Below are 56653 nucleotides of genomic sequence, written 5' to 3' on the forward strand. Positions count from 1 at the left end.
CCCCGCCCACCCCCCCCGCCCCGTGGCGGGCCCCCCGGGGGGGGGGCCGCGGGGGGCCCCCCCCCCCCAACCCCCCATTGATGCACTATTCATGGTAGTCTTTCTCTTGTCAGGCCGGGTGGCTCCCGGAAGGCAATCGAACCTCTGAACAGACGTCATGAAGGACTGCCCGTGCCCACTGCTCGTACCTCTGCCCACTCCCTCGCAAGGGCCCTGAGCCGAAACGGCCTGCCCGCGAAGGCCGACCACCTCTCCGACGACTACAGCGTGGAGATCGAGCTGGGCGTGGGGATCACCAGTCCGCGCCACCCGTCACACCGCCTATTCCTCCTCCATCCGCAGCACGTTCCGGACCACCCGGCGTACTTCCGCCTCTACCTGCGGCCGGACTACCCGGGCCACGCGGTGCTGTGGATGCTCACGGACGCCCACGGCGAGGTCGTGGACGACGGGGCATGGGAGGTGCGCACCGCCCCGCAGACCGTCCGTCAGCACACCCGGACCATCGCCGTGCTGCGCGAGTGGCTGCGGGAGGAGGAAGCGGTCGCCACGGCTCCGCCGCGCCCGCCGCTGGAGAAGCTGATCGGGGAGGAGACCAACGGCTGGATGTGGATCTTCGACACCACCGCCCACAAGGTCGCCGAAGCACTGGTCAACGGACTGGTGCCTCCCGAGGTGACCCCGCAGGACCTGGCCCGGGTCTACCCCGACTTCACCGAGGAGCACGGCCTGCTGGACCCCGAGGAGGGATGGGTCACGGGGATCGGCATCATCCGCGCGTTCGCCGAGGGCCGGGTCTTCGAGGAGCACCACCGCGCGCTTCCCGGCGACTACTGCATCACCGTCAGCTGCGACATGGTCGAGCGGTACGGCCCGAGCGCGCTCACCAGGCTCCAGGCCGGATTCGGCGGAGACCTCGTCACCGCCGCCCGCGTCTTCCTCGCCCGCACTCCCTGACCCGCCGCCGGGCCGGGCTGGCGCCTGTCGCCAGCCCGGCCCCACCGCCCCACCATGCGGACGCACCACCGAAAGCGGAGCACGCCCTGAGCACCACCCCCCAGCCCGAGACCCAGTTGCACGAAGCCCTGACGGCGGCACTGGCGGACCATGGCATCCCGACCGAGTTCTGGCACACCGGCGGCGGCTACACCTGCCTGAAGGTGCCCGTCGGCTCCGCAGAGATCTGCATCACCGACGTCAACGCCCACGTGATCCACCCGCTGTCCGAGTACCACGGCCTGGCCGTGTACTACTACCCGACCTTCGAGAGCGAGGGGGTCCGCCTCTACGAGTCGCCCGGCATCGGCGTCCGGCGCCACCCGGCCATGTTCGAGGTGGAGATGGCCCAGGCCATCGAGGCGATCCGGCTGTGCCGCGAGATCTGCGCGGCCAGGTCGGGCCTCACCGAACTGGACCGGTGGCAGCGGCTCGCCCCGCCGCAGCCCGACGTGGCGCTCGCCCGCTTCCACCGTGACGTCGACGGCAGGACAACCCTGACCGTCGCCACCAGCTTCCGGATGGACGCCGAGGAGATCGCGGCCACCCTCGCATGCCACTTCGAGGTGCCCTGGGTGGGCGACGAGCTCCCGAGGACCCTCACCCGGCCCGAACTCCTGGACATCCTGGCCGAGCACGCCCAGCCCTGCGCCCACACCGCCTGCGTCCGCCAGCCCGGCGGCTGGAACCCCGCCAGCCCGACCGGCCGGTGGGCTGCCACCCATGTCCGAAGCCTGCTGCCCACCCTCAGCTGGGCGGAGTGAGCGTCGGCTGCCCGGCCATCCGCGCCGGGCAGCCGCCCCCGCCCTCCGCACCCGCGCCGCCGGCGCACAGCCGCCGCCCGGCAGCGCCGACCGCGAGCACCGGTGGGCGGCACACACCCCCCATTGATGCACTTTTCATGGTAGTCTGTTCCTTGTCAGGCCGGGTGGCTCTCGGGCTGACATCGAACCCAGAACATGGCACTCCAGGAGGCCCCGTGTCGCTCGCCGACGCCACCCGCTACATCCTCACCGACGCCACCGAGGGCGACCTCGACCGCATGGTCACCGCCATCAGGGACCGCCGCGACGCCCTGGCGAAGATCCGCGCCGCCGCCGTCACCACCGGCAGCACCGTCACCACCCGCAACCTCAAGCCGAAGTACCTCATCGGCCTGAGCGGCACCGTGGCCGCGATCGACGGGAACCGGGCGGACCTCGACCTCGACGAGGCCTCCACCGACTCGCTGCGCTGGGCCCGCCAGACCAGGTTCCCGGTGCCCGCCAACGCCAAGTCCTACCGGGTGCATGGCGTTCCGCTGACCTGCCTCACCGTCACCGACTGACCCACCACCACACCACAAGGAGCCCCCATGGGCATGGGCCCCACCGCCCGCCTCGTGTACGGCTACGCACTCGGCGGCGACAGCGACGGCTGGAAGGTGAACCAGCTCGACAGCTACGGAGCCCTCTCCGTCGGCTGGTTCAACGGCGAGGATAAGGACTTCGCAGAGGCCGCGACGACACAGCTGCTCGCCTCCAGTGTCGGCTTCGCCGAGACCGACTGGCAGATCGAGGGCTACTTCGGCCGCAGGCAGGACGCCGAGGACCTCCTCGGGATCGAGTTCGTCGTGACCGGCTCCTACGAGTACCCGAGCTACTGCCTCGCCATGAAGGTCCGCTCGGTCGAGTGGGGCGAGACCGAAGCCTTCGACTTCGCCGCCCTCACCACCCAGGCCGCCTCCGAAGGCTGGAGCGACAGGCTCCGCAAGGCCATGGACGTACTCGGCCTGACCACCGCCCAGAGCGCCCCACAGTGGATCCTCACCGCCTACTACGGCTGACTCGCCCGATCCATCACGCCACCGCCCGGCGGCCGGCCCCACCCATGGTGGGCCCGGCCGCCGGGCGCCAGATGGTCCCGCCGCAGCACCTCGCACCAGCGGCGCCCCGCGCCCAGCACATCGAACACCCGGGACACCCATGCACACCTTCACCGAGCACCAGATCACCGCACTGCACGCCAGCGCCCACCTGCTGCCCGCCGACCCGGGCTGCCCGGAGAGCATCCCGGTCCTGGCAGTCGCGGGCTTCCGCATCGGCTTCCAGGTCCAGGAGGACGGCGCCGTCTGGATCGGCATCGACGCCGAGCAGGCCGACGCCGCCCTGCACGCGCCCGCCGGACGGCTTCGCGGAGTCGAGGTGGACGTGCCCGGCTGCGCCCGGGTCCGGCGCCAGCCCGGCCCCGGCGGCCGGACCAGGGCCTGGCGGCGCCTGGGCCGCCTGCTCCGCCGGACCCGCACCACCATGGCGGACCGCCTCTTCCGGATGCAGGACACCGCCCTGGAACTGCTGATCCAGGAGGCGCATTCCGAGCTGCACCGCCGTGCGGTGCTCGCCCTCGCCGCCTGCGTGAGCGAGGTGTGCGCGGAGCGCGGCTGGCCGGCGCCCACCGAGGTGCGCAGCGCCGCCGCGTACGACGACTACGACAACAAGACCGAGTGGTCGCCGAACGGGGTGGTGGTCATCGGCGTTGACGGAAGTCGGCGGGAGGTCGACTTCGGGCGTCGTGAGCTGGGCGAGAGCTTCTCGACGGAGATGGTGCGCGCCTACCTGGCGGAGGCCACCGAGCACCAGGCGCCGCCGTTCGATGCCGAGTTGGTCGTGACCTTGCTGCCGTCACCGGCCTTTCACCTGGACCGCTACCGGTTCTGACCGCCCGGGGCGCCTCCCGGGACACCGGGGCGCGCCCGCGCCGGGGCCCAAGCCTCCGAGCCCACCTGGAGGCCGGGCCCCGGCTCGCCGTCGACCGTCGGCGGCCTGCGGCGCGGGTCGCGGCGGGACCTGGCCGGCCGCCAGCTGACGCGTCGTCCGGGGTGCACCGAACCCGTTTTCAGTGCACTCTTCATGGTATTCTTTTTCTTGTTAGGCCGGGTGGCTCCCGGAAGGCGATCGAACCTCGCGTAAGGACAGAACACCGCACCATGACCATCACCACTCCCGAGAACGTCACCGTGGAGACCCGCACCGCCGACGGACTGCTGTACCGCAGCATCGGCGAACTGCACTACCTCGACCCCCGCAAGCTGGTACTGGACGAGTACAACGTCCGCACCGAGGAGACCGACCCCGACGAGGCGATGCTGGAGTCGGTGGAGGCGGACGGCGTCGAGACGCCTCTTCTCGTCCGGCCCTTCCTGGACGGCACCTACGGCGTCGTGGCGGGCCAGCGCCGCATGCTCAGCGCCCAGGCCGCCGCTCAGAAGTGCATCGACGAGGGCCGCGAGCGCGACATCCGTGCCGTCCCCTGCATGGTCCGCGCGGACCTGATCGGCCAGTCCGCCGAGGTGATCGCCGCCGCCGTCGCGAAGTCCCTCCAGGAGAACCTGCTCCGCAGGGCGATGACCTCCGCCGACGTGGCCAGCGCCGCCGAACAGCTCGACCTGCTGGGGCTGTCCGATGAGGAACTCAAGAAGGCCGCGACGACGGCCGGTCTGACGGTGGAGCAGATCAAGCAGGCCCGCCGGGCGACCTCCCTGCCCAAGGAGGTCAAGCGGGAGGCCGCGCAGCACGAGTTCGACCTGGACGAGCTGATCGCCCTCGCGGAGGTCGAGGGCGTTCCCGGCGCGGTCGAGGAACTGGCTCGGGCCCGTGAGGAGGACGCCGAGTCCGGCTCGGCCGACAAGGGCAACTGGCAGCACGCCATGCAGAGCCTGCGCCGACAGAAGGCGGAGAGGGCCGTGAAGGACGCGGCCCGCGCGGAGTGGAAGGGCAAGGGGCTGGTCGAGCTGCCCCGCCGGTCCTGGTACGAGCAGCCGGGCATCACGGACCGCCTGCTGCGCGACCTAGTCGATGCCAACGGCGAGCCGATCGACCCCGAGAAGCACAGCGCCCAGTGCCCCGGCAAGGCCTTCGTCTTCGAGTGGTCAGACGAGGTGGTGTTCGCCTGCGCCGACTGGCGGGCCAACAAGCACAAGCGCGCGGACCTCGCTCGCAAGGCGAAGGGCGACGGCCCCAGCCCGTCCGAGGTCGCCAGCAAGAACAAGGCCGAGGCCGACGCCCGCACCGTGCGCGGGAAGTTCGTGAAGAAGATCGTCACGGAGAAGCTGTCGGACCGCGCGATGGCCCTGGCCATGCAGGTGGTCACGGAGATGCCGTCCTGGTACGCGGACGCGGTCTCGCCGGGCAACGTCGAGTTGATCGCGGCGTACTTCAACGAGCCGTGCCAGCGAGTCACCCGGGCGACTCCCCGGGGCTTCTTCAATGCCCTGAACGCCCGCCTGCGGCGCAACCGGCGGACGTTCAACGCCGTGTTCGCACAGGTCGCCATGGCCTTCGAGCTTCACATGAGCCGCAAGAAGCACTGGGCCGTGGCTGACGGCTGGACCGCCGACTGGCTGCGCTTCCTCAGGGCCGAGGGCTACACGCTCGCGGCGATCGAGAAGGAGATGGTGGCCGCGGTCGAGAAGAAGGAGAAGGCCGAGGCCAAGGCGGCCAAGGCGCGGCCGCAGGAGCCTGCGCAGCCGGAGACTCCCGACAACGAGGACGACCAGGCCGACGAGTCCGAGGAGGCGGAGGACGTGCCGGGGACCAAAGTGCAGCCCGAGCAGGAGGAGGGCCAGGCAAAGGACGAGGACGCCCAGGAGCCGGAGGTCCAGGAGGATGACCTGAACGAGGAGCAGCCGCAGGCCTAGAACTGCGGGCGGGGCGGGGCGAGCGGCGCCCCCGCCCCGGCCTGGCCGCCGTGCGGCCGGCGACCGGTGTCCTGGATAGCAGAACGGCGCTGCCCTTGCGGGTCCCTTGCGGGAGGGGGCTAGCCCAGCGCCGTTCCAATCGAACCTCTGACACGAAAGGACGGGGTCGAAACCCTCGCACCGTGCATCAAGAGATACCTTGACCTTAGCGCATGCACGGGGTTGTGGGACACCTTGTCCGCAGCGGTCGGCCTGTTCCGTCGATCCTGACCCCGAAGGCTGGACTGTACGATTCGCGTTTAGCGATACCTCTTTCATGGTATTCATTCCCTTGCCATAGCGGGTGGCTCCCGCATGGCATCGAACCGCACACGCAAAGGGGTACCCCCGTGAACGAGCAGCCGCAGGACTTCGAGGGCGACGACAACGAGCCCGCGATCCCGCACACCGACCTCCCCGGCCAGCGCTCCCCCCACCCGGCGCCCGGCAGCAGGCCCCGGATCCCGGGCCAGCGCCGGGACGACGGCATCGAGGCCTGACCCTCGCACAGCAGCAACCGGCCGGGCGGCCACAGCCGCCCGGCCAGGCCCCGCGCCGAGTTCCGAGCAGCAGCTCCCCGGCCCGCCGCGCCCTGCGGCGCAGCACCATCGCGCCGACCTCCGGCGCCATCCCCCGTCAAGGAAGCCGATGACCAGCAACACGATCACCCCCGGCCCGATGCCGGACCTCACCGACTACGACATCATCTGCGGCAACCTCTCGGGCGGCGCGGACTCCCGTGCGATGCAGCACGTGCTGATGGAGGCCGCCCGGGCGGCCGGAGTCGCCGACCGGGTCTGGACGTTCCATGCCACCTTGGGCCCGATGGAATGGCCGGCGGTCACCGTGGGCGGGCGCCGGTATGCCAGCGTCGCCGAGCTTGCGGCCCGGCAGAGCCGCGAGTCCGGCGTTCCGCGCTCGCGGCACCTGGAGCGCACCAAGATGCGCGACGACGGCGCCGGCGGCCAGGAGCCTTACGACCTGCTGACCTACACCGCGTTGTACGGGCGTTTCATGCGGCTGGGCACTCGTTACTGCACGAAGGGTTTCAAGGAGCAGCTGGAGGAGGCCTCGCACACCCTGGAGGTCCGGCGGCTGCGGCCGCTGCTGGGCCGGCCGGTGCGGGTGCTCAAGGTGCTGGGGCTGCGCGGCGAGGAGTCGGCCACCCGGGCGCGGCGCCCGGCCTACCGCAGCGTCAAGTCGAACGCGTCGCGGCACGTGGACGAGTGGCTGCCGGTGAAGGCGTGGACGAAGGCGCAGGTGCGCGAGCTCCATGCGGAGCAGGACTACGAGTGGCACTGGTGCTACGACTCGGAGCCTGGAGCCGGTGACTGGCTGGGGTCGAGCCGGTGCTCGTGCTCCAGTTGCTTCCTGGCGAGCCGGCGCGACAGCTTGCTGGGCGTGCTGCGGCGGCCGCGGATCGCCGAGGCGACCGCCTTGGTCGAGCAGGTCCGCGGGGACAGCTTCCGGCCCGACATCAGCATGGCGGACCTGATCGCGTTGTCGAGGAAGCCCGGCGCCCCGAGGCCGGGCGTGGTGATCGAGGACGAGGGTCCCGACTTCGCGCGGATGATGGAGCGGCTTCACTGGGCCCTGGAGCAGGAGCCGCGGCGGCTGCCCGAGCTCGCACTGTCCGCGCCGCGCCGCGCCCTGCTGCCGCTGATCACGCCGTGACCGGCGGGGCGGGGGCGCCGGCCCCGCCGGCCAATGGCCCCGATGGGGTCTGCCGGGCCGACGCCCCCGCCCCTTTTGGTGCTATTTTCATGGTAGTCTTTATCGTGACACTCGGGTGGCTCCCGGATGTCGATCGAACCTCGTACAGGCAAGGAGGCAGCCATGCCCACTCCCACCACCAGCACGGTGCACCCGGCCCAACGGCAGCGGGACACCTCGAACGACCTACTGGTCCTGCACCTGCGGATCTCCGAGCGCCAGGGCGCGGTGGCCGAGCTGACGATGTCCGTACCCGCCCCGCACCTCGACGCCATCGGCTGGCAACTCGCACACCTGGCGGCCTACGTCGGCCACTTGCACAGCTCCGACCAGGACCCGACGGGCGAGGGCGCCTACGCGTTCCTGTGCGCGCGCACGCCCTGGTCCTGGTACCCGTGGCAGCCGCTGCACGACTCCCGGGTGACCTGCCAGCTGGATGTCCTACTCGGCCCGCTGGACGAGACCGGCTGGCCCGCCGAGTCGCTGGTGGTCCTGGAGTCCGAGGACGGCAAGTGGGGATTCTCCCGCAAGCGACTGCGCCCCGGCGCAGCGGCGGCCGTGGGCATCGCGCTAGAGGAGATCGAGGGCGCGCACTCCAATCTGTGTTCGCGGGCGGCGCGCGACGGCGAGGCGGGGACCACGCAGCGGCGCGACGAGGCGGACGCGCTGCTGGCCGAGGTGCGCACGGTCCACGGGCAGTTGAAGGGAAGGACCAACAGCGAGGGGGCCCGCAAGGCGCGGGCGGCCCTGCACGTGCCGCCCAGCCACGAGCCCGGCACGTCCAGGTTCGAGCAGCTCGACCCCGTGCCGGAGCGCCTGGAGACCTTCACCGGCCGGATCGCGCAGATCGACTCGCGGACCAACGCCGACACGGGCGAGACCGTGGTCCTGTTCACCGTCGAGCACGGCCAGGGCCGCACGGGGACGGGAGGCATTGAGCTGCCGTTGCTACTGCGCTGCACCGTGCGGGGTGCGGGGTCAGCGGCGGCCGAGGATCTGTCGGTCGGCCGCCGCGTGGTCGTCGCGGGTCGGCTGGAGATGCAGATCTACCGATCCAAGGAGCATCCGGTCCCCCGCAGTCTGGTGACGTTCGACGTCCGGGCGGTGGGCCTCGACCTTGCCGCGTAGCAGCCTTGTCCGGGCGGGCGATTGGGTGCCGCCCGGCCTGCGGCCGCGCCGCGGCCGGGTGCCTTGTAGTTATCCTGCCGCGCGTTCGCCGGGGCCGGCGGCCTTGCGGCGCGACGTCCAGCGGCGCGCCGTGGCTGCCGAGGCGTGCACCAAGTTTGACTTCAATGCTTGATTCATGGTATACATAACCATGTCACTACGGGCGGTCGCCCGAAACTCACTCCGTCCCCCTTGGAGGACACCATGATCATGATCGGACGCGGGGTCATCGACCGAGAGGACCTGGCAGCCAAGGCCGGCTGGAACGCCCGCTCGCTGGGCAACAAGGGCGCCTACAAGCAGATCGACAGCGTAGCTGGCGGCCTGGGCTCCAAGGAACTCTTCGACCTAGAGCAGAGCGAGACGCTCGCCCGGAACTTCGCGAAGCAGAAGGGCAAGAGGAAGCCCCCGGAGCCGGAGACGCTGGAGATCATCCCGAGCCTGCCGGACTACAGCACCTTCACCGAGTACGAGCTGCGCGGCCTGATCCGCAGCTGGCTCGACCAGGAGGCCGAGGACGGCACGATCGTCGACCTGACGGCCGACGAGCTCGACGCCATGTCCGAGCAGGACCTTCAAGAGTGGGTGGCCGGCCACGAGCTCCTCTCTCTGGAGGAGGCGCGGATGGCGGTGCCGAAGGACCGCCGGCCGACCTACAAGACCTGGGAGTCCTACTACGCCGGGGTCAAGGCCGCCAACAACCCGGCCTACGCCAGCACCAAGCGGACCCGGCTGCCGGATCCGGACCGCACCTTCTACGGAGTCGACTTCTGGTTCCGCAGCACCATCGAGCTTTGGAACACCGAAGGCCGCAACCCCGTCGGCGGGGTCAAGGGTCAGGCCGCCCCGGCCGACTGGGAAGCCCGCTTGGATGCCGCCCGCCAGGCCGCGTCGGCCCGGACTGCAGAGCGGCGCGCACAGGTGAACAAACTGTACGAGGAGAACCCGGGCATGACGGTCGCCGAGATCGCAGACACGGTCGGGGTCCACCCCCGTACGGCGTTCCGCTACCTCCAGGAAGTCTCCGGCCCCAGCTCCATCGACGGGGAGGAGACGGAGAGCCGACGCACCGCGGTGCGCGAGCTGGCCGAGGCCAACCCGGGCATCAGCGGCGGCGAGGTCGCCCGGCGCCTAGGGATCGGACACACCACGGCCAACCGGTACCTCAACGAGCTGGGCCGCCAGGACGCCCGGCCCGAGGACAAGGCCGCCGAACGACGTGCCCGGGCCGCGCAGCTCCTCCAGGAGAACCCGGGGCTCACCGACGAGGACCTGGCCGAGCAGCTCGGGGTGACGCCCGAGACCGCGGCCGCCTACCGGCGCGACCCAAATGAGCCGACCGGACCGACCAAGCGCCAGGAGGCCAAGGAGCGGCTTGAGCGCACGAAGAAGCTGCTGAAGAAAAACCCAGACCTGACGGCGGACGAGCTGGCCGCGATCCTGAACCTCAAGCCGGTCACGGCCGACAAGTACCTGCGCGAGGCCTCCGGGCCGGAGCAGCCGTAGGTTGGTGGCCTTGTCTGCGCAGGTCAGAGGCGCCCGTCAAGGATCCCTTGGAGACCTCGGGGAATCCTTGGCGGCAACCTTGGTGGCCGGCGTTATGGACTCGTACCCGTAGACGCCTCGGCCGCCAAGGGTTCCGCCAAGGCTCGCGGGATTGAGTGGCGTGTTCCGCCGGCAACTCCCGAAGAGGACCTTGGTGAACCCGACCTCCACCCCCAGCCCCCTGGCCTACATGGCCCTGGCGTCGCTCTACCAGCACCGCTCCGCGACCACCACCCAGCTTCACCAGATGCTCTGCCCCGACAAGGACATCAGCTACGTCCGCCACCGGCTGCGGATGCTACGCAAGGACGAGCTGGTGGAGTCGGTGACGCTCCGCCAGCCACGCCGGGCACTGCTGCACTACCTCACCGACAGGGGCCGCTCGGTCGCAGCCGAGATGCCCGAGGTCAGCGACCGCACCAGCCCGCTCCAGAACCTGGCCGACGTCTCGGCGCGGATGCTGCTCCCGCACTCCCAGGCGGTACTGACCACCCACCTCGCCTTCCTGACGGACGCCCGCCGGCGGGGCGACGACTACGGACCGCTCGACTGGGCGCCAGAGACCATGCACCGCCTGTCGGAGCGCAGGACCGATGCGGTGCGGGCGGACGCGCTGATGCGCTACACGGCCAACCGGGCGGACGGGCGCGTACACCTGCGGGCCTTCGTCGAAGTCGACCGCGCGACGTACGGCAGCGAGAAGCTGACCGGCAAGCTGACCACGTACGCCCGCTTCTGGCAGCTGCGGCCCTTCCAGGGCGGCGGGCGGCGGCCCACGATCGAGAGCAGCCAGGCCGAGCCGGTGTGGACGGAGTACTACCGCAAGTTCCCCAGGCTGCTGTTCGTCTTCGCCGGCGGGTCCCGGACGACCATGCTCAACCGCATCGAGGACCTCCAGGCCGCGGTCGGCGGCAGCCGCCGGGTCGTCGAGATGCTCCAGGAGGTGAAAGCCGGCGCCGCCCTGCTGGAGGAGATCTCCCCTACCGAGGACCGGCCCGACCTCAGCCCGTCGGCTCCCGCCTGGGTATCGCTCGCCGACCCCGGACGGCCCGCCTGCGGCTGGATGGACCTGTAATACCCACACCACGAGGAGGTTCTTGTGCCCAGGCTCGCCACTATCGGCCACGCCACCATGACGATGTCCGACGGGCGTATCCGCTACTACTTCGTCCACGGGCTTCAGGGGGACGATCTCTTGGTGACCCCCGCCGATGCAGACAGCATCATCCTCTGGGCCGGCCCCTACCCGGCAGACCGGAACCACTTCACCGCCATCAACGTGCGTCCGGCTGATGCCAGTCGCGGCTGAAGGAAAGGCCTCACCGTGCTCGCCCTGCAAATCCACCCCGACGGCAGCGTGGAGACCATCGCCCTGCCCAACGACCACGCGACTCGCAACCGCTCGATCACCACCCGCCTGTCCGGGACGCCCGAGCCCGCCTACTACCACCGGCGTGCGGTAATGCACGTCCACGACGACGGGCAGCGGGAGCGGTTCTCGGGCAACCTGGTCGCCACCGCGCTGGCATGTCTCTGGCGCGGCCTGGACATCACTTACGGCGCCAGCTACTTCCTGCCCGGCCGGGTGGTCATCACCTCCTCCGACGGCACGTCGGACCTCGGGGAAGACCTGGTCCACGACGCCCTCGCCGTGGAGGCCGCCCTCCGGCTGCTGCTCTCCCAGGGTCCCGCGCCGTGGGGCGAAGTCCTTCGTGCAGCTCACGGCGCCCGGCCGAGTTCCGGGCGCCGGGACTCGGCCTGAGCTCGCCGACCGCCGGGTCCCTGCCAACGCGCGCAGCGCCGCCCGGTATCGGAGTCGTCCGGCGGACCTGAACCGTGTGGGCCCCGGCACCGTCCTGCGGTGCCGGGGCCCACGTGCTTGGTGCTCGGGCCGGCCGTGCTCAGGTGCGCTGGCGCGGCATGCGTCTCCGGTGTACGAGCGGGATGCCGAGGCGAGCGGCGACGGTCTTCTCCAGGGCGGCGACAACGTGGCCGGGGGTGGCGTCACGCAGGGGGATCACCCAGTACTCGACCCAGTCCTCCCTCTTCGACGTGCTGCCGTTGACGTGCTGGCTGAGCCGGGTCGCGGCGGCACCCCGGTTCAGGGCCCGGGTGGGCGCGGTCTTGCCGCAGTAGCAGGCGTTGCCACGGCGGTTGACCACGATGTAGATGGCCTTGTTCTCGTACCCGGAGTCCTCGCCGATGGGGATCGGTTCCGGCTGCGGCTCGGCGAGCCACGGACCGGCGAGCTGGCCGAGCATGGCGTACCGGGCGTCGGTGATGGGGACGACGCCCGGCCAGGCGGTGTCGGTCATCAGCGCGGCTCGCTCTCGGAGATCTTGCCGAGGTCGGTGCGGAGGATGTTGATGTTCTTGAAGGACGACTCGACGACGGTCCAGGGGAGGTCGGCGGTGGTGCCGTTCTTCTTGCGCAGGTCGACCAGGTGGTCGAGGTTGGCGACGGCGGTGTTCAGGGACGCCTGGAGGACCGTGAGGGCCTTGTCCTCAATTTCGGTGTCCGTGAGCCCGTTCTGGTAGTGCTCGGGGTCGAATCCGTGGCTGGCGGCGAGGCGCAGGTGGGTGTTGAAGTCGCTGCCCTTCCAGCCCTCGCGCTCGACGAGCTGGCCGCCGGACCACCAGCGCGGGCGCAGGCCAGCCCTGATCCGCTTGATCGCGTCGGCGAGCACCTGCGGCCCCTCCCTTTTGTCGAGCACGGCTTTGATGACCGAGCCGACCGAAGTGCGCATGATCTTGACGCCGACGAGCTGCTCGGCGGAGCCAGCAGCAGCGAGCAGGTTGCCGCTGGTGACGAGGGTGACCATGGCGAGGACGCCGAGGAGGAGCCGGGCAGCGGTGCCAGCGGTGCCGTCGTCCTCTTTGGCACGTGCGAGGAGGTCGTCCACGGCCTCGTCCGAGTCCACGTTCTCGACCATCCACTCGTGGTCGGCGAGGTCCTGCCAGAGGACGCCCGTCTCCACTGCGGTGCGCACGGACGCCATGGTCTCCTTGGAGAGGTGGGAGGAGTACGAGCGCAGGCCGAGTTCGGCGGCGGGGCCGCTGCGGTGGGAGACCTGGAGCTTCTTCTTGTCGAGCTTGGCGGCCATGATCGCGTTCAGCCGGCGCTCCTTGCGGGTGAGCTGCTGGACGACGAAGGCGAACCTGAGGTCGCGGAAGGCAGGGTTGAGCCCGAGGGACTTCATGGGGTCGGTGACATCGGCGCGGCCGAGAAGGACATCCTTTACGGCCGGGGCGTTGTCGCCGAGCTCGCCGGCGTCGAACAGAGCGGTGACGATCTCCTCCGCGGTGACGCCGTTCTTCGTCGAAGGGTCGAAGGCCTTCCCCCCAACATTCATGCGCATCAGCAGTGAGCGGACCGCGACAGGGAAGCGTCGCATGCCCATGCCCGGCTTGTCGTCGGTGTAGCCGACGATGACCTGCACCGGGACGGTCATAGCGTTGAGGATCTCGACGGCGCTGTCACGCTTGTTGCGGGCTGCCTTGCTCCTACCGTCGTCGGCGGAGATGTCGTCGTGGGCGCTCTTGACGATCTTCCGGACGAGGTCCCGCCGATCGGTGAGCGAGCGCCGCATCAGGTGGGAGGGGAGCAGCTGGACGGGGTCCTTGGAGGTGGTGGGGCCGAGCAGAGTGGCCGGCACCTTGATGTTGGCGGTGCAGGAAGCCCAGCGGCTGTTGCCGTCGACGATGCTCAGGTCGTCGTCGGGGTGGGGTCCGGCGTCGAGGAAGGAGGCGGGGACGGCGGTGAGGTGCCGCTCAATGATGCGCCGGCCGACTTCCTGGGGGTTGCTCTCCCTCACGCGCTTGGAGGCCCGGTCGATGGCGGTGAGGAGGTCGTCGATGGGGTCGGCGTAGACGAGGGTGGCGTCGGTGGCGTGTGCGGTGGGCATGGAGAGGACCCGCTGGTTGTCCCCGGTGCCCGGGTCGGCGGCGTAGTGCGCTTCGTCGAGGAGCCGGTCGTTCTCGATCGCGGGGGACAGCATCAGCGTGTATGCCCGGTAGGTGAGGACGATCAGCCATCCGGTCTCGACGCGATGGCGGTCCAGGCGGGCACCGTCGAGGAGTCCGGGCTCGACCGCTCCGTAGGCGATTCGGCGGATGGCTGCGGGGGAGATCTGGACGTCGGGGTGGTCATCAAGGAACTTGATCGCCTTGGTGGTCTTGCTGACCGGCTCTACGCGGTGCTCGAACGGCGTCGAGCGGTCGCTGGTGCGGATGTCGATGAGCTCGACACTGTCGATGTCGTCGAGCTGGTCGGGGATGTCGGTCGCGCTCACGGGGCCTCAATCAGGTGGGCCGGCGCGAGGCGTGCTCGCGGCCGGTGATCGGCTTCGCGAGCAGGGCGTCCGTCGGGCGCATGCTCCCGTGCCGCCTCGGCAAGGACCGCAGTCCGTCGCTGGGCTGACCCGGCATCGCCTTTTTTGGCCTGCCCGCGGGATCCGGGTACCCGCCCCGTGAGCTGCGGGCGGCGTACTCAGGCCGTGTTGCTGGAGACCGCGGTGTCCAGCAACTGCGTACCAGGCCGCCATCGGCGGCGGCGTGTCGAGGATTTTACATCACTGTCCGGGTTGCCCGGCACGCAAGTTGACAGGCCGTCGGACTGGGGCGGGGACGAGGGTCGTTCAGCGGCCAAGTGCCTTCCTGAGGTCGCTGAGGCAGTCGGGGCACATCGGCAGCGGCGGCGGAGTGCCGCGGCCCGGGCGCCCGCATACTCCTGCCCCGAAGCCGTCCGGCCCGGGGGCCTGGCACCGCCAGGTCACCGGCCCGTCGCTGCTGCTGCCGCCGGCTGGGGAAGGCTGCTGGTGGATCCCGGCCTCTTCGCACGCGGCGTCCGGTTGCGGGGTGTGCTCCTCCAGGTGGCGGTGGGCCCGGTCGGCTTCTCGCTCTGCTGCACGCAGCCCGCATGCCTGGCATTCCTCGCCGGAGCTGAGGAGGATTCCGCGCTCGCAGTCCTCCCGCTCGCAGTCCTGCCGGCTCAGGATCGTGGCCAGGTAGCCGACCGGGCCGCGGATCTCGCCCTTGGCGATGCGCTCGGGGACCCCGGCCTTCCACCAGCCCGCGTTGATACGGGCGAGGGCATGGTCGATGGTTCGCCCGGCCGAGAGCAGGTCTCGCACCGCCCGGCGCAGTGGGGGCACGCGCACGGCCGGGTGCTTGCTGACGTTCAGGGCGTCGATGGCCGCGAAGACGATCTCTTCTCCGGGGACGGGGCGGGAGGGCGTGGTGCGGATCGTGGTGCGGGGCTTCTTGGTCCGGCCGGCGGCGGAGCCGCCCTGGGCGGTCGGCTTGCCGGCGCGGGCCGCTCGCGGCTCGCGCGCGTTACCACCTGTAGGAGCCCTTCGGGCGTCCGGGAGGAGCTGGCCGCCACGGTTCTCACTACTTCTCTTAGTGATATCCGTCTGATGGGGAGACCCCTGTCCGGCTGGTGGGTATACCCCCACCCGCGTGGTGGGGAGACCCCCCATGTCCGGCTGGTGGGTAGACCCCCCGGTGAATTGGGTGATCTCGCGCTCCTCACGGGCTGCGGCGCGAGCCCTCCACAGCCGGCCGTCCAGGAGGACGTAGGCGGAGGCGACGCGGCCACCACCTTCCAGCTTGGGGGCGTACTGGTCCTGCATCAGGAGCACGCGGTCGGCGCGCAGCTGGGCGAGGGCGTCGGTGACGGCGGTGCGGCCCAGGCCGGTGCAGGCCATGAGTTCGCGGATGGTCGGCGGGCGCTCGGTGACGGCCCGGCTGTTGAGGTTCACAAAGGTCGCGGTCGCGGCGTAGACGGCCTTGTAGTTCGGGGAGCGCCCGCCGAACGTCGCGATGCGGGCGTCGAGCTTGATGAAGTCGATGCCGGGGGTGCGCAGGACCCGGGGCACGGGTCGGCCGTCGGCCCCGAGCAGGGGGAGAGCGGGTGCCGGGTTGGCGGCGCGTTCCAGGACCTGGCGGGCCCAGCGTTCGCGGTCGATGAGCCGGTAAAGGTTGGCGTCGGCGGCGCCCGGGTGGTTGGGGTCCTGTTGGGGTTGGACGAGGAGAAACTCGCGGCCCACCAGGTCGGCGGCGGCACGGTCGAAGGTGTTGGCGCTACGGCCCATACAGGCGGCGATCGTCTTGCGGTAGGGCAGCAGGGCGTGGCGGACCTCGGGCGACCAGCCGGCCACGGACTCGGCGGTGAGCGTGATGTGGTGCTCCATGTCGGCGAAGGCGGCCAGAGCCATGTAGGCGGCCTTGCTGGTCGTGGGACAGTCGGGGTCGCGGGCGATCCGGACGTCGAACTCGATGTAGTCCAGTCCGTTGCACGCGAGGGTGCCGTCGGGATCGGTGGACAGCCACGTGAGGAGGTCGGTCATCGGGTGGCTCCGGCGGTGCGGTAGACGCTGGTCACGTCGCCGTCGCGAACCACGGTGAAGGGACTGCCCTTGGGGAAAAGGGCGGTGCCGAAGGGGTCGGCGTTGCCGTGGGGGTCCATCGTCAGGCCGTTGTGGTCGATGGTGGCGATCGCGGTGCGGGTGATCTCTGCCAGCAGTTCCCAGGCCCAGCGGGTGTAGGGGTGCTCCTCGCCGAAGGTCAGTAGGCAGTCGTCGATCAGGTCGGAGATCCAGATCCGGGCGATGATCGTGCGTCCCTCGCCGAGGGCCGTGCGAGCCGCGACGTACTCGCTGCGGTACCACTGCGGCGGCACTGGCGGGTGCTGGGGCCGTGGGGGTAGCGGTGCCGACATCGAAGGCGAGGGGCCGTGCTCGGGTTCCTGGTGTTCCGGGAGCGGGCGGCGACGTGGGCGCAGCAGGAGATCGAGGCCGGTGAGGGCGATCGGGAGGAGGACGGCCCCGAGGGCGAGCAGCGGGTCGAGGTCGAGGCGGGTCGGCATCGTGGGACTCCTGGGGCCGTGCGGGTTCGATGCCAGAGGTAATCCCGCGACCGTTGGTGGACTCCTTGGTACTGAGGGCTCGTGAGGTAACGGCTTCACAACTGTGCTGATCAAGGAATCCCGGCGGACCTTGGTGGTCGTATCTGACGTGTGACAGCGAAGGTGGACGGCATGCCGCTGAAGTTGGACTGTCGGCCAGTCGTGCCATCGAAGATGGATCACTCCGCAGTTTGGGACAACGAAGTTGGACCGATGTGGCGCGAGCGGGCGATGTCCTTCTCCGTTAGTGCTGACCGCTCTGATCCAGTCGAGACGGCCTGGGCGTGACGCTGCGGTCGTACAGTTGGGCCGCTCGTGATCATGCGACTGTGGAGGAACGGCGACTGTGCACCCTGATGTGGAGCGCCTCATGGCGCTGATGCCGCCTGGCCCGGAAGCCGGGGAGCAACTCGACTGGGTGGAGGTTGAGCAGGAGCTCGGGTGCCAGTTGCCGGCCGATTTCCGCGACCTGGTCGCCGTCTACGGCGTGGGCACCGTTGACCAGTGTCTGATGGTGCTCCCCCCTGTGAGCGGAGAGCACGAGTCGGGGATCCCGTCCGTGGGTCAAATGACCCCGACCCCCGAGAAGACCGCATGGCTCTTGCACACGAAGTCCGACTATCCGCTGTGGCCGGAGCCCGGGGCGCTGCTGTGTGGGCTCCGCCTGGTGGACGGCAACGGTGACCTGTGGGGCGCCGTCTACTGGCGCACGAGGGGTGCCATTCCCGAGCAATGGCCAGTTGTTCTGTGGGAGCGCAATCAGCCCTTCGTGGAGTTCGAGCTGAGTATGACCGGCCTCCTGGTGAAGTGGCTCACCGAGGCCTCGAACATCGACTTCGCTGATCGCCTGGTCTTCGGGGCTCCCCATTCACGATTCATCCACTGGCGCGTCGAGCACACGATGCGCGCGCAGGGCCTCGACCCCTGGGAGTACCTGGAACCGCTCTACATCGAAGCGAACGAGGCTTGGGAGGAGCAGAATCTAGGGGCGTCCCCCGCCTGACGACAGCCCCACCGGTCCAACTTCGCCGTCGCAAACTGGCGTCGGTCCAACTTCACTGGCAAGTGATCCATCTTCGCTGGCACAGGACAGTATCTGCCGCCCGGCTGGAGGGCCCGGCAGCTGACCGCTCTCATCCAATCGAGTCGTTTACTCAGCGAACCCAGTCGTTTGGCCTTCCGTCTCAGCGAACCTAGGCGTGTAGGTGATCGCGCTGGGGGTGCTGGGTGGCTGTACCGGCTCACCCAGGACCGGTTTCAGCTCGACACAGCAGAGCCAGCCCCTGGCAACTGACGATCCCGGCGGTCGGCGTCGGGAGCAGCGCGATGGCCTACTTCGGCTGGGGGTCTTCACTCACCGCGGCGGCGGCCAAGGCCACCAGGTTGTCGGTCCAGCAGTCGCTTTCTTTCGTCGCGACTTCGAGGCCGCAGCCGGAACAGACGAGGTTGGGGCCGTCCTGGCCCGCGAGGCCGCAGCAACCATTGAGGCGGCGAGCATCGGAGTGGAGTGCCGTCCCCGGCACGTCATCGGGGTGAAGGATCAGCAGGGAACCATCGAAGTTGACCTTGAAAGTTCTCTGAGCCATCCGCGGTGAAGCGATCTCGTGCCCAGGCGGGCGCTCGGGGCCTCTCAGCGGCTCCCCGGGCTCCAACTCGCCAGTCAGAGGCTGCTGACAGTTCCCGCAGTGAAAGACAGTCACACGACCAATTCTGCCTGGGCGACAACACGGGCATGAAGCCAACCCGTGTTCACCACAACCCCGTCAGCCGGCTGGCCGCCGGGCCAACCCGCAGCCGTCTCACCCAAGCCAGTCCCCGCAGGTCAACACGACCCGGCCCGACTAACTTCGCTGCGACAGGTCAGCAGCCCGTGCGCAACGCCGCAGCCATTGCGCATGCGCAGAGGCGGGGATTGCGCATGCGCAACCGAAGGCCTGTGGGCATGCGCAGAGCAGGTCCCGCGCAGTCAGTCGGAGGATCTTGCGCACGGGAGCGGGTGCCCTATCCCGCCGCGGCTGGCCGGCAGCGCATCCGTTTGTTCCGGTCCGCTGCCTCCGCCCGCGCCCGCCGCGTCCAAGGACGGACCCCCGGTAGCGCGAGGCCGTTGCGCGAGCTGGCCGGCGGGATCCTGCTGGGTGCGCGGCTTCGGCGGTACGACGTCTTGAAGGGCCGTCACCAAGGTTGGGCCAGCCGCTTGGGCGGTGGACCAAGGTTGGCGCCAGGCGCGCGGCCCGTCACCAAGGTCCAGTACCCGGCTCAGGAGTCCGGCACCAATGTTGGCGGCTGCCGTCAGGGGTGCCACCAAGGTTTCCCGCGCCGCCAGCGCCGGGTCACCAAGGTTTTCTGCGGGCCCCCGGCGCGGGCCCACCAAGGTTGGTGAAGGCCTGGCCTGACGGCTCACCAGGGCATGGGCCGGGCCCACCAAGGAATCCGCAGAGGCTGACAAAGCCGCAGGTCAATGCATTGGTGAGGGCCGTTGTGTAGGAGTTACCGCACGGGCGTCGATCACCAAGGTTTTCACCAAACGTCGCGGGGTTTCCTCGATCGCCAGCTGATCCGCTGACGACCTCTTAGGAGCCCTTCGTGAGTCCTCTGTCCCCCCGGCGCGACCGAGCGCCGGACTCCTCCCCGATCGCCGACGGGGGTGAACTCCGCCGGGCCCGTGCCCGCACGCTGGCCCTGCGCGCCGGCATCTGGACGGCCCTAGCCTGCGCCCCGCTGGCCCTGGCGGTGGCCCTCGTCGCCCCCAGCTCCACCGGCGGCACGGCGACGGCGGCCGCGGCCGCCCCGTCGGTGATCGCGCCCCCAACCGGCTACGCCGAGTCGTTCGTCGACCTGTGGCTGCGCAGCTCCACCTCCGATGCGCTGCGCACCCTGGCGCCGGGCGTCGACCTGCCGAAGCCGAAGACCTCTGCGCAGGTGACGGTCGACAAGGTGGTCGCCGTGCGCAGCCAGCCGATGGGCGGGCGCACTTGGCTGGTGACCGTGGCGGCCACGGTCACCGTTCCGCCGGCTGCTGCGCAAAGCGGTGCGCCGGGCTCTGCGCAAGGCGTTGCGCAGCCGTCTGCGCAGAGTTCGGCGACACCGGTGGGCGTTGCGCAGAGCGGCTCGGTGGGCGTGCGCTACTTCGCGGTTCAGGTGTCGATGACCCGGGCGCCGGGGTCGGGCGGCGCGCCGGACTCGTTCGCCGTCACCGCCGCCCCGGCCCAGGTCGCTGCTCCCGCCTCGTTGTCGGACCCGGACCCGGCAGTGCCGGCTTACGGGTCGCAGGTGGGCGACGGGCCGCTGCGGGACACGGTGGCTGGCTACCTGTCGGCGTACCTGACCGGTGTGGGTGACAGCTCCCGCTACCTGTCGCCGGGCGCGAGGATCCCGGCGCCGGGGTCGGCCTACTCGAAGGTGACCCTCCAGACGCTCTCGGCGACCGGCACGGTCCCGGCGTCGCCGGTCGACGGGACGGTGCTGGAGGCGCAGGCGGTCGTCCAGGCCGAGGACGCGAACGGCCTGTGGCCGCTGAGCTACCCGCTGCGGCTGACGGCCCGGGCCGGGCGGTGGGAGGTCTCCGCGGTCGCCCCGCTCCCCCTCTCTCCCGCTTCCGCTGTCGCTTCCTCTCCCTCTTCTTCCTCGACCGGTGCGAGTGGCATGCCGTCGCCGGTTCCCTCCCCCACGAACGGAGCGCGGTGATGACGCAGCTTGCCGGCCCCTTGCAGAACTTCGGCAACTCCTGGGCCTCGACCCTGATGGGGTGGGTCGCCAGCGGGCTGATGATCGGTCTGACGGCGATCGTGATCACCCACGCCATCCGCAAGATGAGCATCAAGGCCGCCATCGGCGGCGCGATCGGGCTGGTGATCTGCTGGTCTCTGTTCGCCAACCGCGTCGCGTTCGCCGACTTGTTCAGAACCGAGGTGCAAGAGAACAAGCCGGCCAGCACCGCGCCGATCCAGGGCGTCGGCGAGTTGCCGCGTGAGGTGCCCACCGGCGCGTTCACCGGTCAGCTGGGCAAGCCGGGCCTGCTGTGAGCAGCGCCGCGCGGGCCCGGATCGGCCGCTCCTACACCAAGGCCCGTCGGCATCCGTGGGTGCTCGGCAAGATCGGCGACTGGAGGATCCCCCTCGGCCCGTACACGCCGCCGCAGCTGGTGGTCGCCGCAGTGGGGGCGGTCGCGCTGATCAAGACTGCGACCTGGTGGGCGCCGTATCTGGGCCCGTTGCCGGTGGCGGCGTGGGCGGTGGCGATCTGGGCCGCGCGGCACTCACGGATCGCGGGCCGAAGCCCGTTCCTCGTCGTGGCGGACGCCCTGTCGCTGATGGTTTCCCCCCGTAACGGCCAGATCGGCGGGCGGGCGGTGCGCCCGGCCCGTCCGGTGCTGCTGGCCCGAGGGGGCTTCGCCTTCGAGGACGGCGTCGCCGAGGACGACTTCGCCGCAGCCGCCGACCTGGCCGACGTACCGGAGACAAGCGAGCGGCCGGTGCCCCTCCTCAGTCTCTTCGAGCCCCCCGAACCGGTTCCGCTTCCTTCTCCCAAACCCCCTGCTGCTCAGCCCGCCGCCGCTCAGCCAGCTGCCGCCCGGGCCGCGGGCCCGGCACTCACCCCGCTCCAGCAGATGCTCGCGGCCGCCGCCGTCATCACCGCCCAGAAGGGAGACCCGACGTGAGGGTCGCAATCCGCCACATCTCCGGCCACCTGCTGTGGTCCATCACCGGCACCGTCTGGGCCGTGTGGCGAGTGACGCCGATCGGCTCCCGCTACGCCTCCGACCTTGAGCGCCAGGACGTGCTGCGCCGGGTCACCTCCCTCGTGCGCTCGATGTCCGGCACGGCCCGCCTCTACAGCCTGTGCGCCCGGGTCGAGCCGCGCGAGGTCGCCGAGCGGATCGCCGCCGACGTCGATCTGGAGGCCCACCCCGGCACCCGGGAGAGCGCGGAGGCCGCCGCCTTCTTGCTTGAGGACTTCGAGATGCACCGGCGCACCCTGTGGCTGGCGCTGCCGCTGCAGCCCCCCGGCCGGGCTGCCCAGCTGACCCAGGCCAGCGGCTCCCTGTGGGCGTCGTTCGGTGAGCAGGCTGGTCTTCCGGCCGCCCCGGTACCGGTTAGCGAGGTGCAGCTGTTCCAGGGGGTGGCCCGCCAGATCGAGGCCGGTTTCGGCGGCGGCCTCCAGATCCGCCCGGCCCGGCCGGCCGAGATCGTGTGGATGCATCAGCACATCGTTTACCGCGGACAGATGGAGCCACTCCTCACGGAGGCGGAGAACCGCCGTCTTTGGGAGGGGAAGATCGTCGGCGCGCACCTGCGCAGCCCCGGCTACGCGAGCCTGGGGCAGGCCCGGCTGCTGGAGGGCGGCCAGGACTCCGGCGCCCGCCGGGAGGAGGCGCAGGGTCTGCGCACCTGGTTCTCCTCGCGCTTCGACGGCGGTGCCCTGTCGAAGCTGTGGCTCCAGGTGGAGACGGAGGACGGCGTCGGCTACCAGGCCGGGCTCGCCCTGGAAGAGATCCCCGAGGCCGTCGCCGAGGGCGCCGCCGACATCCTTGCCCAGTTGGAGCTGCTGCCCTACCCGGTCGATGCCGTCGTCGACCTGACCCTGGTGGACAGCGCGAAGGCAAAGCGGGCCATCGCGAAGAAGAAGGCGGAGCTGTCCGACCAGGCAGACCAGTGGGCGGCGCACCCCACCGGCACACCCGACAGCCTGTACGGGGCGGCGGAGATCCTGGGTGAGCAGGAGGCGCGACTGGGGCGCACGTCGGTGGAGCTGGAGGTGCAGTCCCGCACGGTGTTCACGGTGTGGGGTCCGACGGCCCAGGTGTGCGATGACCGGGCGCGGGATCTGAAGGCGCGTCTGAGCGGGGCGGACTACCGGGTGATCCGCCCGCGCGGTGGGCAGGTCCGGCTGCTTCAGTTCGGGCTGCCGGGCGCGGCGCCGGCCTTGAGGGCGCGCGAGTGCACCCAGTTCCAGCTCAGCGAGGACTGGGCGATGAGCGGCCCGCTGACGGTCGGTGAGGTCGGGGACGACACCGGGCCGATGATCGGCCGGTCGCTGGATGCGCAGACGGTGCGCCCGGTCTTCCTCGACCTGGCCTCCGCTCCGGGGGCCAACATCGCGGCCTCGCTGGCGGTGCTCGGAGACTTGGGCTCGGGGAAGTCGGTGCTGCTGAAGAAGATCACGACGGACCTGATCGACCGCGGACACCGGGCCATCGTGATCGACCGTACCAACCACCGCGAGTACGCCCACCACGCCCGCGCGACCGCGCCGGGGCGCCACCAGGTCATCGACGCCGCCGACGCCGAGATCAGCATCGACCCGCTGCGGGTGCTGCCGCACGCCCAGGGCGAGGCGGCAGCCCTCAGCTACCTTCTGCTCCAGACGCAGATGGAGGCCATGTCCGCAGGGGGCGCGGCGTTGAGCCGAGCAGTCAAGGCGGCGGCTTCCTCGGCCCGCCCGCACATGGGCCTGGTCCTGGAGGAGCTGCGCCAGATCGCGACCGAGGGCGGCAACCGCGGCGAGGCCGCCGCCGACGTCCTGGACCTGCTGGCGACCGTCGCCGACCAGCGGCTGGCCCGCATGGTGTTCGACCCGACGCTGCCCGCGCTGTTGATGTCCGCGCTGACCGCCGACCTGGTGGTCTTCACCACGAACGGATTGACGCTCCCTCCTAAGGAGGCGCTCGGCCGCCCCGAGGTGCTGCGCACCCAGCCGCTGGAGGCGCTGATCGGCCGGGCTGTCCTCTACCTGATCGCCGCGATCAGCCGCCACATCGCCTTCTCCGACCGCTCGCAGTTCGCGGCCGTGATCTTCGACGAGGTGTACTGGCTGACTTCCTCCGCCGAGGGCAGCGCGCTGATCAACGAGCTTGCGCACGACGGCCGCAAGCATAACGCCGGTTTCGCCGCAGGCGGGCACGACGCGCTGGACCTGGGCGACGAGACGATCCGCGGCCTGATCGTGCAGCGGATCCTCGCGCGCACCACCGACGAGGCGATGGCCCGCCGGGGCCTGGAGTTCCTGGGTCTGCCCAGCGACGAGGAGGAACTGATCCAGCTGGTCACTGGTGGCCTGTCGCCGCACGGCCAGGCCAACCGGGCCGGGGAGATGCTCCTGCGTGACACTCGCGGCCGGATCGGCCTGATCCAGGTGATCATCCCCAACCTGCCGAAGTACGAAGCGATCTTCACCACCCCCGTGTCCAAGCGCCAGGCCTCCGACCGGGCGGATCAGCCGAAGAAGGTGGCCCTGCGATGACCGGAGTCCCGATCCCGAAGGCGCTGACCCGGCTCGCGGACCGGTTCGCCCCCAAGGCCCGCGCGGCCGGGCACACGTGGCGCAGGATCCGCTCGGTCGCGGCCATGTACTGGCCGGGCCGGCGCACCGTACTGATGACCCTCGGCATGACGTACCTGTTCTTCGTCGCCGGTACGCAGTCGGCGTTCGCGGCCGACAGCGAGCGCGGCGGCGTGCTGGCACCGCTCAATGTGCTGAGCAGTGAAGGGGTACCGCTGAGCAACTACGACTTGAAGTCAGATCCGGGTGGCGCCACCGACATCCGCAGCCACGTCTGCAATCTGCTGATCGGGGGCGGGTTCGCCCTGGTGCGGCTCGTCGTAGGGCTCATGTGTTGGATCATCCAGTGGATCTGGAACTTCCCGATCGTCAAAACTCTCACCGACACCGCAGACAAGATCAACTACGACCTCTATGTTGTCGCCTCCAACGACCTGAACCTGTACGACGTGTTCCTGGCCGGCGGGGTTGCGTTCGGGGCCCTGCTGATGATGCGCGGCAAGATCGGCCGCGGCGCCGGCGAGATGGCGATCACGCTACTCCTGTCGGGACTCGTCGTGATGCCCATGTTCACCCCGCGGGCGATCCTCGGCGAGCAGGGCCCGCTCGTGCAGGCACAACAGGCTGCCCATGAGGCCGGCCAGATTGTCACGAACGTCAACGGCCCTGACCCGGGGTGCACCTCGGACAAGGACAAGGCGGACCCCTCGTGTCCCATGCGGATGATGCTGACCAGGACGCTGGTGGTACAGCCCTTCGAGCTCCTTCAGTACGGGATCATCCCCGACCCCAATTCCCGCAATGCGAACGAGCGTGCCATCGCAGAGGTCCACCGCCAGTGGATCCACGGGGAGATCAGGGGAAAGAACTCGGACGACTGCGGGATCAGCTGGCTGCCGGGCAATGACGCGATCTGCAAGGACACGTCGGCCTGGGACGAGCTGAAGGATCGGTTGAAGAGCCACGGGGCAGAGGGCAAAAACGCCTACAACTTCGCGGTGAACAGCGACTGGGACCGGGCGGCTGGCGTGGGGTTGGTGCTCTTGGCCGTCGTACTCGTTGCCGTGGTCGTTCTCGGGATGGCCCTGGTCCATATCGGCACCCAGTTCGCGGATGTCATAGCGGCGTCGGTAGCCGCTCCGGCCGGGGTGTGGGCGATGCTCCCCGGGGGCAACCGCGCGGCGCTGTGGAAGTGGCTCGGCGTATTCCTGACCAGTGTGGTGACCGAACTCGCCGTGTCGGTGATGCTGCCGATGTTCACCCTCGGAGCCAACGGCATCCTCACCGACTCCCACGACACGGTGATGGTGCAACGCCTGTTGATCTTGGACGGCTTCGCAGTCGTCATTCTCGTGTTCCACCGACGGATCTTCTCCGCAGCCGGCCAGCTCGGCGAACGCTTCGCCAACCGGATGCGCTTCTCCAAGATCGGCGGCGCGCTCTTCATGGGCGAGAACACCGGGCTGGGCCTGGCAATGTCCCAGGCCATGGGGAACCTCTCCGGATCCGGCGGAGGCTACTCAGGGCGCGGCGGCGGCATCGCTGGCGGGCTCGGCATGTTCGGCGGCGGGGGCGCCACATCGGCCCTGATGCGCAAGGCCCGCATCGCTGACGGGCTGTCGGCCTTGGCCGACCCCGGACTTGGCCCCATGAACGCCGGGGCAATGGCCATGGGTGCCTACGGACAGGTGCGGCAGGGACTGTCCGCGCTGGCGATGCCGGTGCGCGCGGCGCACCAGCTGGTGGTCGGCAACCCCCTGCCACCGCACAAGCTGGCCAGGCGGCTCAAGCCCGTTGGAACGAAGGGGCCACTTGGCGGCGCACAGCAGCCACAGGGCGCGCACCCCGGGGCGTACGGTCCCGAGGGCAAGGGCCAGGGGACCACGGCCGGACGCCACGTCATGATGCCAAAGAGCGGCATCACGCCAGCCGGGCACGCTCTGCACAATCGCTTGTTGAACACCCGTATCGGCCGGATGGCGATCCTCGCGGGCAAGGTCGGCAAGTTCGGCTGGGCCGTCACCGCCGGCGCCCCGGCCACCTGGACGAGGATCAACCGCGCCAACGACCGCATGTGGGACCACGTCAACAAGCAGTGGACGCACTACTCCAACGTGCGCAAGGCGTGGGCGCAGGACTGGAAGGACGGTGCGAAGGCCGACGTGGCCGCGGTAAGGCAGGCTGGTCACGGTATCAAGGCTGGCTACAACACCGTCAAGGGCGCCGCCCGACACCAGTACCTCCAGGCCGCCGCGATGGGCACCACCTACGGGCCCAGGCTGATCAACGGCGTCCGCAGCGCCTACGACAACACCCGCCTCGCCTTCGACGCCTCGATCGGCTCGGTCGCCGACACCAGCGCCCCGCTGGTAACGCGGGGGAACGGCGGCGCCCACGCCGGGGTGTGGGAGCACGCTCGTGACCGCGGCCCCGAGTACCCCTTCTACGAGACCGAGCCGAGCACCTCGGCCCTGGGCAACGACAGTGCGCACCACGACGGCCGCGTGATCGTCCGCCCTGACGGCGGGGACAACGGCCCGGCCGACCTGTGGTCGGCTCTCGGCCCCGGCGTGGTGCCTACGCCGCAGCCGCTGGCGGTGTTCGAGGACGAGCCCGGCATGCTGGTCGACCGCTCGACCGGGGAGCTTTTCCCCGCAGCCGGGTCGCCCGCGCCGCCGGTGGCCGAAGCGGATCCCGCGATGGACCCCTCGGTGCTACGCCGGGTGAGCCCGCAGTTCCGTGACCCGGGCCGCGACCTGCTGGAGACGATGCGGAGGCGCCATCACCTCGACAACCGCGGGGGCCGCGGCGGGAGCGTCCCGAACGACGGCTTCGACGGGGGGGATGTCCTGTGAAGCTGGTGAAGGCCTTCCGCAGGCTCGGGTGCCTTGGCGCACTGCTGGCGGTCGCCGTGCCAGCCCTGACCGTGGTCTCCATGTTCGGCAGCGAGGACCCCGGCTCCACCGCACCGGTGGGCGCGGTCAGTGACATCCCCGCCCGGATGATGCAGTCCTACGTGCGCGCCGCCGGGTCGATGGCGCAGATGGTGCCTGCGTGCAAGGGCATGACCTGGCAACTGCTGGCTGGCATAGGCAAGGTCGAGAGCGGCCATGCCTCCGGGCACCAGATCGACGCCTCGGGGCTGATCACCCCTCCGATCATCGGACCGATCCTCAACGGGTCCGGAGCCGGAGGCAACACGACCGCCGTCAAGGACACCGACGGCGGCAAATGGGACGGCAACAGCCAGTACGACGCCGCCGTCGGCCCGATGCAGTTCCTGCCGTCCACCTTCGCTGGCTACGCCGCGAAGGTGCGCCCGGACGGCAGCGCGAACCCCAACAACGCGGACGACGAAACCCTGGCGGCTGCCTTGTACCTGTGCGGGAACGGCCGGGATCTGACGGTCACCGGGCAGCTGCGGAGCGCAATCTACTCCTACAACGCCTCCCAGGCGTACGTGGACGAGGTGATCCGCTGGATGACCCAGTACACCCAGCTTGGCACTCAGCCGCCGACTGGCGATGCCTCCGACCAGGTCCAGACCGTCATCAACGCGGCGCGCAGTGAGATCGGCGTCCCCTACTCCTGGGGCGGCGGCGACGCCACCGGTCCGACGACGGGAGTCTGCTGTTCCAATGGCGGCCAGGACGGCCGCACGGTGAAGGGTTTCGACTGCTCGGGATTGATGATCTACGTCTTCTCGAAGGTCGGCGTGAGCCTGCCGCGTCTGGCAGCTGACCAGGCCGGTGTCGGCCAACGGATCCCCGCCTCGGACGGGGTCGGCGCCTTGAAGCCCGGCGACATGGTGTTCTTCGGCAATTCCGCCGAGGGGATCTACCACGTCGGCCTCTATATAGGCGGCGGCCAAATGCTAAATGCCCCCAAACCGGGTGATTCAGTCAAACAGGCTGCGGTCTGGAATTACGACTTCGCGGGTGGCACCCGCGTACTCAAGTGAGAGAAATAATCCGAAATGACATCAAATCGCCCGTTCATGCTGCCCGCTCTCGGAGCCGCCGTCCTGCTGACGATCGGCCTGGCCCTGGTCGTGCCCGGCAGCAGCCACCACGGCGCAGCCCACTCCCCGGCCGCCACGCCCACAGTGTTCTCCGCCCCGTCTACCGCCGCCATCCCCCAGCCCGTCAATCCGTCGCCCCTGGTGACCGGCACGACGTCGCCGACTTCTCCGGTACCGGCGCCCACCGGCACGCCGTCCGCTCCCTCGGTGCCCTCGGGCATCGCGGCTGCCGGTGACGGGCCGCAAGGGGATCCGGCGCTCCAGGCGGCCCTGAGCGGCCAGTATCCGAGCGACCTCCCGCCAGCCGAGGCAGACCAGCTGACCGCCCTGGCACGCGAGATCTGGATGGCCGAGACCACCGGCGTCGGCCGCGATCGCTGGCCCGGCTACTTCCCGGCGACCGCCGTGGGCGCCAGCCAGCCGTACTTCTACACAGGGGTCCGCGTCCAGGCCGCGGTCGCCCACACCTCCCGCGAGGCCGCGAACCGGGCGGCCGTCAACCTGCTGTGGGTGGGCACCTCCCCCACGGGCGACTACGGCGACCACCGCCCGGCGACCGTCTTCTTCACCCGCATCAACGACACCTGGGAGCCCCAGCGATGAGCTCGAATGCCGACTCCCTCCCGCAGACCCTGGGGCACGCCGCCGTGGCGGCCTGGGACTGGGCCGGCTCGGTCACTGCCTGGTTCTCCGCCAACGGCGAACTGGTGGTGCTGGCCTTGTCACCGCTCGCCATCGCGGCCGCCGTCGTACGCCAGCGCCTTGCCGTGAAGACCCTGGCCAGCCGCCAGCGGTACATCCTCACCCCCACCCGCCGGTTCGACCCGAGCCCGGAGGACATCTGGCGCCAGGCCGCCATGATCCTGCGCGCCGCCAGCAAGGGCCCCTGGTGGGCGTCGTCGCCCTCCAAGCAGGTCCGCATCCGGCTGCGCGCCGACGGCACCACGCCGCTGGAGTACTCGTTGGAGGCGCACACCGACGCGGCGACCCTGCTGCGCGACAGCCGCTACCGCGAGGTCACGGTGGCCAAGGTCCCGGCCGCCGAGGACCCGTTCGCCGAGCAGGAGCGCCGAGAGCGGGCGGAGAAGAAGGAGCGCAGGAAGAAGGATCGCGCGGCCGGCAAGGACAAGAAGAACAAGGGGAAGGAGAAGGAGGAGGAGCGTCTGCACGCGGTGCGCGCCGAGTTCGTCCTCAAGGGGAAGGCGTCGGCGGCGCTGCGCGAGGTGCCGCTGGAGCCGGACCCGCTCCAGCCGGTCATCGACGCCGTCTCCGACCTGCGTACCGAGCTGGGGGAGCTGGCCGAGGTCGTGATCGACGTGCAGCGGATTCCACGCTGGCAGGTGAAGCTGCGCCAGTGGCACCTGGTCCACGAGGAGCGCGAAGCCGAGCGCAAGCGCGCCCGCAAGGCCGCCGGCCACGCGGCGGCGGACGCCGCCGACATCCAGGACTCCTGGCGCTTGCAACTGGCCAGCCTGTTCGACTCCTCCTCCCGGCGCCCGCCGTTGGTGCCGACGCCGCGCCCCCAGCCGGTCAACGCCTCCAAGGCCCTCGGGCGCCTGGCCTCCTCCCAGGGGCTGGTGCGCATCCAGCTCCTGGTGCGCTGCACTTCGACGATGGAGGGCCGCGCCCGCCAGCTCCTGGGCCAGCTGACGGCGGCGATGGATGTCTTCGGTGAGGACAGCCGACTCGGCCAGGACGCGGGCCGGTTCCTGTGGATCACCTGGAGCGCGGACAGCCGCCACCGGCGCGAGAGCTTCGACCGGCGGTGGCGCACCGGCCTGGTGGGGCCGCGCAAGCCGAACTGGCTTCACATCGGCGAGCTCCAGGGGCTGCTGAAGCCGCCGACGAAGCACGCGGTCCTGCCGGTCCTGGCGTCCGAGCTGCCGGACTACGTGCCCGGTGAGGCCCTGGTGCCGCAGGGGTGGCTGCGCTACCCCGACGGGCGTCGGCGCCTGATCGCCACGATGGCAAAGGAGTTCCTGTTCTCGATCAAGGTGGGGAAGGCGAACTACGGCAAGACCGAGTTCGCGCTCGTCCAGGCGCTGGCGCTGGCGCTGGCTGGCGAGGGTGTGCTGTTCGTCGATCCGCACGGCGACACCTGGAAGTCCGTCGCCCCGTACCTGGCGCACCCGGCATTCGCGCCGCTGGTGTGCCGGATCGACCTGGCCCGGGCCGAGGACCCGGGCGCGGTGATCCCGAGCTGGAACGTGATCGGCATGGACCGCGGGCAGAACGCGGCGCGCACCGTGACCGCGGCCGTGGACGCGCTGGCCATCGCCCTGTCCTGGAACGAGGCAACCCACCCGCGGGCCGCGACCATCCTCACCAAGGCGATCGAGGCCCTGGTGGCCTACAACCTCGCCGTGGTCGCCGCCGGGCGACCCGACGCGCAGGCCACGCTGTTGCAGGTGCGGGCGCTGCTGACCGACAAGTCGGTACAGCTGCCGATCCTGGACTTCCTGTCCGCGGAGCAGCGGCGCTGGTGGGAGACCACGTTCACCTCCTACCCGCCGGACGTGCTGGCCCCGGTGACCAACCCTCTGGACCGCCTGGCTGCCAATCCGGTGACCCGGGCGTTCCTCGGCAACCCCCAGGGTGCCTACGACATCCGCAGGGCGATGGACGAGGGCAAGATCGTATGGCTGTGCCTGGAGGGCACCGGACCGAGCGACCGCCTCCTGATCTCTATGATCATGCAGGACCTGCTGCGTGACGGCCTGTCACGGCGGGACACGGCCGAGGACGACCGACGGCCCTTCCACGTCTTCGCCGACGAGTTGATCAGCCTCGATCCGGCCGGCGGGCCGACCTTCGCTGCGATGACGGAGCAGCTGCGCAAGTTCAAGGTCAGACTCCACGTGATGGCCCAGCACCTGAACCGGGTGCAGGTGACCACCCGGGAGGCGCTGCTCCAGAACTCCTCGGTGGTGAGCACGACAGCGGGCGCCATGGCAGCGATCAAGGCCGTGACCGATGAGTGGCACGGCGCCGTGGACCCCGGTGCGGTCGCGGAACTGCGCCGGTTCGAGCACTACGTCCAGGTCACCGTCAAAGGCGCCCCGGTCGGGCCGCTGCGGGTGGAGGGTCCGCAAGTCAAGGACGTGTTCAAGGAGTACTACAGCCCCAAGCTGGTCGGCCGCATGACGGCTTCGGCGAACCGGGCTGTGCTGGCGCAGCCGATGGAGGAGCGGCTACGCCGGGCACAAGAGCAGGACGCAGTGGTTCTCGCCTTCCTTCAGGGGGAGGGGGGCGGTGGCCAGGCGGCGCAGCCGGTAGTTCCTCCGGTGCCCGGTGAGGGTCCGGCAGTGGACCTGGCGAAGCCTCAGGTGGCGCGCAGGCGCGGGCCGGGGCTGCCGGCTGCGCCCAAACCGGTGAATCGGGCGGAGTAGGGCCTATCCGGTGGCCGGACAGGGGTCGGCGCCCCGGAGGCGATGGGGATTGTGTGCCGCCGGGGCGGCGAGAGGCGGCCTTCGGTCCCATGCTCGGGGTTGAAGGCCGCCTCTGTATTGAGGTGTCGTCCCGCCGTCCTACTGGAGGAGGGCGTAGACGGCGCCGGCGACGGCCGTGCCGAGGACGGTTCCGGTGATGACCTGGGAGACGGTGTGCTCCCGTACGCTGACGCGGGCCCAGCCCAGGAGCGCGACGAGGGCGAACCCGGCGAGCCAGAGCGGGGAGTAGGCCTGGGCGAGCATCGCGATGCTGCCGCCGGTGACGGCCGCGTGGACGGAGATCTTGTACTTCGCCAGGACGGTGACCGGCCAGATCGCGGTGATCGTGGCCCACATGGCCGCGGTCATGGCGATGATCTCCGAGGGGGCGCTGGTGGCGGATTCGATGGCGAGGCCGGCGGCGACCGAGGCGCTGATGACGGGCAGCACGGTGATGCGCTGCTGGCGCTCGGTCAGGTGCCGGTTGGCCCAGGTGCCGTCCCCGGCGATGTAGAGGATGTAGGTCATAGGGATGACGGCGGCGAAGATGATTGCGATCACCGCCCAGCCGAGTCCCTTCCAGCCGTAGAGGCCGCAGCCGATGGCGAGGCTGACCGCGATGATGACGTTCTTGGGGTCGATCCAGTCCGACAGCTTGCGGCCCACCGGGCTGGTGGGGGGCTTCGTCTCGGCGGCGGCAGTGGTGGTGGTCATGAGGTGGCCTTGTTGTAGTGGCGGGCGACGGTGGAGGCCCAGGAGATCTCGGTGCGGGGAGCGCGCAGGTCCTGGTCCTCGGGGATGACGTCGGTGGACCCGGCTGCTTCGCCGGCGGCATGGCGCTTCATCGCCGCCCGCACCCACAGCGCCTGAGCCGCGGCGTCGGATCCGACGGCGGCCGAACGGGCGGCATCGGGAGCGGCAAAAGGCTGCAGACTGAGGAAGCCGTCCCGGATGACGAAGGCCCGGTGGGCTACATCGATCGTTCGGTCGCCGGTGGTGACGAGCTCTCGAAGTCGGGACCGGCGCTCTCCCAGGACCAGTTGCGGGAACTGGTCGACGATGTCGGACCACAGTGGGTGCAGGCGCCACAGGGTGGCCTGGTCACGGAGGTAGCGCGCCAAAGCGCGCAGCGGGGGCAGCACCAGGCCGGTGACAATGAGCAGGATGGAGGTGGAGACCAGCAGGTCGGCCGGCCGGAACGCCGCGTCGCCCTGAATGATGCCGCCCTGAGCGGCGATGAGGGAGGCGATGCGGATCGCGGTGTAGGCGGTGCCGAGTACGCATCCGACGGCGAGGGAGACGACGCCGGCGCGGGCGAGGCCGCGGGGCACGGCACGCCGGGCGCCCCAGAAGGTGCCTGTGCCGCGGATCATCGACATGCCGAGGTAGGCGTAGAGGATGGAGAGGTAGACGGTGACCCAGGCGTCGTTCATGTGCTGGGTGATGACGTCGTCGAACTTCGGGCTCTGACTGCGGGGCAGTAGGAAGACGAAGATTAGGGCCATCGCCGTGCCGGAGCCTGCCAGCAGGGGAAGGCTTGGGCGCTGGCGCCGGCCGGTCCCGGTGCCGTGGACGGCGTAGAGGTAGTCGAGCAGCCAGGTGCAGGACGCGATCGTCAGCAGGTGTTTGAAGAGGACCGGCGAGTTCGCGAGTGCGTGGTGCAGCGGCTCCTGGAGGCTGGGGTGGCTGACCCCGAGGGCGAGGCCGAGGGTGCCGATGGTCAGGCAGAGGGAGCGTGCCGCCCGTCCAGAGTGGAGAGCCGCGGGGGTGCGCCACAGGGCGATGCCGACAAGGGCGACGGGCAGGGCGGTGTAGAGGATGAAGTGCATCGTCAGTCCGTCTCCTGCTTCCAGGCGAGGATCCGGCGCACCGGGTGGGTGAGCGTGGTGGTCAGCCGGCGCCCCTGCGGGGAGGTGCCGTCGGGAGCACCGAGGTGGTCGGCCAGCAGCAGGGCGAGGGTCTCGGCCTGCTGCTCCTCCCTGTTGTCGTACCCGGCGCGGGTGAGCAGCAGGTGTTCCTTCACTGTTTCGGGGTCCAGACCGGGGAAGGCGGCTTCGAGGGCCTCGGGCTGGATCCGGCACTGGTGCCCGGCGGCGATGTGGCCGAGCTCGTGGAGTTTGATCAGGGTCTGGTGGGCGAGGCTGGTCTTGGTCTCGTAGAGGACGACGTCCACGCTCTTGAGGGCGATCCACATGGCCGAGGGGACGTTGGGTCCGACGGCTGCCTCCATGGGCTCGAAGACGATCTCGCGTCCTCGGGTTTCGGACAGCGCCTGGGCGAAGCGGTCGACGGTGAAGGGGTTGGGTATCGGCAGGGTGGCGAGGATCGCTTCGCACTCCCTGCGGAGGCCTCTGGGCAGCGGCATGGGTGTGAGTGTCTCCGGTGCACCGCGCCGTGAGGCGCGCCTGGGCAGGAACGGACAGCTATCGCAGCAGACTCAGCGGAATGTCGCTAATCGTTTTGTCTCTCGGTGCCACCGTGAGCGCGTTCGATCTCCTGGAGGCGTTCGGCGAGTCCGGCGACGAGCTTGACGGACTCCTCCGACAGACCGGCCGCGCGGTTCATCAAGCCCATCAGTTCGGATCCCCCACTGCGAAGGTCCGCGAGCGCGCGCATGTTCCGCAGCTGACGGTCGATCTCGCTGGTGTCCTCACTGAGGAAGTAGCGGGCGCCTTCACGGATGCCGAAGGCCACGCCGACCGCATCGAGAGTGGCGATGGTGGGATTGGGGAGTCCACCGCCTGCGGCCCGGCCGAGATGCAGGTTGCGGATGGTGTCCATGGAGATGACCTTCTTGCCGGCGCGTCGGTTGATGCGCTCGGCGATGTCGGCATAGCGCAGGGCAGGCTCACCCTTCTCCTCGCGCCGGGAGTTCTCGTCCACTATCAGCGCGCCAAGGCGTGCGGAGATGCGGTTCGCGTGCTGCTGCGCCGCCGTGTCTCCCTGGTGATCCATCACGTCCCCAACCCGTTCTGTGTCTCCGGCCGAGCCACCATCCATCGAGATTGATCAAAATCAATCCAGTCGATGGTACCTTCGCCAGCTACTTTGTGGTTAGCTGCCCGTCGGGGTGATTGAAATCAAACACCCCGAGGGGAGTCACTGGCCCAGGCCACACCCGCGTGTGGCCCGTCGCGGACTATAGCCGTTAGCCGGGCCACGGCTGCGCCCTCCCCGCAAGCTCGGTCGCACGGTCGCTGGCACGACCGCGCGGCCGAGCAGGGGCAGTGGCATCCATCGCCGCCACATGACCGAGTAACGGGGAGCGGATCAAGCGTGTTAGGCACGTGACACAACCATCGGATCACGCAAGGTGCCGCAGGCGAGGACCTGACGGGTTCTCGCAGGCATACCTGGGCCGCCCGCAGGCCCATTGAACTGTCATATATGGGTCAATTCGAACTCAGGCCGGCTCACGCCGGATCGACGCGAGTTGGGCAGAGAACGTGAGTCAAGGAACAGTCAAGAAATCCGCTCAGAACCCAGGTGCGCCCGCCCAGCGGACCGCGCCGAATCAGCCAGGCTCCCCGGGTGACCGGCTGCCGACCGTAGTTCGCGAACGGCGCCCCGCGATGGCTGTCCTGGCCGCCCTGCTGATCCTCGCCAGCGGCCTCGGTGCCACCGCCCTGGTGCAACAAGCCGGGCAAAAGGTGGACGCTGTCAAGATCACCCAGCAGATCGCGCCCGGCCAGAGCATCCCGAACGCTGCGATCGAGCAGATCCGCGTCTCCAAGGACACCGACGTTCCCTACGTCCGGTGGGACCAGCGCGGCCAGCTTGCCAAGTACTTCGCGGTCTCCGCGATCCCGGCCGACACCCTGCTGACCGGCCCGATGCTCACCACGAAGACCGGGCTCAGCAGCGACCAGGGCGTGGTCGGTCTCAGCCTCAAGGCGGGGCAGTTCCCGCCGGGGCTGCGCGAGGGCGACAAGGTCCGGGTGCTGTGGGTCGGCAAGGACATCACCAGGGCCCCGGTCCCCGGGGCGACCGCCACCGCCGCGCCGGGCGCCTCCGGCAGCAGCGGCATCACGCTGGCCGACACCGCCGTCGTACGACAGGTGTTCAAGGCCGAGGCGGGCGCGAGCAACGCCAACCTCTCCCTGTCGATCACCGTCGCAGCGGACAAGTCCGGCCCCATCGCCCAGGCCGCCTCCGCGGGCGAGGTCGCCCTCGTCCTGCTGTCCGCCGACCAGAAGAACTAGGAAGGGAGTTCCACATGGCGCTCGTCGCCGTCGCGTCCGCCAAGGGCGCACCTGGCGTCAGCACGGTCGCCCTGGCCATGGCCGCGGTGTGGCCGCGCCGCTCCCTGCTCGCCGAATGCGACCAGAGCGGCGGCGACCTGGTCTACCGCCACAAGGCCGAGAACGGCAGAGACGACCTCGACCCCCGCCTGGGCATGCTGTCCCTGGCGGTGGCAGGGCGCACCGGGATCTCTCCGGCGACCGTGTGGGAGCACGCCCAGCGCGCCCACGGCGGCCTGGAGGTCCTGCTGGGCCTGGCCTCCCCCGAGCAGTGCGGCGCCTGGCAGGGAATGTGGCCCGCACTGGGCCGAGGCCTCGTGGCGATCCGCGAGGCCGACGTGATCGCCGACCTGGGCCGGATCGGCCCCGCCTCCCCGGGCCTGGACCTGCTGCCGATGGCCTCCCTGGTCGTCCTGGTGGCCCGCACCACCACCGCGGAGCTCGCGGCGGTGCGCGACCGTGCCCTCGCGCTGTCCGAGCGCCTGGGACGCAACGGCGGCGGGCCGCCGATCGGTGTCCTGCTGATCGACGACAAGCGTCACCACGCGAAGGTGTCCGCCGACGTCAACCGGTACTTCCTCGACCAGCAGGTACCCGCCGAGGTCTTCGGCTGCCTGCCGATCGACAACTCCGGCGCAGCCCAGCTGGCCGGCCGCAAGAGCGGCAAGGTCGAGAAGTCCGAGCTGGTGCGCGCCGTGAAGCACGTCGTCGCCAACATCCACGGGCGCTACGGCGTCGGTGCCGAGCAGGCCCCGACTCCCGTACCCGCACCCGCCCGCGCAGAAGCCCTGGGGGTGGGCTGATGCCCGTCCAGCACGAACTCGTCCGCCTGCTGCACGGCCGCGTCGCCGAGCAGATGACCCTGGCCCAGCGCGAGGACGCCCGCAACAACCGGCCGCCCATGGCCCCCGACATCGAGCGGGAGTTCGCCCGATCGCTCATCAACGCCGAGCTGAAGGCGTACAACGAGGAGCGGGCGGCCGCGGGCATCCCCCGCATGGCGCTGGCTGACGAGGCCGAGCTCGCCGACGCGGTGCACGCGCAGATCTACGGCGCCGGAGCGCTCCAGCCGCTGCTGGAGGACCGCAACGTCGAGAACATCGACATCCAGGGCGACCGAACGTTCGTCACCTACGCGGGTGGCGTGCGCAAGCGGCTGCCAGCCGTGGCCGAGAGCGACGAGGACCTGATCACCCTGGTCCAGGGCCTGGCCGCCACCGCAGGCCTCTCCTCCAGGTCCTGGGACCTGGCCAACCCCCAGCTGGACCTGACCTGGGACGGCGTTCGCGTCTCCGCGGTCCTGGGCGTCACCAAGCGCCCGTCCATCAGCATCCGTCTGGCCCGGCTTGGCAAGGTCTTCCTCGACGACCTGGTGCGCTTCGGCTCTCTCACGGACGAGGCGGCCTCGTTCCTACGGGCCGCGGTCCTGGCCCGCAAGAACATCATGATCGCCGGAGCCACCGACTCCGGGAAGACGACCATGCTGCGGGCGCTGGCCAACGTCATCCCGCCCGAGGAGCGGCTCATCACCGTGGAGCGGGCCCTGGAGCTGGGCCTTGACGAGTTCGAGGACCTCCACCCGAACGTGGTGGTCATGGAGGAGCGCCTGCCCAACTCTGAGGGCCTGGGCGCCGTGTCGATGGCGGAGCTGGTCAAGCGCTCCCTGCGGCAGAACCCCGACCGGGTCATCGTCGGTGAGGTGCTCGGTGACGAAATCGTCACCATGCTCAACGCGATGAGCCAGGGTAACGACGGCTCGCTGTCCACCATCCACTGCCGCTCCAGCAGCGAGGTTTTCAACCGCATCGCCACCTACGCCCGCCAGGCCGAGGAGAAGCTCGACCGCGAGACGTCGAACATGCTCATCGGCGGCGCGCTCGAATTCGTCGTCTACCTCGGCAAGGTAAAGAACCCGCAGACCGGGCTGAAGGAGCGAAAGCTCATCAGCATCCGTGAGGTCAACGGAGTCGACGGCGCGGTGCTCTCCAGCGAGGTGTTCCGGCGCAACCAGTACGGCGAGCTCAAGCCGTCGGCCGTCATCACCTGCCTGGACGAGCTGGCCGAGCACGGCTACTACCCGAGCGGGGACTTCGAGTGAGCACCGACCTCCTCAACCCGACCACGCTGCTGGCCCTCCTGGCCGGCGTCTGCGGCGGAGGCGGCCTCGCCCTGCTCATCGCCTCCCTCATCGGATGGCCCCGCAAGGTACGCACCGGCCCCTCCGCCGCGAGCCGCCTGATCACCTTCGCGCGCCAGCGCGGCGCGGCCGCCACGATCGCCGCCCTGGCGGTCCTGGCCGTCACCCGCTGGCCGGTCGCCGCCCTCGCCGCGGCCGCCCTCGCCCTGTTCTGGCGCAAGCTGTTCGGCGGCGCCAAGGAGGAGAAGGCCGCCATGGAGCGCGTCGAAGGCCTCGCCGCCTGGATCGAGAGCCTTCGCGACACCATGTCCGGCGCCGTGGGCCTGGAGCAGTCCATCCAGGCCTCCGCCCGCGCTGCCGCCCCCGCGCTGCGCCCGCACCTGGTCACCCTGATCAACCGTCTGCGGGCCAAGACGCCGCTGCCCATCGCGCTCGACCTCTTCGCCGAGGACCTGGACGACGGGAGCGCCGACATCGTGATCATCGCTCTCAAGGACAACGCCCGACAGCGCGGCCCGGGCCTGCGCGACGTGCTCTCCGAGCTCGCCGCCACCGCCCGCGACGAAGCCGAGGCCCGCCGCAGCATCATGGCGAGCCGGTCCGGCACCCGGCGCAGCGTGCGGATCGTGGTCGGCGTCTGCGTCGTGTTCCCGCTCGGCATGGCCCTGTTCAACCCGTCCTACGTCGAGGCGTACCAGAGCTTACAAGGCCAGGGTGTGCTCACCGTCGTGCTGGGCTTCTTCGCCGCCGGCCTGGCATGGCTGCGCAAGCTGTCCATCGTCCCGGCGCCGCCGCGCCTGCTGATCCGTACCGGGGGCCCCCAGTGATCCTCAACCTCGCGGTCGGCGCCCTGTTCGGTCTGGGCGTCTACCTGCTGATCAGGGCGCTGGTCCCGGGCCGCCCGGGGGCCGTTGCCACCCTGAGCCGGATTGACGCGCTGCGCAGTTCCAGCGGGCAGGCGGCCCCGGTACCCACCGCGCTGGGCGGTGCGCAGGACCGGCTCCTGGCCAGGATCGGCCCGAAGGTGGCCGGCTTCTACGCCGCCCAGGGTTGGAAGCTCAGCGGGCTGCGGGCGGACCTGGCTCTGATGGAACGCTCGTTGGAGACGTTCCTGGCGCAGAAGGTGCTGTACTCCGCCGCCGGATTGCTGCTGGGCCCGCTGCTGGCCGTGGTGCTGTGGCTGGCCGGCATCACCGACAGCGTGATCACCCCGATGTGGCTGACGCTGCTGCTGGTCCTGGCCTGCTTCTTCGCCCCCGACCTGGAGGTTCGCAGCGAGGCCAAGGAGAAGCGGCGGGAGTTCACCCGTATGGTGTCGGTGTACCTGACGCTGGTTCACCTGAGCCTGTCGGGCGGGTCCGGGCTGCCCGAGGCGATGAAGTCCACCTCAGAGGCCTCCGACGCCTGGCCGATGCTGCGGATCCGCTGGGCGCTCCAGGAGGCCCGGTTGAGGGGCCACCAGTTCTGGGCCGCGCCCGGCCGGCTCGGCGAGGAAATCAACGTCCCCGAGCTGGTGGACCTGACCTCCACGGTCGCGCTGGTCGCCGAGGACGGCGCCAAAGTTCTCCTGTCGCTGCGCACCCGCGCGGAGACCCTGCGCAAGCGGGAGCTAGCGGAACTCCAGGCCGCGGCTGTGGCGAAGTCGCAGTCGATGCTCGTCGCCCAGTTGCTGCTCTGCTTCGGCTTCCTGATCTTTCTCATCTACCCGGCGCTGACGTTCGTCACGGGCCTATGACCTGGCGAACTGCGCTGTCCTACCTGGATTTCCATACCGAACGAGGGGAATTGTCCATGTCCACCAACGTCATTGCCCCGGCCTCCGCCCGCGCCATCGGCGAGCGCCTCATGGTGCTCGCCCTCTCCGCGGCGGCCGCCGTCGCCACCCTGCGCGGCGCGCTCTTCACCCGGGTCGAGAAGATCCGCCGCAGGGATGGCGGCTACACGGCCGTAGAACTGATCCTGATCACCGCCGCGGTGATCGTCGTCGTCGGCATCGTGGTGGTGGCCATCAAGACTGCCGTGACCACCAAGTCGGGTGACGTCAGCAAGTGCATCACCGGCGCCGACACCACCAACAACGGCGGCTGCAACTGACCTGCGGTCCGCAGGCCTGACGAACTGGACGACGACAGAAGGGGGACCCGTGGAACGCCTCAGGGCACGGATGCTCACACGCCTGCGCGGGGATCGCGGCAGCAGCTCGATGGAGTTCCTGTTCATCACTCCGCTGGCCTTCCTGCTGCTGATGCTGGTCGTCCAGTTCGGCCTGTACTACTTCGCGTCGACGGTCAACGAGGCCGCCGCGCAGGCGGGCGCCCGCAAGGCCCGCGCCACCGCCGACGCCAATCCCGGCAGCTGGCAGGGTCGGGCGCGCGACACCGCGCAGAACCGGATCAACACGCTGGGGCCGTCCCTGGTGGGTGATCCGGCGATCGACACCGTCCAGGACGGCCAGCAGGTCGGGGTCACGGTCACCGCCCGAGTCCGCAGCGTGGTGCCGTGGATGCACCTGACCGTGACGTCCAAGTCCATCGGCCCGATCGAGAGGTTCGTGCCCGATGCCGGTTGATCTCCGACAGCGCACGCGCCCCAAGGACGCGGGGATCTCCACCGTCGAACTGGTGCTGATCGCACCGGTGCTGATGCTGCTGGTCCTCCTGCTCGTCGGCCTCGGGCAGATCGTGGACGCCCGTTCCTCGCTGGACGGCACCGCCCGCGACGCTGCCCGGGCCGGCGCGCTGGAGCGCGACTACACCTCTGCCATCGCCGCTGCCACCGACGCCGCCAACCGCGAGGGTGCACGGGTCTGTTCGGGCGGCGCGGTACAGGTGTCCACCAGCGGCAACTTCCAGCCGGGCGGCCTGTTCACCGTCACCCTCTCCTGCCGGGCCCGAGGCCTTCGCGGGACCGGACTGCCGGTGAGCGCCGACATCAGCGCCACCTCCACCGCACCACTCGACCTCTACCGAAGGGTGGTCGGATGAGCGGCCTCATCCACCGGCTGTACCGGCGGGCCGCCCGAAGCGGCGCCGACCGCGGCTCCGGCGCGCTCGCCCTGATCCTGGCGGCGATGCTGTTCATGGTCATCGCCTCGTTCGTCGTCGACACCGGTCGGGCCATCCACCAGCGCGAGAAGGCCGCCGACGTGGCCGAACAGGCCGCCCGCTACGCGGCCAACCACCTCAGCTCCGCGGACCTACGCAGCGGCACCGTCGTCATCGACGCGGCCGATTGCACCGGCAACGTCCAGGCGTTCGTGGGCACTGCCGGCTTCTCCGGCGGCGACGTCGGAGCCGCGCGCTGCACGGCGGCCGCCGGCAACCAGGTCACGGTCGAGGTCCGCCTCACCTTCACCCCTCTGCTGCTGCCGGCCTTCCACGGCGGGCTGACGATGTGGGGGCACGCAACCGCCCAGGCCGTACAGGAACAATGACCCCTTGATGGCCAATCAGGGGACGGGAGAACACCGCATGTCCAGCACCACGAAGACCACCAAGTTCATCGCCGCGGCGGCTGCGGCCGCCGCTGTACTCACGGGCGCCACCGCCTGCGGCTCCACCGGCAAGAAGACCAACGGGGACATCACCGGCGCGCAGAGCACGGCACCCACCGCCACCGCCAGCGCCTCCGCGTCCCCGACGCCCACGCAGAACCCGGGAGCGCCGGCCATCAACCTGCCCGCCGACTACACGGTGGACATCCAGTTCAAGCCCGGCGACGACGCCACCAAGAAGGCCGCCGCCGACGGCTTGGCGTACGCCTTGCGGGCCTTCAACGAGGCGATGGCCACCGGTGACGTCAACCGCCCGGCGATGGTCTACGCGTACACAGGCGCGGCTGGCGGCTACATGAACCAGGCCATCACCCAGCTCAACTCCCGCAACCAGACGATTAGCGGCTCGGACCGCTACTACGCGCTGACGATCGACACGAAGGACCCGAAGACCGTCGTCGCGGCGTACTGCGAGGACCAGTCGAAGGCCTACGCCAAGGACAAGGGCACCGGGAAAGTCCTGACGACCACCCCGAGCCCGAACGACTACACCGACTGGACGACGGGCCTCACGCTCTCCGACAAGGGCGTGTGGCAGGTGTCGTCCACACAGGCGGAGAAGGGGTCAACACGGTGCCAGAGCGTAAGCTGAGCATGGTGGTTGGGGTGGCCGCCGTGGCTTTCGCCGTGGCGGCCACCGCCGTGCCGTCCGCGCGGGCGGACATCGGCATCGGCTGGGGCGGCGGTAGCACGCCCCCGATCGGCTCGATCGAGTCGCACGTCCAAATCACTGTCAACGACTCCGGCAGCGGTGCAGGCGGCAAACACCTCACGTCACTGGGTGGGTCGTGGGATCCGCCGGCGTGCTGGTACGAACCGCAGTACACCCCCGAGGGCTTCGACGATGCCTTCAAGCTGCTGCTGACCGGGCTGTCCGGTGCGATGGGCGCCGAAGCGCAGAAGCAGTACGACGCATTGAAGGCTGACCAGGACTTCCACCGCGGCCAGAGCGGCCAGTGGTGGGGGATGGTCAAAACGAAGAAGAGCTGGGACTTGCCGGCCACGGCCCCGTGCACCCAGCAGCCTGGCATCGTGTGGGTGCCTGCGGGTAACCCGCCTCCGGCGCTGCTCGCTGTGACACCGCTGATGCTCTCCAAACTCGCCTACGGCGCCACCAAGCTGCCGCCGCCGACCGTTCAGCTGTCCCCGGCCCCGGACAAGCAGACCGTGAACCTGCCGACGTTCGTCAGCTTCGCGCAGCCCATCCAGCCGGTCACGGTCACGGCGTCCCTCAACTACGTCGGCGTGAACATCGCGGCGTCCACGCTCGCAGTGCCAGTGTCGCTGCGGATCGACGCGGGGACCAGCGACGCCTCTCCCGCGATGTGCACCTACCCGTTCACCCAGGCCGGCAGCGGCTACCAGGTGGACTCCTCCAACGCAGCCTGCAACATCACCTACCGGCGCTCCAGCCGTGGCGGGTCCTACCCGCTCACCGCACAGGTGACGTGGAAGGTGACGTGGACCCCGTCGTCCGACCCGCACGCGCAGCCGGCCAACCGGCTGCCAGACGGGGTGACCGGCGGAGCACCGCAGGACGTGGTCGTCCGGGAGATCCAGACGATCGTCACCCAGTAGCCGGGCCCCGACGGGCCCGGCACGAAGGACAGGAAGACAGGATGGCGAGGACACGGATCAAGGCACCAGGCGGCGCCCGCTCCCGCACGGCCGGCGACGTGCTCGGTGCGCTGCTGGCGGGCGTGCTGCTCGCCGCGCTGCTGGCCGGCATTCCCTACGGCCTGGTGCGGTTCGTCGGCTGGCCACTGCCGCCGAAGGTCCCCACCTTGGACGGTCTCACGGAGATGCTGCAGAGCAGCATCTCCGTGACGACGTTCATGGACGTCCTCGCCGTCCTGGTCTGGCTGCTGTGGCTCCAGTTCCTGGTGTGCGTCCTGGTAGAGATCAGGGCAGCCCTGTCCGGCGTCGATATCCGTCTGCCAGCCGCCGGACCCACCCAGGCCCTGGCCCGCCGGCTGGTGGCCACGATGCTGCTGATCGGTGCAGGCGCCCTGACAGCCGGTCAGGCGGCCTCCGCCGCCACCCTGCCCGAGCATCTCTCCCTGCCCCAGCAGCCCGCGGTCACCGCGCAGGCCGTCCCGGGCGCCGCCGTGCAAGCCTCCGCGCACATCGACGCCGCCACTGCGTCCGGTCCCATCTACACCGTGCAGGCCGACGCGAACGGTCACCACGAGACGCTGTGGGACATCGCCCAACGCACCCTCGACGACGGACGCCGGTTCGGCGAGATCTTCGACCTGAACAAGGGCCGCGTCCAGCCGGACGGCACCACGATGACCGAGCCCGGCCTGCTGCGCGCCGGGTGGCAGCTGGTGCTGCCCACCGACGCCAAGAACGTGAGCGGCACCGCCGCCGCAACTCCGGCCCCTGCCCAGGCCCAGCGGCACACCGTCACCGTGCGGGAAGGCGACACCCTCTCAGCGATCGCGGAGCACGAGCTCGGCAGCGCCGACGCCTACCCGAAGCTGCTGGAGGCAACCCGCGACGTCGAGCAGCCCGGCGGACGCCACGTGACCGACCCGGACAAGCTGTTCCCCGGCGACACGATCGTGATCCCCGCCAGCGCACTCGCCCCCTCCCAGCCCGCTCCCCCGGCAGCGGCGCCGAGCACCCCGGCGCAGCCCGCCACCGCCACCCCCAAGGCCCCGGAGAGCGCGGCCCCTGCCGCACCCGCCGCCCCGGCTTCACCGGCACCGGCGAGCCCCCATGCGACTGTCGCCCCCACGCAGCCCAGCCCGGCCCCCGCCACCCAGGCTCCAGCCCAGCAGAGCCACGCCCCGGCACAAGCTGCCCCCGAGACGGCCGCCCCGGCGGCCGAGTCCCAGTCCCCGGTCTCGATCCAGGACGTCGCCGGGATCGGCGCGCTCCTGGGCGCTGGCCTGCTCGGCGTTCTCGCTTGGCGTCGCCGCGAGCAACACAACCGCCGTCGCCCCGGCGAGACGATCGCGCTGCCGGAGACCACCAGCACGGCCGAGCAGGTCCTGGACCGCACGTCCTCCCCCGCCAGCGTCGAGCTCCTGGACCTGGCGCTGCGCACCCTGGCAGCCCGCAACCCCGACAACCTGCCGGCCGTCCACGGCGCGAAGGTGACCGCCGACCGCGTCGAGATCCTGGTCGACGACCCCAACGAGGAAGCGCTGTCGCCGTTCACCGACCGTCCCAACGGCTGGTGGGGCGTACGGGCGGATCGGGCGGATCTGCTGCCCCCCGAGAAGGCGCAGGACATCCCGGCTCCCTACCCGGGCCTGTCCACGATCGGGGCCACCAGCGACGGCACCCACATCCTGGCCAACCTCCCGCAGGCCGGTGTGCTTTTGCTGGACGGCACCGACCAACAGGTCCGCGAGGTCGCCCGCGGGATCGCGATGGAGGCGGGCACCTCGGCGTGGGGCGGCCACGTCGAGATCCGCTGCTGCGGCTTCGGGCTGGAGCTCCAACAGCTCCTCCCTGCCTGCCGCGTGATGTACACCCCGAGCCTTGAGACGGCGACCGCCGACCTGGCGCGGGTCCTGATCGAGGCTCACCAGGCCGAGCACGAAGGCGGGGAGGAGCCCCTGCCATGGATGGTGATCTCCTCCACCCGCGCCAGCCACGACGAGCTGTACGCCTTCGCCGACCTGCTCGGCAAGGCACGCGGGCAGCGGATCGCCGCGGTGCTCCCGGCCGCCGGGGCGGTCGAGTTCTTTCCCGACGCCCAGGTGCTGGACGCTTCGCTCGCCGACCCGCAGCCGGTTGAACCGCTGGGCGTCGGCGTTGTCCTGCAACGCGTCACCGACGAGGCCTACCGGCAGCTGACCTCCGCGATCGCCCTGACCACCGAGCCGGCCCGTCCGGCCGAAGGTGCGTGGGCGCAGCTGCCGGACCCGGACCGGGTGAGCGTGGTCACCACACCACTGCCGGCGCCCAGCCACCTGTCCCTGGTCAAGGACCAGCAGCAAGGAGACCACCAGGAGCACCTGGACGAGGAAGAGGCGACCGCCGCGGTGGAGCACACCGACGACCAGGCCGCCGACGAGGCAGCGAACGGTGCCACTGGCGACACCGAAGCCGTGGGCACCGGCCCGGCGGACAAGCAGACGACGGTGCCCGGACAGGCCGTGGCTCCCACCGTGGCTCCCACCGCGGCCCGCATCGACGTCGTCCGCGAGGCCCTGCCCGACGGCCAAGCGCCGACCGCACCCGAGATCCAGATCCTCGGCCCACTCCAGATCGTCGGGATCGGCAACGCCACCGTGCCGCCAAAACTGGTCCTGCTGGCCTGCTACCTGATGTTCCGCAACGAACGCGACCAGAGCAGCATCGGCGACGCAATGAACGCCGCCACCCCGTGGGGCCCCAAGATGGTCGCCGAGGAAATGTCGCGCCTTCGGTCCCGGCTCGGCCTGGACGCCAACGGCGTGGCGCACGTGCGGCCCAAGCCGCGCGGCGTGCAGATGTACTCGCTCAGCGACGAGATCACCTCGGACTGGTCCAACTTCGTCCACCTCGCCGAGCTCGGCATCCCGAAGGGCCCCGCCGGCATCCTCGACCTGGAAGCCGCGCTGAGCCTGGTGCGCGGCAAGCCGTTCGGCGGGACCGCCGACCACTCCTGGGCCGCACCCCTGGCTCACACGATGACCTGCCGGATCGTCGACACGGCCGAACGGATCGCCGAGCTGCGCACCGGTGACGACGTCCTGGACGTCGACGCCGCCCGCGCCGCGATCGACACCGGCCTCAACGTCGAGCCGACCGCCGAGCAGCTGTACCGGGCGTGGATGCGCATCGAGCACCGCGCCGGGCACCCGGCCGCGGTGCGGGACGTGATCGCCAGACTCCGCAAGATGCAGACGGACTGGCAGCTCAGCGGATTGCAGCCCGCGACGCTGGAGACGATCCGGCGCCTGACCGCCGTCCGCGAGACCGCCAGCGGCGTGTAGCACCGACCTCTCGTTCAGGGCCCGGCCGAACACCGGCCGGGCCCTTTCCCTTTGCCGCATCCTGACCAGAGGAACAGCCGATGCCCCACTCCCCCGCCGACCTCGCCGCCGCCCTCGTGACGACGCTGGCCGTCGGCATACTCGTGATCCGCCCGGCTGCCTTCGCCTACACCCGCCCCGGGACCGAACCGGTCCCCGACGTCACCTGCCCCACCTGCGGTGCCCGGGTGCTGGGCAAGGGAGCAGCCCCAGGTTCCTACCGGGCGCTGGTGCTGCGGCGGCGGTGTGCCGTGTGCGGGTCCGTCGGGCCGGACGGCACGGTGCGGCGGCTCGGTCCGCCGCTGCTGGCGCCTGAAGGCCTCGCCGTGGTCGGGACCGCCGCCATGCTGGCCGCAGGTTCGAGCGGTGTGGTGCTGGCGGCTCAGCTGTGGCTCGTCGCTGTAGGTTCCGCGATGGTGCTCACCGACTTCGCCGTGCACCGGTTGCCTGATCACCTGACGGCTGCTGCCGGAGTCGGTGTGGGTGTCCTACTGACGGCGTCGGCGTTCGCCTCCGGGCGCTGGGGCCCGCTGGTGCTGGCTGCGGTGGCCGCCTTCGGGCTGGGTTTCATGTACTTCGCGCTGGCGCTGTTCGGGCAGGGGCTCGGCGACGCGAAGCTGGTTCCGGGCCTGGCCGCCCTGGTGACCTGGCAGTACTGGTTCGGCTCGTTCTACGCCGTCTTCCTGGCCTGTGTCCTGGGAATCGTGCAGTGGATCGTCATGACGGTGGCCTTCTCCGCGACGCGGAAGACGGAGCTGATGCTCGGCCCGGCCCTGATCACGGGGTTCCTGACCGTGTCGGCCTGCCTGGGGTGAGCGCCGGGCCCGAGAATGCTTGGGGGGCGAAGCCGAGCAACGGTCGCCCGGCAAGAGGTGCGGCCGGTTCCCGGCCGACCTGCTGGTGCTACTCGCTACTGTCCGCATCTGCTCGACCAGTTCGCGCAGGTTCGCGGTCAACAGACTCAGGTCCCGGGCGGGACGGTGGGCATCGAGGGTCTCGGCGCGTTCCAGCGCGCGTCGGACGACCTCGGGCACGGCAGAAGGATCGCTCCCTGATGCCGCGTAGAGACCCTTGTTGTGCTCGCCGAGGGCTTCGAGATCAGCTCGGCGTGAGTCGAGCTGGCCGAGAAGTCGCTTGATCGCCGCGCTCACCTCTCAGCGCTGATCCAGCAAAGCCCGAAGGTCGGCGGCCAGTTGCGCGGCGGCCCACAGCTCGGCAGCGAGCAACTGATCGACCTCGACCAAGTCCACGACGCCCGCCACAGACTGAGCCGACGTCCAAACGGCGCGACAGGTATCCCAGAAGAGGCTGAGTTCGTCGGCGCGCGAGACGTCCCGCTGCCCCCGGGGAACCCGGAGGAGTGTGTCCCGGTGGATCCTAAGGTCCTTGGTGAAGAGGGCTTGGTCGCCGAGCCGGCGGACTGCGCTCTCGGGGCGCCAGCCGGAGTATGTGCCGAAAATCTCCGAGGGACGCCGCTCGTGCGACACCTCTGGGGCGTAGACGGCCAACGGTGGAGCGTAGCGCTCCCAGTCGTATGTCGATCGCACCCTCAAGTCTTCTCCGCGTGGGGATGGGAAGGAGCATACGGTCTGCCTGGGACAGCCCTTGGCCTGGCGGAGTTCCGGGCTACTGCCGCTGCGGCAGGTACTCGATCTGGGCGCTGTCGCGGCCGTTCTTCCATGGCCCGCTCGATCGAGGTGTAGTTGACCCGGCCCCGCTCGATGGCAATGGCGGGGACTCCGCCGACGGACGGCGACACGAGCGGGGAGCTCTGCGAACCGGCCAATCCCGCCGAAGGCCCTCCGCAGGGTGCCAGACAGCGAGAGAATCGGCCCATGACCGAAACGGAGCAGCCGTACGTCGGCGCCGGGCTCCTGCCGGCGGACCCGGCCGGACTGCGACTGTCCCTCAGCGCCGAGTACTGGCCGTCGGGGCCCGGGGGCCGGGGCACCGAGCACTGGTCGCTGCTAGCCCGTCATGAGCTCCTGGCGCCGGGGCAGATGCCGAGCAGGACCGTCTTCGGTGTCGACCTGGCCCATGTCGGCGTGATCAGCCTCAGGCGGATCCCGCTGCTGCGGGGGACGATCGGAGCAGCCGACTACGACGACCTGGTAGGCCGCGCCGGGGATCCGGCGCTCGAACAGGAGCTGCTCACCGCCGTCGCCGAGCAGGTCTTCACCCGCCGGGACGGCCAGCACCGCCTCACGCCTGCGGTCCGGGACTGCCTGGGCAAGGGACCGCGGACCCACATCGGCGACCTGCTGGTGCTGGAGGCCTACTCGGTCGCCGCCGACTGGGCCGTCCAGGACCTCGACCTGTTCCTGCTCGGCGAGGCGCTCGCCCGCACCGCCGCCGGGGCCTGCTTCGTGGCCACCGCCCCCGCTCTCCTGCGCACCTTCCCCGGCCAGGAGGCGCAGGTGCTCGGCACGCTGCGCCGAGCGGGGTTCCGCCCGCTGGGCGGGCTCGTGATGGCCGCGCCCGGGACGGGGGTGCCCCGGCTCACCGGGCGCGGGAGCGCTGCCCCGGCCTGGCGCCACCGCGCCACTCCGTGATCAGTAGTCCGGTCCGCCGGTCGCGCCGCACCCGCGCACCAACCCCGGGGTCCGATGGCCGGTCAGGCGGCGGCCCGCCGATCCGGCCGTCTCACACCAGCGAGCCCTGGAGGTCGAGGCTCTGCTGGGCAGCGTCCGGAGCCGGGAAGCGCTCGCACAGCTGGTTGTAGTACCGGCGAACGCTGTCCTGGCTCACCGGGCCGTCGCCAGGTTTGTTGCTCCTGTACCCGCGCGTGTGCAGGTAGTCGGCGAGCTCCGTCTCCTTCGGACCGAACCTCGGGTGCCGCCCGAACTCGGCGACGAACGCCTGGAAGCCCTCAGCCCAGCCGGACGGGATCTTCTGGGAGTCGTCGGTCTGCTGGGTGATCACGGGGCCGGTCGCCGTACCAAGAGCCGAGACCCGCGCGGTCGGGACGGGCCGTGCGTTCACGGGCTGCCACTGCTGGTGGACGGCTTCCTCACCTGGCTGCGCAATGCCGTTCTGCGCGGCGGGGACAGCAGGCGATTGGTGCGCATCGCCTGTGCGCAGAAGATCGGCTTCCACGGCTCCCCCGGTCGTCTCCCCGGCGGCCTGCGCAACGCCGGCCGGTGCTTCCGCCAGCTCCGGGGCCACGTGCGCAATCGCCGTCTCATGGCCGTTGAACTGCATAAACGCCTGTTCTGATTGCGCGGCGAACGGCTGCGCAATCACCGGCTCCACCGCGTGCGCAGGAGACTCCTGCACAAAATGATCTTGCGCAATCGTCTCGGCGGGCTGCTGCGCAAGCTCCTTGCGCAGCGCAATCTCGCCGGGTCCGGCCTGCGCATGCGCAACGCGGGGCTCGGCCTGGCCGAGCGCAGGGGCCGCCGCGCGGGCGGTCTGCGCGTGGTGGTCGAGGAGGCGGGTGAGCGGTTCGGCGTCGACGCCGGCGGCGGCCAGGCCCGCCTCGTAGGTGACTTCCAGTGGGACGCCGAGCCCAGCGAGCTTCTTCGGCAGGGCGGCTGCGGGCGGCAGGCCCCGGTCCCGGAAGCGGCGCCACCAGGAGCGCTTCTTTGTCGCCACGAGAGTGTTGTAGGTCTGCAAGGCCTGCTCGCCGCGGATCGCGTCGTCGAGGCTGCGGATCTCCCACAGCTGCATCCGGCGCCACAGCCGCCAGGTCTGCACAGGTGCCAGCAGCCACCGCATGAGGCGGATCTTGTCGATCGACCTGTCGGAGCTGAGCCGGGCCAGGCGGGCAATGGCGTGGCGGCCTGCCTCCGAGATGATCACGAAGAGCACGGGGATCACCGCGTGCATGCCCACACCGAGCGGGTCCGGCCACGAGGCGGCCGCGTTGAAGGCAACGGTGGCGACGGTGAGCGTCCAGGCCGTGGGGCGCAGCAGCGGAAAGGGGATGCGTAGCCAGGTGAGGACCAGGTCGAGAGTGAGGAGGACGATGATCCCGGCGTCCACCCCGATCGGGAAGACGTAGGAGAAGTCGCCCATGTGTTGGCGTAGGGCGACGTCGCGTACGGCGAGGTAGGAACCTCCCAGGCCGATCGCCGCGATGAGGAAGGCCCCGAGCGCGACGAAGCCGATCATCCACCAGTGGATCGTTTTCAGGACCGGACGGGCCACGGACTCCCCCATGCTCAGGTGATCAGGTGTTCAGGGAGCCACTGTTTCACGAGGTGCTATCGGTGGTCGAAGATTGTCCGGGCTGAGGGGCGTTCAGACCCGTCCTTTGGAGCATTCGGACACTGGGCGCCAGCGATTCATTGCCATGGGTGACCATGGTCGGCGTCTGCTCGTCCAGGCTGCGGGTGTGGGAGCTGTCTTCCAGATCGGCCTGGTCGGCTTGGAGGTGAGCATCGGTCCCACCGGATGCTCAGGTGTCGGCCCCCGGGCACCCTCCTTCGATGATCATCGACCGTGCAAAGCGGGAGGTCGCGCAGTGTGCTGGCGATGGCAATGCGCTATGGGACCTCCATCCCGTTCCCGCGCTGGACCAGAACCGATGGCCCCGGGACCGGGAGGCACCGAAGGCCGCACCCCGACACGAGAGCTGGTCGAACTGCCGTGGCTCAGCTAGGACCGCCTACGGTCACAGCGCGCACTGCGATCGGTGTCTGGCCCGTGGCGCCTGGCCTGAACGGCCACCGCAAAGCAGCTGCCCTACTTGCCGCAGGGGATCAGGCCGGAATCAAGGGCTCGGACATACCGACGGTATGTCCGAGCCCTTGAAACGTCTTCCCCATACCGTCGGTATGGAGCGTCAGGACGCTTTGCCCGGGGCGCGGCGGGGGTAGCCCATGCCGTCGGCGATGGCTTCGCAGTCATCCAGAGCCGGCGACATTGGAGCGTGGAAGCGCAAGGGCTTCTGCCGCTCGAAGACCTCCTTGGCCTTCTGCTCGTAGCGTGTAATCGGCAGCAGCTTTGCGCTCCATTCCTCGTCTGCGAGGAGGGCGTTCACCGAGTCGTCGGCGATGGCGCTCTTCCCGCGGTTCACCGTGCCGTCCTTGTGCAGGTAGACGCCGCTGATCTGGATGAAGCGGATGTTCGTCTTGACGCGCAGGCGCCGGAACTTCCGGCGGGCCTCTTCCATGTCCCGTTCGAGGTCGTTCAGGCCGGAGATGTACTTGTACTCGTCATTGAGGCAGCCGACCCAGTCCTCGAAGGCGATCATGATCGAAGTCTGGAGCAGGCCGCGGGTGGGGCCGGTGTCGACAAGGTCGATGAAGTCGTCGTCCTCAGGCTGGTCACTCAGGAGGTTGTCGAGCCACAGGTTGCCTGCGGGGTCGGAGGCGAGGGTCACTTCGGCGTTGCCGAGTTCCTCGGTTCCATGCACCAGGTACAGGTTCGGGATGATGGTGAACGCATCGTCCTCATCGCCGACTCCAGTCCGGTATCGGGCCTGGACGGTAGCCTGCGCGAGGGTGGCCTTGCCGATCATCACATCGAAGATCGTCATCTGGCCGGGCGCCGGTTCCTTGTAGCCGAGGATCGCGGACAGAGTTCGCTGCGGGTCCAGGTCCCAAAGCCTGAGCTTGAAGCCTCGGCGGGCGAGTGTGATTCCGAGGTTCAGAACGTTGTGGGTCTTGATTGCGCCGCCGGCCCGCACGCCGAACGCGAGCCGACGCGGGTACTCCAGCGTCCGGTTCCGGGCGATGTTGCTGGCGAGCTGCATGAGCAAGCGACTCGTCGGCTTCTTGATTTCTTTAGGCAAGGACGTGGCCTCCTCGGGCGTTGGCACCGAGGAGGCCATATACCGTCGGTATGTCTCAGACCGAGTCAACTAGCTCGCTGCGGAGCTGCTGCTCTTCCCAGTCGGACGGCGTGTGGCCGTTCTCGCGCAGGTAGTCCAGGTGTGCGCGGTCTCGGGCATCCCAGGTGCGGGTTTCATCGGAGGCGCGGAGTTCGGCGACGGCCAAGGCGATCGCGAATGCCACGCGCGTGGCCAGACTAGCGTCTGTCCCCGTAAGGACGGCCATGAGGTACGCACGCGGATCGACAATGTCCGGTCCGACCGCGCTCCCTGGCAGTCGGAGCCAGTGGTGCGCTCGTTCCTGGGCCACAGTCAGATCGGTCCCGGCCAGCAGCGCAGGCGCGAGGAGGCGGACCGTCTGCCGGGCGTTGTCGAACGTCGCCGTCTCGACGATGGCTGCGCAAACGCGGTCGCGAGCAGCCGCGGCGAGCGTCGACTCGTTCGGCGAGCCATCCTGCTGACTTCCGCTTCCGGACTCAGCTTGTTCTGCATCATCGGGCGGAACGCTGGTGCCCTTGCCCGAGTGTCCGGTGGTCTTGCCCTTCGTCGTCCGGGGCCCGGGCCGCGGGCCTGGCACAGTGCTCGGCTTGTCCCCGGCGACGCCCTTCCCGTCCTTCGGGACCGGATCCTGCCGTCGAGCCTTGATTGCCGTGATGGCGGCGCCGGCCTTGACCTCGTTCTCCTTCATCATCGTCCACGCGTCGAGAATCGCCTTCTCGGACGCAGCCTTATCCTGCTTGTCGGTGAGCTGCGTGCGCAGCAGCGTCGCGTCGGCGGCGCTCAGCTGATCGGCGGCGATTGCTTCCTGGACCGTGAGAGGGAGTTTCAGCAGGCCCAGGCGCCTGGAGACGTGAGCCTGAGTCTTACCAACTTGCCGGGCCACGGCCTCCTGGTCGGGAAGCCCGTCGTCCAGGAGATCCTGGTAGCCGTCGGCCTCCTCCATGGGGTTGAGGTCGACTCGCTGACCGTTCTCGTTCAGGCCGATGATGCGGGCACGCTCGATGCGGGTGCTGTCCACCACACACGGAGCGAACTCGTCAGCGGAGATCATCTCCAGGGCCCGCTTACGACGATGCCCGATGATGATGACGACCTTGTGGGTGAGGTCTCCGGCCGCCTCCTTCGCCTTCGCGAGCTTTTCGGCCTGCGCTGTGCGGCCGGCGACCTTCTCCTCCCAATGGGCGAAGAAGTCGACGGCCGGTGCGGTGACGATGGCTTGGAGCACTCCGTGGTCGGCGCCGGCGTCCCTCTCCGCCAGGATCGTGTCTGCCAGGGCGCGGAGCTTCGCCTCGTCGTAGGTCTTGCGCGGGTTGAACGGGTTGTCGAGAAGCTGTTCCAGGGAGAGGTCCTGCACCTCGCTCGCCTCGCCCCACATGCTCTTCTTCGTGCGGAGGGGTCCGCCGCTTCCCGAGGCTCCTGCAACTGCCATACCGTCTCCTGTGTGCTTCCGTTGAGGCGAAGTCACTTGCACCCTAGCCGGAGCATCGGGCGGACAGGTCACTCCCGCGCTGATATACCGACGGTATAAGCCGGGAGGCGGTGGTTCCCGATCGGGGTCCCTTCGTACTTCTGTGGGTCGGGCAGTACCTCATCGAGCAGGCTCCCGGCAGCTTCCGCATGTAGCCCAGCGGTGGCTCTTCCCTGTCGTTGCCCTGACGGCACGGCTTGATGAGTAGGGGAAGCATCGAAGCTTCGTCAGGCTCCGGCGCAGCTTGATGCCAGATGTCTGGCGCCAAGAGAGTGGGGCAGGTACTCAGCTCCATCGACCGCGCCCCTGTCCGTTCAGAGACAGTGCACGAGGGCAGTTGCTGCTCCGGGACAAGGGGCATCAGCTCAAACCTGCGGCAGAACGGCCAACTTGCGGGCGACGGCCCAGCGAGGTGCCCGGGATCCGGATCCTGCTCCCTGCTGATCCGCTGCGGAGTCGGCCTTGATATCCACGCCGTCGATGCCGAACCGCAGCTCGGAGCGGAGCGTCGCGATCTGGTCGGCGCGCTGCTGGACCTCCGTCAGCGCAGCGGGCCCGCTGCCGTGGTGGCTGCGGTATTGACGCCGAGGTTGGCGCGACGCTGCAGCAGGGCGGTGTGGACTTGGTCGGGCAGGCCGTGGGCGCTGTAGCCGAAGAAGGCCAGTTCGATGCGGTACGGGCGGTCCTTGGCCCGGAGGGTGCCGGCGGCGCCGTTGCGGGGGTTGGAGAAGGGAGTGGCGCCGTGGGCGGTGCGGATCGTGTTGGCGTGCTCGAACTGGTCGCTGGTGAGGAGGGCCTCGCCTCGCAGCTCGACATCGAGGGGTTCGGTGAGGGTGGCTGGGAGTCCGAGGATGCTGGCGGCGGCGTGTGTGATGTCCTCGCCTGCGAGGCCGTCGCCTCGGGTGATCAGCTGCTGCAGGTGTCCGGCGCGGTACCGGGCGGCGACGGCGAGGCCGTCCAGTTTGGGTTCGACGCACCAGGCGGCCACCGGCCGGCCGAGTCGGCGCTCCAGTCCTGCGGCCCAGGAGATCAGCTCGTCGGTGGAGAAGACGTTGTGGAGCGAGAGCATGGGCACGCTGTACGGAATGTCGCCCTGCACGGCGCCGGCGGCGACCTTGCCGGCGGGGGAGTCGGGCAGCACCTCGCCGGGATGGGTGTCCTCGTAGGCGGCGATGGCGCGCAGCAGGGCGTCGTATTCGTCGTCGCCGAGGGGTGTGCTGCCATCGGTGTAGTAGGCGGCGGCCGCCCGGGCGGCTGTGGCCACGGCGTCGGCGTAGTCGGCGGGGGAGGCGAGCGTGGGTGCTTCGTCGGTCGTGATCGGCATCATGCCGGGGGACCGACAGTGCTTCCGGGGGTCACACGGGCCAGCATCATCGTTAGGGGCCGGAGATGATCCACGTGATGAAAACCGCGCCCATGTGATTGTGCACGCGATAGATGACGCTGATGCGGTCTCCGGTAACGGCGGCGGGGTCGGTGCGGGCGGTGTAGTCGTCCACCTCGGGGTCGGCTCCTCCGGGCACCGGGATTCCGAGCCTCGGGTGGGCTGAGAGGCGTTCGACGAGTTTCTCGACGACGTCCAGCTCGTCGGGCCGCAGGGTGGCGAGGGCCTGCTCGGCGGCGTCGGAGAGGAATACGTGCAGCGGGGTGGGCCGGGGGTGGTCCGGCTGCTCGGTCATCGGTCGTCACCCGTGGCGGCTGCGCGTGCCCGGGCGATGGCCTCGGCGGCCGGGGTCCACTTCTGGCCGCCGATGGGGGCGGCGAGCGAGGCCATCGCCTGTGCGCTGGCACGCAAGGCGAGGCGGTCGCGGTAGGTGGCGATGACCTCGGTCACGGCGCCGAAGTCACCGATGGGGGATGTATCGAGGGCGGACGCGAGGTCTTGTTCGAAGGCTTCGCGGTCTCCAGGCAGGCCGTAGCGCGAGAGCGCGACGCGCAGCTCGCGCAGGGTTGTCGGCTTCGGCATCTCCGGGGCCTGGTGGCCGGGCTGAGTGGTCACCTGTTCTCCTCCTGAGCTATGCGCCGCAGGCCTGCGGTCATGGTCGACGGTAGCGGTACGCGGGCTGTTGGGGGAACTGCCCGCAGCTGGCGCCTGGTGTCGCTGTGCCTGAGAGATCCCAAGCGCGGCAGCGGGCACGTTTCCTCCGTTCTCGGCGTCACCAGGAGAGCACGTCCGTCCTTCGCCACGCACTGAACTCCGGAGGGACTGGGTTCCCGCGTTTCTGAGCCGTGGCCGGTCGGCCCGGGGCCAGCCAGCGCTGGTCCGGTGCCGTTTGGAAGGGACACCGGACCAGCGCTGGCTGGCTATGCGGCGCCGGTGCAGCGGTTCGGGTCGCCGGCGGGGGCTGGTCGACCTAGGCCGTCAGGCCTTTCAGGTCGGCGAGGGTGAGGGTGTGGGGGCGTCGTCCGTCGAGCTGCTGGAGGTACTCCTCGATCCTCGGGGTGGGGCGGGCTTTACTGCGGGGACGGCCGATGAACGTGTCGCGGCCGTCGGAGTCGGCCAGCTGCTGGATGTACTCGGCGAGTGCGCCCCGGCCGCCGGCGCCTGCGAGGCCGAAGCCGTGGGCCCGCCGCTGGGGGAGTAGGCCCAGGGTGCCTCGGTCGGTGCGCATCCAGAACGTGTCGTGGTCGATGATCAGCGATGTGAGGGCTTCGCCGTCGCGCAGGCCGATGGGGGTGTACGTGCGGTAGGTCCACTGGTCGATGTCCTGGGTCTTCCAGGGCAGTGCGCGCG

54 protein-coding genes (1 of these 54 running past the window's edge) are annotated in these 56653 nt (G+C 70.1%); 36 read left to right on the top strand and 18 right to left on the bottom strand.

All coding sequences use genetic code 11. The features are described 5' to 3' along the window. The first annotated feature begins 171 nt into the window (after window positions 1-171). From ACFWIS_RS07870 to ACFWIS_RS07930, 13 genes are all read left to right on the top strand, one after another. Window positions 172-957, top strand: a complete 786-nt coding sequence (locus tag ACFWIS_RS07870; RefSeq protein ID WP_380523585.1) for a hypothetical protein — start codon at window positions 172-174, stop codon at window positions 955-957. Window positions 958-1073: 116 nt separating this feature from the next. Continuing rightward, window positions 1074-1760 (top strand): hypothetical protein, encoded by a 687-nt coding sequence (locus tag ACFWIS_RS07875; protein WP_380523586.1) that lies wholly within the window; start codon window positions 1074-1076, stop codon window positions 1758-1760. A 215-nt stretch (window positions 1761-1975) separates the two neighbouring features. Next, window positions 1976-2323, top strand: coding sequence for a hypothetical protein (locus ACFWIS_RS07880; RefSeq protein WP_380523588.1), 348 nt, complete (start codon window positions 1976-1978; stop codon window positions 2321-2323). Window positions 2324-2350: 27 nt separating this feature from the next. Next, the gene (locus tag ACFWIS_RS07885) at window positions 2351-2821 is read left to right on the top strand and encodes a hypothetical protein (protein ID WP_380523590.1); all 471 of its coding nucleotides are present in this window, start codon (window positions 2351-2353) and stop codon (window positions 2819-2821) included. 139 nt (window positions 2822-2960) lie between these two features. Continuing rightward, window positions 2961-3692 (top strand): hypothetical protein, encoded by a 732-nt coding sequence (locus ACFWIS_RS07890; RefSeq protein WP_380523592.1) that lies wholly within the window; start codon window positions 2961-2963, stop codon window positions 3690-3692. Between the two features lie 269 nt (window positions 3693-3961). Beyond that, entirely contained in the window at window positions 3962-5671 is a 1710-nt protein-coding gene (locus tag ACFWIS_RS07895; RefSeq protein WP_380523593.1) for a ParB/RepB/Spo0J family partition protein, read from the top strand. 389 nt (window positions 5672-6060) lie between these two features. Beyond that, complete coding sequence (locus ACFWIS_RS07900) at window positions 6061-6210, top strand: hypothetical protein (protein ID WP_380523595.1); 150 nt, start codon at window positions 6061-6063, stop codon at window positions 6208-6210. A 148-nt stretch (window positions 6211-6358) separates the two neighbouring features. Further along, window positions 6359-7384 (top strand): phosphoadenosine phosphosulfate reductase, encoded by a 1026-nt coding sequence (locus ACFWIS_RS07905; RefSeq protein WP_380523597.1) that lies wholly within the window; start codon window positions 6359-6361, stop codon window positions 7382-7384. A 162-nt stretch (window positions 7385-7546) separates the two neighbouring features. Further along, window positions 7547-8551, top strand: a complete 1005-nt coding sequence (locus tag ACFWIS_RS07910) for a hypothetical protein (protein ID WP_380523599.1) — start codon at window positions 7547-7549, stop codon at window positions 8549-8551. A gap of 243 nt (window positions 8552-8794) precedes the next feature. After that, complete coding sequence (locus tag ACFWIS_RS07915) at window positions 8795-10096, top strand: helix-turn-helix domain-containing protein (protein ID WP_380523601.1); 1302 nt, start codon at window positions 8795-8797, stop codon at window positions 10094-10096. Between the two features lie 193 nt (window positions 10097-10289). Next, window positions 10290-11210 (top strand): replication-relaxation family protein, encoded by a 921-nt coding sequence (locus ACFWIS_RS07920; RefSeq protein ID WP_380523602.1) that lies wholly within the window; start codon window positions 10290-10292, stop codon window positions 11208-11210. Window positions 11211-11234: 24 nt separating this feature from the next. Next, window positions 11235-11444, top strand: coding sequence for a hypothetical protein (locus tag ACFWIS_RS07925; protein WP_380523603.1), 210 nt, complete (start codon window positions 11235-11237; stop codon window positions 11442-11444). A gap of 15 nt (window positions 11445-11459) precedes the next feature. Then, the gene (locus ACFWIS_RS07930; protein WP_380523605.1) at window positions 11460-11897 is read left to right on the top strand and encodes a hypothetical protein; all 438 of its coding nucleotides are present in this window, start codon (window positions 11460-11462) and stop codon (window positions 11895-11897) included. A 139-nt stretch (window positions 11898-12036) separates the two neighbouring features. Here ACFWIS_RS07930 and ACFWIS_RS07935 read toward each other — a convergent pair whose 3' ends face one another. The 4 genes from ACFWIS_RS07935 to ACFWIS_RS07950 all read right to left on the bottom strand — a co-directional run bounded on the left by ACFWIS_RS07935 (window position 12037) and on the right by ACFWIS_RS07950 (window position 17002). Further along, complete coding sequence (locus ACFWIS_RS07935; protein WP_380523608.1) at window positions 12037-12450, bottom strand: hypothetical protein; 414 nt, start codon at window positions 12448-12450, stop codon at window positions 12037-12039. Beyond that, window positions 12450-14426 carry a hypothetical protein gene (locus ACFWIS_RS07940; protein WP_380523610.1) on the bottom strand — a complete coding sequence of 659 codons (1977 nt, stop codon included), beginning with the start codon at window positions 14424-14426 and terminating at the stop codon, window positions 12450-12452. The genes ACFWIS_RS07935 and ACFWIS_RS07940 overlap by 1 nt, the downstream gene beginning before the upstream one ends. Window positions 14427-14771: 345 nt before the next feature. Continuing rightward, window positions 14772-16484 (bottom strand): hypothetical protein, encoded by a 1713-nt coding sequence (locus ACFWIS_RS07945; RefSeq protein ID WP_380523612.1) that lies wholly within the window; start codon window positions 16482-16484, stop codon window positions 14772-14774. Continuing rightward, window positions 16481-17002, bottom strand: coding sequence for a hypothetical protein (locus tag ACFWIS_RS07950; protein ID WP_380523614.1), 522 nt, complete (start codon window positions 17000-17002; stop codon window positions 16481-16483). Before ACFWIS_RS07950 ends, ACFWIS_RS07945 begins: the two co-directional genes overlap by 4 nt. 409 nt (window positions 17003-17411) lie before the next feature. Between ACFWIS_RS07950 and ACFWIS_RS07955 the strand changes: the two genes are divergently transcribed. After that, entirely contained in the window at window positions 17412-18044 is a 633-nt protein-coding gene (locus tag ACFWIS_RS07955; RefSeq protein ID WP_380523616.1) for an SMI1/KNR4 family protein, read from the top strand. Between the two features lie 328 nt (window positions 18045-18372). Here the strand turns inward: ACFWIS_RS07955 and ACFWIS_RS07960 are convergent, their stop codons facing one another. Continuing rightward, window positions 18373-18627 (bottom strand): hypothetical protein, encoded by a 255-nt coding sequence (locus ACFWIS_RS07960; RefSeq protein ID WP_380523619.1) that lies wholly within the window; start codon window positions 18625-18627, stop codon window positions 18373-18375. Between the two features lie 1144 nt (window positions 18628-19771). Between ACFWIS_RS07960 and ACFWIS_RS07965 the strand changes: the two genes are divergently transcribed. From ACFWIS_RS07965 to ACFWIS_RS08000, 8 genes are read left to right on the top strand one after another with little or no spacing between them, the layout of a single operon-like run. After that, complete coding sequence (locus ACFWIS_RS07965) at window positions 19772-20725, top strand: hypothetical protein (RefSeq protein WP_380523621.1); 954 nt, start codon at window positions 19772-19774, stop codon at window positions 20723-20725. Next, window positions 20725-21063: a hypothetical protein gene (locus ACFWIS_RS07970; protein WP_380523623.1), complete on the top strand. Its 339-nt coding sequence runs from the start codon at window positions 20725-20727 to the stop codon at window positions 21061-21063. Before ACFWIS_RS07965 ends, ACFWIS_RS07970 begins: the two co-directional genes overlap by 1 nt. Then, window positions 21060-21698 carry a hypothetical protein gene (locus tag ACFWIS_RS07975; protein WP_380523625.1) on the top strand — a complete coding sequence of 213 codons (639 nt, stop codon included), beginning with the start codon at window positions 21060-21062 and terminating at the stop codon, window positions 21696-21698. Before ACFWIS_RS07970 ends, ACFWIS_RS07975 begins: the two co-directional genes overlap by 4 nt. Continuing rightward, on the top strand, window positions 21695-24280 hold the full coding sequence (locus ACFWIS_RS07980) for an ATP-binding protein (RefSeq protein ID WP_380523627.1): 2586 nt from the start codon (window positions 21695-21697) through the stop codon (window positions 24278-24280). Before ACFWIS_RS07975 ends, ACFWIS_RS07980 begins: the two co-directional genes overlap by 4 nt. Continuing rightward, complete coding sequence (locus ACFWIS_RS07985; protein ID WP_380523628.1) at window positions 24277-27174, top strand: hypothetical protein; 2898 nt, start codon at window positions 24277-24279, stop codon at window positions 27172-27174. The genes ACFWIS_RS07980 and ACFWIS_RS07985 overlap by 4 nt, the downstream gene beginning before the upstream one ends. After that, window positions 27171-28280: an NlpC/P60 family protein gene (locus ACFWIS_RS07990; protein WP_380523631.1), complete on the top strand. Its 1110-nt coding sequence runs from the start codon at window positions 27171-27173 to the stop codon at window positions 28278-28280. Before ACFWIS_RS07985 ends, ACFWIS_RS07990 begins: the two co-directional genes overlap by 4 nt. Before the next feature lie 15 nt (window positions 28281-28295). Next, window positions 28296-28943 (top strand): hypothetical protein, encoded by a 648-nt coding sequence (locus tag ACFWIS_RS07995; RefSeq protein WP_380523633.1) that lies wholly within the window; start codon window positions 28296-28298, stop codon window positions 28941-28943. Beyond that, entirely contained in the window at window positions 28940-31729 is a 2790-nt protein-coding gene (locus tag ACFWIS_RS08000; RefSeq protein WP_380523635.1) for an ATP/GTP-binding protein, read from the top strand. Before ACFWIS_RS07995 ends, ACFWIS_RS08000 begins: the two co-directional genes overlap by 4 nt. Window positions 31730-31867: 138 nt before the next feature. Here ACFWIS_RS08000 and ACFWIS_RS08005 read toward each other — a convergent pair whose 3' ends face one another. The 4 genes from ACFWIS_RS08005 to ACFWIS_RS08020 form a co-directional block, all read right to left on the bottom strand. Beyond that, window positions 31868-32482, bottom strand: coding sequence for a hypothetical protein (locus ACFWIS_RS08005; protein ID WP_380523637.1), 615 nt, complete (start codon window positions 32480-32482; stop codon window positions 31868-31870). Continuing rightward, window positions 32479-33597 (bottom strand): MAB_1171c family putative transporter, encoded by a 1119-nt coding sequence (locus ACFWIS_RS08010; RefSeq protein WP_380523638.1) that lies wholly within the window; start codon window positions 33595-33597, stop codon window positions 32479-32481. Before ACFWIS_RS08010 ends, ACFWIS_RS08005 begins: the two co-directional genes overlap by 4 nt. Window positions 33598-33599: 2 nt before the next feature. Then, the gene (locus ACFWIS_RS08015) at window positions 33600-34133 is read right to left on the bottom strand and encodes a hypothetical protein (protein ID WP_380523640.1); all 534 of its coding nucleotides are present in this window, start codon (window positions 34131-34133) and stop codon (window positions 33600-33602) included. Window positions 34134-34219: 86 nt separating this feature from the next. Further along, window positions 34220-34726 carry a hypothetical protein gene (locus ACFWIS_RS08020; RefSeq protein WP_380523642.1) on the bottom strand — a complete coding sequence of 169 codons (507 nt, stop codon included), beginning with the start codon at window positions 34724-34726 and terminating at the stop codon, window positions 34220-34222. 614 nt (window positions 34727-35340) lie between these two features. Between ACFWIS_RS08020 and ACFWIS_RS08025 the strand changes: the two genes are divergently transcribed. The 13 genes from ACFWIS_RS08025 to ACFWIS_RS08085 all read left to right on the top strand — a co-directional run bounded on the left by ACFWIS_RS08025 (window position 35341) and on the right by ACFWIS_RS08085 (window position 47490). Then, the gene (locus tag ACFWIS_RS08025) at window positions 35341-35970 is read left to right on the top strand and encodes a hypothetical protein (protein ID WP_380523644.1); all 630 of its coding nucleotides are present in this window, start codon (window positions 35341-35343) and stop codon (window positions 35968-35970) included. A 14-nt stretch (window positions 35971-35984) separates the two neighbouring features. Continuing rightward, window positions 35985-36812: a MinD/ParA family protein gene (locus ACFWIS_RS08030; RefSeq protein ID WP_380523646.1), complete on the top strand. Its 828-nt coding sequence runs from the start codon at window positions 35985-35987 to the stop codon at window positions 36810-36812. Next, the gene (locus tag ACFWIS_RS08035) at window positions 36809-38107 is read left to right on the top strand and encodes a CpaF family protein (RefSeq protein WP_380523785.1); all 1299 of its coding nucleotides are present in this window, start codon (window positions 36809-36811) and stop codon (window positions 38105-38107) included. The genes ACFWIS_RS08030 and ACFWIS_RS08035 overlap by 4 nt, the downstream gene beginning before the upstream one ends. Continuing rightward, window positions 38104-38973, top strand: a complete 870-nt coding sequence (locus tag ACFWIS_RS08040; protein WP_380523648.1) for a type II secretion system F family protein — start codon at window positions 38104-38106, stop codon at window positions 38971-38973. Before ACFWIS_RS08035 ends, ACFWIS_RS08040 begins: the two co-directional genes overlap by 4 nt. Beyond that, window positions 38970-39881 carry a type II secretion system protein gene (locus tag ACFWIS_RS08045; RefSeq protein WP_380523650.1) on the top strand — a complete coding sequence of 304 codons (912 nt, stop codon included), beginning with the start codon at window positions 38970-38972 and terminating at the stop codon, window positions 39879-39881. Before ACFWIS_RS08040 ends, ACFWIS_RS08045 begins: the two co-directional genes overlap by 4 nt. A 56-nt stretch (window positions 39882-39937) precedes the next feature. After that, window positions 39938-40240 (top strand): hypothetical protein, encoded by a 303-nt coding sequence (locus ACFWIS_RS08050; RefSeq protein ID WP_380523652.1) that lies wholly within the window; start codon window positions 39938-39940, stop codon window positions 40238-40240. 49 nt (window positions 40241-40289) lie between these two features. Further along, window positions 40290-40715, top strand: coding sequence for a TadE family protein (locus tag ACFWIS_RS08055; protein ID WP_380523654.1), 426 nt, complete (start codon window positions 40290-40292; stop codon window positions 40713-40715). Beyond that, the gene (locus tag ACFWIS_RS08060) at window positions 40705-41130 is read left to right on the top strand and encodes a TadE/TadG family type IV pilus assembly protein (RefSeq protein ID WP_380523656.1); all 426 of its coding nucleotides are present in this window, start codon (window positions 40705-40707) and stop codon (window positions 41128-41130) included. Before ACFWIS_RS08055 ends, ACFWIS_RS08060 begins: the two co-directional genes overlap by 11 nt. Further along, on the top strand, window positions 41127-41579 hold the full coding sequence (locus ACFWIS_RS08065; RefSeq protein ID WP_380523658.1) for a pilus assembly protein TadG-related protein: 453 nt from the start codon (window positions 41127-41129) through the stop codon (window positions 41577-41579). The genes ACFWIS_RS08060 and ACFWIS_RS08065 overlap by 4 nt, the downstream gene beginning before the upstream one ends. 37 nt (window positions 41580-41616) lie before the next feature. Then, window positions 41617-42291, top strand: a complete 675-nt coding sequence (locus tag ACFWIS_RS08070) for a hypothetical protein (RefSeq protein ID WP_380523660.1) — start codon at window positions 41617-41619, stop codon at window positions 42289-42291. Further along, window positions 42273-43277, top strand: coding sequence for a hypothetical protein (locus ACFWIS_RS08075; protein WP_380523662.1), 1005 nt, complete (start codon window positions 42273-42275; stop codon window positions 43275-43277). The genes ACFWIS_RS08070 and ACFWIS_RS08075 overlap by 19 nt, the downstream gene beginning before the upstream one ends. A 41-nt stretch (window positions 43278-43318) precedes the next feature. Then, window positions 43319-46636, top strand: coding sequence for a LysM peptidoglycan-binding domain-containing protein (locus tag ACFWIS_RS08080; protein WP_380523664.1), 3318 nt, complete (start codon window positions 43319-43321; stop codon window positions 46634-46636). An 80-nt stretch (window positions 46637-46716) separates the two neighbouring features. Next, complete coding sequence (locus ACFWIS_RS08085; RefSeq protein WP_380523666.1) at window positions 46717-47490, top strand: prepilin peptidase; 774 nt, start codon at window positions 46717-46719, stop codon at window positions 47488-47490. A gap of 339 nt (window positions 47491-47829) precedes the next feature. On the opposite strand, the gene ACFWIS_RS08090 is transcribed toward ACFWIS_RS08085, so the two are convergent. Next, window positions 47830-48183, bottom strand: coding sequence for a hypothetical protein (locus ACFWIS_RS08090; protein WP_380523668.1), 354 nt, complete (start codon window positions 48181-48183; stop codon window positions 47830-47832). A 327-nt stretch (window positions 48184-48510) separates the two neighbouring features. On the opposite strand from ACFWIS_RS08090, the gene ACFWIS_RS08095 reads away from it, so the two are divergent. Beyond that, on the top strand, window positions 48511-49227 hold the full coding sequence (locus tag ACFWIS_RS08095) for a hypothetical protein (protein WP_380523670.1): 717 nt from the start codon (window positions 48511-48513) through the stop codon (window positions 49225-49227). 91 nt (window positions 49228-49318) lie between these two features. On the opposite strand, the gene ACFWIS_RS08100 is transcribed toward ACFWIS_RS08095, so the two are convergent. From ACFWIS_RS08100 to ACFWIS_RS08135, 8 genes are all read right to left on the bottom strand, one after another. Beyond that, on the bottom strand, window positions 49319-50836 hold the full coding sequence (locus ACFWIS_RS08100) for a DUF2637 domain-containing protein (protein ID WP_380523672.1): 1518 nt from the start codon (window positions 50834-50836) through the stop codon (window positions 49319-49321). A gap of 625 nt (window positions 50837-51461) precedes the next feature. Continuing rightward, window positions 51462-52451 (bottom strand): ParA family protein, encoded by a 990-nt coding sequence (locus ACFWIS_RS08105; RefSeq protein ID WP_380523673.1) that lies wholly within the window; start codon window positions 52449-52451, stop codon window positions 51462-51464. 16 nt (window positions 52452-52467) lie between these two features. Beyond that, window positions 52468-53880 (bottom strand): ParB/RepB/Spo0J family partition protein, encoded by a 1413-nt coding sequence (locus tag ACFWIS_RS08110; protein ID WP_380523675.1) that lies wholly within the window; start codon window positions 53878-53880, stop codon window positions 52468-52470. A 404-nt stretch (window positions 53881-54284) separates the two neighbouring features. Next, complete coding sequence (locus tag ACFWIS_RS08115; protein ID WP_380523787.1) at window positions 54285-54464, bottom strand: hypothetical protein; 180 nt, start codon at window positions 54462-54464, stop codon at window positions 54285-54287. Then, the gene (locus ACFWIS_RS08120) at window positions 54461-55246 is read right to left on the bottom strand and encodes a hypothetical protein (protein ID WP_380523677.1); all 786 of its coding nucleotides are present in this window, start codon (window positions 55244-55246) and stop codon (window positions 54461-54463) included. Before ACFWIS_RS08120 ends, ACFWIS_RS08115 begins: the two co-directional genes overlap by 4 nt. Window positions 55247-55295: 49 nt before the next feature. Then, complete coding sequence (locus ACFWIS_RS08125) at window positions 55296-55598, bottom strand: hypothetical protein (RefSeq protein ID WP_380523679.1); 303 nt, start codon at window positions 55596-55598, stop codon at window positions 55296-55298. Continuing rightward, window positions 55595-55918 carry a hypothetical protein gene (locus ACFWIS_RS08130; RefSeq protein WP_380523681.1) on the bottom strand — a complete coding sequence of 108 codons (324 nt, stop codon included), beginning with the start codon at window positions 55916-55918 and terminating at the stop codon, window positions 55595-55597. Before ACFWIS_RS08130 ends, ACFWIS_RS08125 begins: the two co-directional genes overlap by 4 nt. Before the next feature lie 355 nt (window positions 55919-56273). Continuing rightward, window positions 56274-56653: the 3' portion of a hypothetical protein gene (locus tag ACFWIS_RS08135; protein WP_380523683.1), read on the bottom strand. Its footprint extends 376 nt past the window's final position; 380 of the gene's 756 nt are visible here — the last part of the coding sequence; the start codon falls outside the window, past its right edge — the gene reads right to left on this strand; it ends in the stop codon at window positions 56274-56276.

It is taken from the genome of Kitasatospora sp. NPDC127060, assembly GCF_042724935.1.
GTDB lineage: Bacteria > Actinomycetota > Actinomycetes > Streptomycetales > Streptomycetaceae > Kitasatospora.

Excerpts from the sequence above, each read along its gene's own strand:
- ACFWIS_RS07885 (WP_380523590.1), top strand. The coding sequence starts at position 2,351 with ATGGGCATGGGCCCCACCGCCCGCCTCGTGTACGGCTACGCACTCGGC.
- ACFWIS_RS07890 (WP_380523592.1), top strand. The coding sequence starts at position 2,961 with ATGCACACCTTCACCGAGCACCAGATCACCGCACTGCACGCCAGCGCC.
- ACFWIS_RS07895 (WP_380523593.1), top strand. The coding sequence starts at position 3,962 with ATGACCATCACCACTCCCGAGAACGTCACCGTGGAGACCCGCACCGCC.
- ACFWIS_RS07905 (WP_380523597.1), top strand. The coding sequence starts at position 6,359 with ATGACCAGCAACACGATCACCCCCGGCCCGATGCCGGACCTCACCGAC.
- ACFWIS_RS07910 (WP_380523599.1), top strand. The coding sequence starts at position 7,547 with ATGCCCACTCCCACCACCAGCACGGTGCACCCGGCCCAACGGCAGCGG.
- ACFWIS_RS07915 (WP_380523601.1), top strand. The coding sequence starts at position 8,795 with ATGATCATGATCGGACGCGGGGTCATCGACCGAGAGGACCTGGCAGCC.
- ACFWIS_RS07935 (WP_380523608.1), bottom strand. The coding sequence starts at position 12,450 with ATGACCGACACCGCCTGGCCGGGCGTCGTCCCCATCACCGACGCCCGG.
- ACFWIS_RS07945 (WP_380523612.1), bottom strand. The coding sequence starts at position 16,484 with ATGACCGACCTCCTCACGTGGCTGTCCACCGATCCCGACGGCACCCTC.
- ACFWIS_RS07950 (WP_380523614.1), bottom strand. The coding sequence starts at position 17,002 with ATGCCGACCCGCCTCGACCTCGACCCGCTGCTCGCCCTCGGGGCCGTC.
- ACFWIS_RS07955 (WP_380523616.1), top strand. The coding sequence starts at position 17,412 with ATGGCGCTGATGCCGCCTGGCCCGGAAGCCGGGGAGCAACTCGACTGG.
- ACFWIS_RS07960 (WP_380523619.1), bottom strand. The coding sequence starts at position 18,627 with ATGGCTCAGAGAACTTTCAAGGTCAACTTCGATGGTTCCCTGCTGATC.
- ACFWIS_RS07970 (WP_380523623.1), top strand. The coding sequence starts at position 20,725 with ATGACGCAGCTTGCCGGCCCCTTGCAGAACTTCGGCAACTCCTGGGCC.
- ACFWIS_RS07985 (WP_380523628.1), top strand. The coding sequence starts at position 24,277 with ATGACCGGAGTCCCGATCCCGAAGGCGCTGACCCGGCTCGCGGACCGG.
- ACFWIS_RS07995 (WP_380523633.1), top strand. The coding sequence starts at position 28,296 with ATGACATCAAATCGCCCGTTCATGCTGCCCGCTCTCGGAGCCGCCGTC.
- ACFWIS_RS08000 (WP_380523635.1), top strand. The coding sequence starts at position 28,940 with ATGAGCTCGAATGCCGACTCCCTCCCGCAGACCCTGGGGCACGCCGCC.
- ACFWIS_RS08005 (WP_380523637.1), bottom strand. The coding sequence starts at position 32,482 with ATGACCACCACCACTGCCGCCGCCGAGACGAAGCCCCCCACCAGCCCG.
- ACFWIS_RS08010 (WP_380523638.1), bottom strand. The coding sequence starts at position 33,597 with ATGCACTTCATCCTCTACACCGCCCTGCCCGTCGCCCTTGTCGGCATC.
- ACFWIS_RS08015 (WP_380523640.1), bottom strand. The coding sequence starts at position 34,133 with ATGCCGCTGCCCAGAGGCCTCCGCAGGGAGTGCGAAGCGATCCTCGCC.
- ACFWIS_RS08025 (WP_380523644.1), top strand. The coding sequence starts at position 35,341 with ATGGCTGTCCTGGCCGCCCTGCTGATCCTCGCCAGCGGCCTCGGTGCC.
- ACFWIS_RS08030 (WP_380523646.1), top strand. The coding sequence starts at position 35,985 with ATGGCGCTCGTCGCCGTCGCGTCCGCCAAGGGCGCACCTGGCGTCAGC.
- ACFWIS_RS08050 (WP_380523652.1), top strand. The coding sequence starts at position 39,938 with ATGTCCACCAACGTCATTGCCCCGGCCTCCGCCCGCGCCATCGGCGAG.
- ACFWIS_RS08060 (WP_380523656.1), top strand. The coding sequence starts at position 40,705 with ATGCCGGTTGATCTCCGACAGCGCACGCGCCCCAAGGACGCGGGGATC.
- ACFWIS_RS08065 (WP_380523658.1), top strand. The coding sequence starts at position 41,127 with ATGAGCGGCCTCATCCACCGGCTGTACCGGCGGGCCGCCCGAAGCGGC.
- ACFWIS_RS08070 (WP_380523660.1), top strand. The coding sequence starts at position 41,617 with ATGTCCAGCACCACGAAGACCACCAAGTTCATCGCCGCGGCGGCTGCG.
- ACFWIS_RS08080 (WP_380523664.1), top strand. The coding sequence starts at position 43,319 with ATGGCGAGGACACGGATCAAGGCACCAGGCGGCGCCCGCTCCCGCACG.
- ACFWIS_RS08085 (WP_380523666.1), top strand. The coding sequence starts at position 46,717 with ATGCCCCACTCCCCCGCCGACCTCGCCGCCGCCCTCGTGACGACGCTG.
- ACFWIS_RS08095 (WP_380523670.1), top strand. The coding sequence starts at position 48,511 with ATGACCGAAACGGAGCAGCCGTACGTCGGCGCCGGGCTCCTGCCGGCG.
- ACFWIS_RS08100 (WP_380523672.1), bottom strand. The coding sequence starts at position 50,836 with ATGGGGGAGTCCGTGGCCCGTCCGGTCCTGAAAACGATCCACTGGTGG.
- ACFWIS_RS08105 (WP_380523673.1), bottom strand. The coding sequence starts at position 52,451 with ATGGCCTCCTCGGTGCCAACGCCCGAGGAGGCCACGTCCTTGCCTAAA.
- ACFWIS_RS08110 (WP_380523675.1), bottom strand. The coding sequence starts at position 53,880 with ATGGCAGTTGCAGGAGCCTCGGGAAGCGGCGGACCCCTCCGCACGAAG.
- ACFWIS_RS08120 (WP_380523677.1), bottom strand. The coding sequence starts at position 55,246 with ATGATGCCGATCACGACCGACGAAGCACCCACGCTCGCCTCCCCCGCC.
- ACFWIS_RS08125 (WP_380523679.1), bottom strand. The coding sequence starts at position 55,598 with ATGACCGAGCAGCCGGACCACCCCCGGCCCACCCCGCTGCACGTATTC.